We start from the raw sequence: 55,294 nt of genomic DNA, 5'->3' as shown, positions 1-55,294 counted from the left end.
TGGAGGAGGAGCGCAGGGAGCGAAGCGACCGGAGCGACGAGGGAAGACGCGACCCTGCAGGGCGCCCAAGCCCGCCCGTGCGGAGCACGGGCCATAAACACAGACGGGATCGTCCTCCGGCTTCGAAAGCACCCCCCAGCCCTTCCGAAGCGGGAACGACCCCGTCTATGTCTGGGATAACGCGGAGGTCTCAGGGGTTGTTCCCCTTCTTCCCATCAAATCCAGTGATCTGGCTCACGTCGGGAGGGAAGGGGTCATGGGGTTGCAAACAGAATAGTAGCGATATATCGTTGAGGCATCGAGAGCGATCGACGGTCGATCGCCTGGACGACAGGGGGACCTGACGATGACACACGTACATGCGATGGGCGGCCCGTGGCCCGGGCGGCATGCGCATCACGAGATCAAGCGTGAGGTGCGGCGGGCCGCCGTGGAGGCGTTGCGGTCGATGGCCGCCGCCTGGCAGCAGGGGGGCGGGCCGGGGCGGGGGCCGGAGGACGAGCCGTTCGGGGAGCGGCGGCGGGGGCCGCACGAGCACCGGCCGCGGGGGCCTCGCGGGATGCGGGGGCCGTTCCCGTTCGACTTCGGGCGGGGGTTCTTCGGCGGGCCGGGCTGGCACGGGGGCCGGGGCGGCGGGCGTGCGCGCAAGGCGAAGCGCGGTGACGTCCGGGCCGCGATCCTGGCGCTGCTCGCCGAGGAGCCGCGCAACGGCTACCAGATCATCCAGGAGATCGCCGAGCGCAGCCAGGGCGGCTGGAAGCCGAGCCCGGGGGCGGTCTACCCGGCGCTGCAGCAGCTCACCGACGAGGGCCTGGTGCGGGCGGAGGAGAGCGAGGGACGCAAGACCTTCCAGCTCACCGAGGCCGGCCGGGCGTACGTCGAGGCGCACGCCGACGAGGTGCGCGCCCCGTGGGAGGACATGACGCCCGACGTCGACGACAACACCTGGGAGCTGATGGACCTCGCGCGGCAGTCGGCGTTCGCGATGGTGCAGATTCTGCAGACCGGCACCGACGCGCAGATCCGCCAGGCGAGGCAGACTCTAGTGGAGACCCGCCGCAAGCTGTACCAGATCCTGGCCGATGGCGACCCCGCCGAGGAGTGACCTCCATGACCGCTCGTGATGATCTCCGCATCGGTGACGCGGAGCGCGACGCGATGATGGGCGCCCTGCGCGAGCACTACGCGCAGGGCCGCCTGACCCTCGAAGAGCTCGAAGAGCGTCTGGACCTGACGCTCGCCTCCCGCACCAGGGGCGAGCTCGCCAAGATCGCGGAAGATCTGCCCGAGCCGCACGAGTCCCGCGCCCCCGCCCTGCCGGAGCGAGCGCGCCGCCACCACCATCACCACGGGTGGCGGCCCGGCGGGCCGCCGCCGTTCCGCGGGCGCGGGCACGGGCCGCACCCGGGGCCGATCGTGGCCGTCATCGCGGTGATCGCGCTGTTCGCCGGGTTCGGCGTGCTGAAGGTGCTGTTCTTCGCATGGCTGGCGATCATGGTGATCGGGTTCGCGCACCACCATCACCACCGGCACCACCGGCCCCGGCCCCACTCGTACGGGCCCTGACCGCGCGCGGTCAGCCCATCTCCTCCAGCGGGCGGCCCTTGGTCTCGCGGACGAAGAGCAGTACGAAGACGAACGACAACACGGCGAAGGCCGCGTAGCCGACGTACGCTCCCGAAAGCGACCACTCCGCCAGGCTGGGGAAGGTCACGGTGATCAGCCAGTTGGCCAGCCACTGGGCCGCCGCGGCCACCGACAGGGCTATCGCGCGCACCCGGTTGGGGAACATCTCCCCCAGCAGCACCCAGACCACCACGCCCCACGACAGGGCGAAGAACAGCACGAAGACGTGCGCGGCGACCAGGGCGATCACGCCTTCCGCCGGCGGCAGCGAGACCTGCTCGCCGGTCTTGATCGCCGTGCTGAACGCGTACGCCGCCGTGCCCAGCGCCACCGCCATGCCCGCGGAGCCGACGAGGAGCAGCGGCTTGCGTCCCGCCCGGTCCACCAGGGCGATGGCGATGAACGTGCCGATGATGTTGATGATCGACGTGGAGAAGCTGATCAGCAGCGAGTCGCTCTGGTTGATGCCGACCGACTGCCACAGCGACGCCGAGTAGTAGAAGATGACGTTGATCCCCACGAGCTGCTGGAACGCCGACAGCGCGATGCCGACCCACACGATGCCGATCAGCCCGAGCGCCGGGCCGCGCAGGTCGCGGAGCCGGGGGCGGCGCTCGGTGCGCAGCACGCCGCGGATCTCCGCCATGCGCCCCGTCACGTCCACGCGGTCGCCCTCGACCTCGCGCAGCACGCGCTCCGCCTGGGCGGTGCGACCGGCCGAGATCAGGAACCTCGGCGACTCCGGGATCACCGAGGCGAAGACGAGATACAGCACCGCGGGCAGGAAGCAGGCGCCCAGCATCCACTGCCATGCCTGCAAGCCGACGATGACGTTGTTCACGTTTCCCCCGGCGAACTGCGCGATGGCGTAGTTGGCGAGCTGCGAGACCGCGATGCCCAGCACGATGGCGAGCTGCTGGAAGGAGCCCAGCCTGCCCCGGTACGCCGGCGGCGCCACCTCCGCGATGTACGCGGGGCCGATCACCGAGGCCATGCCGATCGCCACGCCGGCGAGCACGCGCCAGAAGGTCAGGGCCCAGATCGAGAACGGCAGCGCCTGCCCGATGGAGCTGATCGCGAACAGCGTCGCGGCGACCTGCATCGTACGGGTGCGGCCGAACCTGTCGGCGATCCCGCCCGCGATCCAGGCCCCCAGCGCCGAGCCGAGCAGCGCCGCCGCGACCGTGGCGCCGATCACCACCGCGCCCACGTCGAAGTGCCGCTGGATGCCGGTCACCGCCCCGTTGATCACGGCGCTGTCGTAGCCGAACAGGAAGCCGCCTATGGCCGCGGCGGCGGTGATGAAGACGACATGGCCGAGATGTTCCTGGCCCGCCGTCGTCGTTGTCGTGGCGCCCATGCCGCTCTCCACCCCCGTAGACCCGTTGTCACGCTCCCCGGGAGCCCCCATCGGCACCCGGGAAGACGCACAACGCCCAACGCACTACCCGGGGAAGCGGCCGGAGAACGTCCGGTCGCGACACCGCCGGGCGCGCGCGGTCACAGGCGGGGATCGACCGGCTCCGACTCCAGGGCCAGCACCGCGAAGACGGGCTCGTGCACGCGCCACAGCGGCTCGCCGGCCGCGAGCCTGGCCAGGGCCTCCATGCCGAGGGCGTGCTCGCGCAGCGCCAGCGAGCGCTTCTTGCCCAGGAAGCGCCGGCGCAGCTCGGGCAGGCTCTCGGTGTAGTCGGGGCCGTAGATGATGCGCAGGTACTCCCGTCCGCGCACCTTCACCCCCGGCTGCGGCTCGCGTCCGCCGGCGGCGGGCGGGCCGGCGGGCTTGACCACCATGCCCTCGCCGCCCGCCTCGGTCAGCGCCGTCCACCACTCGACGGCCTCCCGGCAGGACTCGGGCGAGCCGAGGTCCACGATCAGGCTGCGGGTGGGGGTGAGCAGGTCCGGGGCGGAGGCGCACGCGGCGGCCAGCCGCTCCAGGTGCCAGGTGTGCGGGTGCTCGCGGGCGAGCAGGCGTCCCTCGGCGGCCAGGATCTGGAACGGCGCCAGGCGCACGCCGTCCAGCCCGGTGACCGGCCAGCAGTACCGCGCGTACGCCCGCCGGAACCGCGCCGCGTTCTCCTCCCGCCGCCGGGTGCGCTCCAGCAGGGCGGAGACGTCCAGGCCGCGCCCGGCCGCCGCCTCCAGGGCCGCCACCGCCCGCGGCAGCGCGGCGCGGGCGGCGGCGCCGACGGAGGCGTACTGCGACTTGATCAGCTCGCCCGCCTTGGCCGACCACGGCAGCAGCTCGCAGTCCAGCGCCAGCCAGCCGGTGTCCAGTTCCTCGAACAGGGGCCCGGCGGCGGCGCGCAGCCGGTTGACCAGCTCGGCGAGCAGCGCCGGGTCGGGGAAGAACGGCCGCCCGGTGCGGGTGTAGACGGCTCCGGCGCTCCCGTCGGTCACGCCGAACCGCTCGGCCGCGATCTCGGGGGTCCTGGCGAGCACGGCTATCGCCCGCGAGCCCATGTGCTTCTCCTCGCACACCACCTGCGCCACGCCGGCCGCGCGGTACTCGGCGAACGCCTCCTCCGGGTGCTCCAGGTACCCGTCCAGGGCGGAGGTCTCCGGGGGCGCCATGGTGGGCGGCAGGTAGACCAGCCAGCGCGGGTCCACCGCGAACCGGCTCATGATCTCCAGGGCCGCGGCGGCGTTCTCCTCGCGCACCTTGATCCGGCCGCCGCCGGCGATCTCGACGTGCCGGGTGCCCGCCACGTCGCCGATGGCCGGGGCGAGCGGGTCGCGGTGGCCGGGCGCGGCGAGCGGGCGGGCCGGCTCGTACCAGACCCGCTGCGCGGGCACGGAGACCAGCTCGCGCGAGGGGTAGCGCAGCGCGGTCAGCCTGCCGCCGAAGACGCAGCCGGTGTCCAGGCAGATCGTGTTGTTGATCCACTCCGGCGCCGGCACCGGCGTGTGCCCGTACGCCACCAGCGCGCGCCCGCAGTACTCCGTCGCCCACGGGTAGCGCACCGGCAGGCCGTACTCGTCGGTCTCGCCGGTCGTGTCGCCGTACAGCGCGAACGCGCGCACCCGCCCGGACGCCCGCCCGTGGTAGGCCTCCTTCAGCCCGGCGTGCGCGACCACCAGCCGGCCGCCGTCGAGCTGGTAGTGCGCGATCAGGCCGTCGGCGAACTCCCGCACCGCCGCCACGAACTCGGGCGGCTCGCGTTCGAGCTGCTCCAAGGTCGCCTCCAGGCCGTGGGCGACCTTGACCTTGCGCCCGGCCAGCGCGCGGGCCAGCTTCTGCTCGTGGTTGCCGGCGACGCACAGCGCGGTCCCGGCGGCGACCATGCCCATGACCAGGCGCAGCACCCCGGGCGAGTCGGGGCCGCGGTCCACGAGGTCGCCGACGAAGACGGCCGTACGGCCCTCGGGGTGACTGGCGCCGATCGGCGGGCCGTCCTCACCGGCGCGCTCCAGCCGCCACCCCAGCTTCTCCAGCAGCGCCTCCAGCTCGGCCCGGCAGCCGTGCACGTCGCCGATGATGTCGAACGGCCCGGTCAGGTGCCGCAGGTCCGACCACGCCTTGTCGTGGCGGATCACGGCGGCGTCGATCCGGTCCACGCCGCGCAGCACGTGCACGCGCCGGAAGCCCTCCTTGGCGATCCGGCCCATCGAGCGGCGCAGGTCCTTGCGTTGGCGCACGATGACGCTCGGGCCGAAGTCGCGGTCGGGGCGCGCGGCGTTGCGGCGCACCGCAACCTCCTCCGGCACGTCGAGCACGATGGCGTCCACCAGGACGTCGTGCTTCCTGGCCAGCTCCACGAGCGCGCGGCGCGCCTCGTACTGGACGTTGGTGGCGTCCACCACGGTGAGCAGGCCGCGGCGCAGCCGGGTGCCGACGATGTAGTGCAGCACGTCGAAGGCGTCCACGGTGGCGGCCTGGTCGTTGGGGTCGTCGGCCACCAGGCCGCGGCAGAAGTCGGAGGAGATCACCTGCGTCGGCTTGAAGTGCTTGGCCGCGAAGGTGGACTTGCCGCTGCCCGAGACCCCGACGAGCAGCACCAGCCCCATCGCGGGCACCCGGACCTCCACGGGTCCGGCGACCGCGGCGTCCCGCGTGTCAGTCACGGGCGAACACCCCCATCTGCGTCGGCGGCCCCACCTCGGGGTCCTCGTCTCCCACCGGGCGGTACTCGACCCGGTAGCGGTAGCGCGCGCACACCTTCTCCGCCCAGGCGGCGAACTCGGCGCGGGTCCACTCGAAGCGGTGGTCGGGGTGGCGCAGGCCGGTCAGCCCCTCGTAGCGGACGTTGTGCTCGGCGTTCGGCGTGGTCACGATCACGTGGCCGGGGCGGGCGACGCCGAAGACCACGTGTTCCAGCGCGTCCAGGCGCGGCGGGTCCACGTGCTCGACGACCTCCATGAGCACGGCGGCGTCGTATCCGGCGAACCGCTCGTCGGTGTAGGTCAGCGCGCCCTGGAACAGCTCCAGGCGGGCGCGCTGCCGCTCCGGCATCCGGTCCAGCCGCAGCTTGCGCGCGGCCATGGCCAGCGCCCGGGTGGACACGTCGGCGCCGGCGATCTTCGTGATCGCCGGGCGCTTGAGCAGCTCGGCGATCAGCTCCCCCGAGCCGCAGCCGAGGTCGGCGACGCTGCGGGCGCCGATCTCGTCCAGCACGGCCAGCACCGCCTCCCTGCGCCGCACGGTGAGCGACACGCGCGGCTCCTCCGCCGGCGCGGCCTCCCCGTCGGGCACGGCTCCGGCCGCCGTCTGCTTCTCGTCCGGCGCGGCTCCGGCCGCCACTTCTTCATCCGGGGCGGCTCCGGCCGTCGCCGTCTCCTCCTCCGGTACGGCTCCGGTCGCGGCCGGTTCCTCCGCGACCGGGGGCTCCAGTGACTCCTCCAGGTCGTCGCCCAGCTCGGCGAGGCGGGCGAACGCCGTGCGGGCCAGGGCCCAGCGGCGGCCCAGGTAGCGGCGGGTGATCAGGGCGCGCTCGGGGTGGGCGGCCAGCCAGCCCTCCCCCGCCCTGATCAGCTTGTCCACCTCGTCGGCCGCGATCCAGTAGTGCTTGGCGTCGTCGAGGACGGGCAGCAGGACGTACAGGTGGTTCAGCGCGTCGGCGAGGCGGACCTCGCCGGACAGCTCCAGGCGGACGTACCGCGACTCGCCCCACTCGGGGAACTCCTCGTCCAGCGGTATCGCCTCCGCCTCGACCCGCCAGCCCAGCGGCTCGAACAGGCTGCGGGCCAGGCCGGGGCCGCCCCGGCAGGGCAGCGCGGGCAGCGCGACCGACAGCGGCAGCGGCGTTCCGGGCAGTTCGGGGCGCGCGGCGCAGCGTCCGGCGCGGGCGGTGCGGAACACGTCGCCGAGCGCCACCGCGAGCAGCGACGAGGCGGCGTACGGCCGGTCGTTGACGTACTGGCCGAGGGAAAAGTCCGGCGAGGTCCTGCCGCGCGAGCGGACCAGGCGCACCGGATCGACCTCCAGCAGCAGCGCCGCGGTGCACCGGTCCTCGTCCGCCTCGGGGTAGAAGACGTGCGCGGTGCCGAACGACTGGCCGAACTCCTGTACGCGCCCTGGATGTTTGTGCAGCAGGAAGCCGAGGTCGGTCGCGGGCCGGGCCGTGGTCGTGATCGTCAACAGCACGGACGCCAGTCTGGCGCACAGCACCCCGGCCCCGCGACCGGAAATATCGCACTATGGCGGCCGAGTGGCCGCCGCACGTCACACGTGCGGCATGACCTCCGCGGCGATCAGCTCCAGGTGATCGAGGTCGGACAGGTCGAGAATCTGCAGGTAGATCCGCTCGCAGCCGATCGCGGCGAACTCGCCGATCTTGTCCACCAGCTCCTGCGGAGTGCCGGCCAGGCCGTTGCGCCGCAGCTCCTCCGGCTCGCGCCCGATCGCCGCCGCCCGCCGGGCGAGCTCGGCCTCGTCCGTGGCGCACACCGCCACCTGGGCCGCCGAGAACCTGATCGAGGAGCGCCCCGCGGCCTCGCACGCCGCACGCACCCGCCCGTACGCGGCCTCGGTGTCGGCCACGCTGCTGAAGGGCACGTTGTACTCGTCGGCGAAGGCGGCCGCCAGCCGCGGCGTGCGCTTGGCGCCGGCGCCGCCGATGATCAGCGGCGGGCGGGGGCGCTGCACCGGCTTGGGCAGGGCCGGCGAGTCGGACAGGCCGTAGTGCGCGCCCTCGAAGTGGAACGTCTTGCCGGCCGGGGTCTGCCACAGCCCGGTGATGATCTCCAGTTGCTCCTCGAAGCGGGCGAACCGCTCCCTGACCGGCGGGAACGGGATGCCGTACGCCGTGTGCTCGGCGTCGAACCAGCCGGTGCCCAGGCCCAGCTCGACCCGGCCGCCGCTCATCTGGTCCACCTGCGCCACGCTGATCGCCAGCACCCCGGGAAGCCGGAACGTGACCGGGGTGACCAGCGTGCCGAGCCGGATCGTGCTGGTGTCCCTGGCCAGGCCGGCCAGCGTGATCCACGCGTCGGTGGAGCCGGGGCCGGGGTCCACCCCTCCCATGTGCAGGTAGTGGTCGGAGCGGAAGAACGCGTCGAAACCGAGCCGCTCGGCGGCCGAGGCGACGGCGAGAAGGTCGTCGTACGTGGCGCCCTGCTGCGGCTCGGTGAAGATCCTCAACTTCATGTCTCCAATTATCCGGGCAGATGGGACGGCATCCGCTGATTGGGCCCCCCGCCCGGCGGGTGCCTGCTAACGTCCGAATCCTCCGATGCGCTACGTGGTCGCGCGAGCACACGCCGCGACAACAGGGAGGGGCAGATGCCGGTGCCGACCGACGACTCCCGCCGCGGCGGGCTTCCGGGCACGCCGCCCAGGTTCGTCGTGGTGCTCGCCTCGGCCGGGCTCGTCGCGCTCACGGGGGCGGCGGTGTGGCTGCTGCCCGCCGAGGCCGGCCCGCCCGGCGGCCTCGCGGCCGGGTCCACGGCACCGGCCGTCGGCTCCGCCACCGAGCTGGCCGGCATGGAGCGTCAACGCCGTCTGGTGGTGCTGCCGCCCGAGCGGCGCCCCTCGGGCTACGTCACCTACGTCCACACCGCGAGCGAGCCGCGGTTCAGCCCGGCCGCGGAGATGCGCCGCACCGGCGTGCGCTGGTACGCCCTGGGCCACCTCACCGCGGGCCCCGACGGCTGCACCCCGAAGTGGGGCGGCACGACCGACCAGGGCCGCGACCCGGTGGCCAACCGGCTGGCGCGGCTGCGCGCCGCGGGCGGCGACGTCTCGCTGCTCTTCGGCGGCGGGGGCGGGCGCGAACTGGCCGAGACCTGCGCCGACACGCGCGCGCTGACCGCCGCCTACCGGCGGGTGATCGGCGCGTTCGACCCGCCGCACATCGACTTCGAGCTCGCCGCGCCGCCGGCGTCCGTCCCGCTCCCCGCGGGCAGCGGCGGCGCGGCGACCGGCCCCGGGCAGGGCGACCCGCGGCCGATGGGCACGGCCCTGCCGCTGCCGCCGCAGGGCGCGGCGGCGGCGCAACGGGAGCCGGCCTCGGCCGTACGCCGGGCGCGGGCGCTGCGGGCGCTCAAGCGGCAGGCCATGAGCGAGGGGCGCTCGCTCGACGTCGGTTTCACCGTGCCGGCGGGCGCCTCCGGGCTGGCCGAGGGCCACCGCGCGGTGCTGCGCGCCACCCGCGGGGCAGGCGGGCCGGTCGACACGGTCACGCTGCTGGTGCCGCTGCGCCGCACCCCCGACTCCAGCCAGTTGCGCCGCCTGGCCGAGTCGGTGCGCGTCTCGCGCGCCCAGATCGCCGCCGACCTGGGCCTGTCGCCGCTCGACGCGTCACGGCGGATCGCGCTCACGCCGGTGCTGGCCGGGCCGGGCGACCTGAGCCCGATGGAGGCGCGCAAGCTGTCGGCGTACGCCATGCGCAACCAGCTCGCCTGGCTTTCGCTGCGCGGCGCGCGCCCGGCCGAGGCGGTGGTGCGGACCCTCAGCTCCGCGCACCTGTAGGGGTGAGCAGGGCCACGCACTCCACATGGCTGGTCATCGGGAAGCAGTCATAGCCGCGCAGCTCCGCCAGCCCGCAACCGAGCCCGGCGAACCAGGCGACGTCGCGGGCGAGGGTGGCGGGGTCGCAGGAGACGTAGACGATCCTGGCGGCCTCCAGCGCGGCGACGCGCTCCACGACCGGGCGCCCGAGCCCGGCGCGCGGCGGGTCCACCACCACGAGGTCGGCCCGTTCGATGCCGTGCCGGTCCAGCGCGGTCTCCACCCGGCCGCGCTCGATGCGCGCCTGAGGCAGGCCGCGCAGGTTGCGCCGCGCGTCGCGTACGGCGGCGTCGTCCGACTCCACGCCCAGCACGCCGCCCTCGGGGCCCACGGCCTCGGCCAGGGCCGCGGCGAACAGCCCGGCCCCGCAGTACAGGTCCAGGGCCCACTCCCCCGGCCGCGGGGCGCCCAGCTCCAGCACCGCGTCCAGCAGGGTCTGCGCCGCGCCGGGGTGCACCTGCCAGAAGCCGCTGCCCGTCACCCGGAACGTGCGGCCGGCGACCTTCTCGTGCAGCACGCCCTCGCCCCTGACGGCCCGGGTGCGGCCCCGGCCCTCGTGCACCAGCACGTCGGCGGGCGCGCCGAGGTCGGGCATCGTCACCGTCCTGCGGCCCTTGGGGGTGACCACGACCGCGCGGTCGCCGGTGGACGAGGCGATCACCTCGACCGTCTCGGCGCCCCGCCAGTTGCGCGTCTCGGCGCCCACGGCCTCCACCTCGGGGTGGGCGATCAGGCAGGCGTCCACCGGCTCGATCTCGTGCGAGCGGTGACGGCGCAGCCCCGGCGTGCCGTCGGGGCCCACGGCGAACTGGACCCGGGTGCGCCAGCCGAGCCCGCCGGGCGCGCCGGGCACCTCCTCCACGGTGACCTCGCGCTCGATGCCCGCCAGGCGGGCGAACTGCTCCTCGATCACCCTGGCCTTGAGCCGGCGCTGGGCCTCGGGGGTCGCGTGCTGCCAGTCGCAGCCGCCGCACTTGCCCGGCCCCGCGTAGGGGCAGGGGGCCTGCACCCGGTCGGGCGACGGCCGGAGCACCTCGACGGCGTCGGCACGCAGGAACCTGGCGGTCTCCTCGGTCACCCGCACGCGTACGCGCTCGCCGGGCAGCGCATGCCGGACGAACACCACGCGGCCCTCGTGCCGGCCGACGCACCAGCCTCCGTTGGCCACCCGGTCAACCGTGATCTCCACAACGTCCCCCTCGCGATCCGCCTGCCCGGACGTGTCACCGTACCGCGTGTGGCGGGGCGCCGGTCACGGTGTGGCGCCGTCGTCCTTGCGGGCGACGCTCGCGGGACGGCGCACGCTGCTCGCGCCCCAGCGCTCCGGGCGGCCCTTGAGCCGGTCGGAGGAGTGGAGCTGCCAGGGCACGCTGGTCACCATCACGCCGGGCACGAACAGCAGCCGGCCCTTCAGCCTCAGCGCGCTCTGGTTGTGCAGCAGGTGCTCCCACCAGTGGCCGACGACGTACTCGGGGATGTAGACGGTCACGACGTCGCGGGGCGAGCGGCGGCGCAGCGTCTTGACGTACTCCAGGACCGGGCGGGTGATCTCGCGGTAGGGCGAGTCGAGCGTCTTCAGCGGCACCGGGATGCCCTTCTGCTCCCACTCCTCCTGCAAGGCACGCGCCTCCGCGCCGTCCACGCCGACCGTGACCGCCTCCAGCGTGGACGGGCGGGTGGCGCGGGCGTACGCCAGCGCGCGCAGCGTCGGCTTGTGGATCTTGGAGACCAGCACGATCGCGTGGTTGCGGGCGGGGAGCATGGTCTCGTCGGGCTCCTGCTCGGCGGCGACGGCCAGCTCGGCGGCCACGTTCTCGTAGTGGCGGTGGATGCCCTTCATCATCAGGAACAGCACCGGCATGGCGATGCACACGATCCACGCGCCCGCCGCGAACTTGGTCACCAGCACCACGACCAGCACGAGCGCGGTCATGACCGCGCCGAACCCGTTGATCATCCGCGAGCGGATCATCTGCAGCCGGGTCTTGGGGTCGGTCTCGGTGCGCAGCCGCCGGGTCCAGTGCCGCACCATGCCGGTCTGGCTGAGGGTGAAGGAGACGAACACGCCGACGATGTACAGGTTCAGCAGCCGGCTCACGTCTGCGTTGAAGCCCCACAGCAGCAGGCACGCCCCGGCGGCCAGGATCACGATGCCGTTGGAGAAGGCCAGCCGGTCGCCGCGGGTGTGCAACTGGCGGGGCAGGTAGCGGTCCTGCGCCAGGATCGAGCCGAGCACGGGGAAGCCGTTGAAGGCGGTGTTGGCGGCCAGGAACAGGATCAGCGCGGTCACCGCGGAGATCACGAAGAACAGCAGCGAGCCGTTGCCGAACACCGCGTCGGCCACCTGGGAGATGATCGGCTGCTGGTGGTAACCGGGGCCGGCGGGGCGGCCGTCGATCAGGACGTCCTCGGCGGCGACGGACGGCTCGGCCACCTTCACCCCCGAGGCCAGGCCGAGGGTGATGATGCCGCCGAACATGGTGACCGCGATCAGACCCATCATCAGCAGCGTGGTGGCGGCGTTCTTGCTCTTGGGCTTCCTGAAGGCCGGCACGCCGTTGCTGATGGCCTCGACGCCGGTCAGGGCGGCGCAGCCGGAGGAGAACGCGCGCAGCACCAGGAACGCCAGCGCGAAGGACGTCAGGTTGGTCTGCTCGGCCACGATCTCGTAGTCGGCGGTGGGGGCGCGCAGCTCGTCGCCGAGCAGGAGCAGCCGCACGGCGCCCCACAGGACCATGCCGATGACCGCGATCATGAAGCAGTAGGTCGGGATCGCGAAGGCCGCGCCCGACTCGCGCACGCCGCGCAGGTTGATCAGCGTCAGCAGCACCACGATCAGGATCGCCACGATGGGCTTGTGCTGGGCGACGAACGGGATCGTGGCGCCGACGTAGTCCACGCCGTTGGCCACCGAGACCGCGACGGTGAGCACGTAGTCCACGAGCAGCGCGCTGGCGACGGTGAGGCCGGCGTTCCTGCCCAGGTTGACGGTGGCGACCTCGTAGTCGCCGCCCCCGCTGGGGTAGGCGTGCACGTTCTGCCGGTAGGAGGCGACGACGGTGAGCATGACCACCACGACCGCCGCCGCGATCCACGGGCTGAAGTGGTAGAACGACACGCCCGCGAGCGAGAGGATGACCAGGATCTCCTGGGGCGCGTACGCGACGGAGGACAGGGCGTCGCTCGCGAAGACGGGGAGCGCGATCCGCTTCGGCAGCAGCTGCTCGTGGAGCTGCGTGCTGCGCAGCGCCCGGCCCAGTACCAGGCGTTTTGCGGAATCCGTCACTTTGGACACGTGTGATGATGGTACTCGCCCGTCGGCGAACCCGCTGCCCCGGCACTCCCCGGGAGGGCCATACTGGCAGGGTACAGATACGGTCCGCCTGTTACGGGTCCGCCTCACATCGGAGCGGCGGGGGAGAATGCATATCGTGATCATGGGGTGTGGCCGGGTCGGCTCGACCCTCGCGCACATCCTTGAGGACAACGGCCACTCTGTGGCGATCATCGATCGAGACCCCCAGGCGTTCCGCCGCCTGCGCGCCGGGTTCCGCGGCCGTCGCGTCACCGGGGTCGGCTTCGACCGCGACGTGCTGGAGGAGGCCGGGATCGCCTCCGCCGGCTCGTTCGTCGCCGTGAGCAGCGGCGACAACTCCAACATCATCTCCGCCCGGGTGGCCCGCGAGACCTTCGGCGTGGACAACGTGGTGGCCCGCATCTACGACTCCCGCCGGGCCGAGGTCTACCAGCGTCTCGGCATCCCGACCGTGGCCACCGTGCGCTGGACCGCCGACCAGATCCTGCGCCGCATCCTGCCCGAGGGCGCCGAGCCGCTGTGGCGCGACCCCACCGGCACCGTCCTGCTCGCGGAGGTCACCTGCAACCCGGCGTGGATCGGCACCCGCATCTCCGACCTGGAGGCCGGCGTCGGCGCGCGGGTGGCGTTCCTGAACCGGATGGGCGAGGCGCTGCTGCCCAAGGCCGACACGGTGGTGCAGGAGGGCGACATCCTGCACGTCATCGCGGCCGAGAACGACATGGACCGGATCAACAAGGTGCTGGCCGGCGCCCCGGAGGAGGATCACTGATGCGCGTCGCCATCGCGGGCGCGGGGGCCGTGGGCCGCTCCATCGCCGCGGAGCTGCTGGAGAACGGGCACGAGGTCCTGCTCATCGACGTGGACCCGAAGGCCATCAAGATCGACAGCGTGCCGCGCGCCGAGTGGCTGCTCGCCGACGCCTGTGAAATTTCATCCCTGGACGAGGCCGGGCTGAACAACTGCCACGTCGTCATCGCCGCCAGCGGCGACGACAAGGTCAACCTCGTGGTGTCGCTGCTGGCCAAGACCGAGTACGGCGTGCCCCGCGTGGTGGCCAGGATCAACCACCCCAAGAACGAGTGGCTGTTCAACGAGTCGTGGGGCGTCGATGTCGCGGTCTCCACGCCGCGCCTGCTGTCGGCCCTGGTCGAGGAGGCCGTCAGCGTCGGCGACCTGGTCCGGCTGATGACGTTCCGGCAGGGCCAGGCCAACCTGGTCGAGCTGACCCTGCCCGAGGACGCCCCGGTGGTCGGCCAGCGCTCCGGCTCGGTGCCCTGGCCCGAGGACACCGCGCTGGTCGCGATCCTGCGCGAGGGCCGGGTGCTGGTGCCGAGCGCCGACGACCCGCTGGAGGCCGGCGACGAGCTGCTGTTCGTCGCCAACCAGGAGGTCGAGGGCGACCTGGCCCGCCTGCTGTCGCCGCACTGACCCCGCCAACGCACCGACCCCACGGGGAGCGCACTGACCCACGCGCTGATCCCGGCCGGTGGCCCCGGCCGGGATGGGCGGATCGGCAGGGCCGACCGTCACGCCGGGGATCGGCAGGGTCAGCCGTCACGCCCCGGGATCGGCAGGACCGGCCGTCACGCCCCGGGATCGGCAGGACCGGCCGTCACGCCCCGGGATCGGCAGGACCGGCCGTCACGCCCCGGGATCGGCAGGACCGGCCGTCAGGCCGGGGAGGCTGGCTGGATGGGGGTGCGGCCGCGGGCCAGCACCCACACCATCGCGGCCAGCGCGGCCACCTGGAGCGGCCAGCCGAGCACGACCTTCGACACGCCCAGCGCGGCCACCAGCCCGAACCAGTACAGCGGGAGCTGCACGATCACGCGCAGCAGGCACGGCAGCATGAGCAGCCAGGTGAGGCGGGTGCACAGCCGCACCACGCCGGGGTCCTTGCGCCAGCCCGTCGGGTCGCCGGTGATCGAGCCGATGAGGAAGCCGATGAGCGGCCAGCGGGTCACGATCGACAGCAGCATGCCCACGGCGTACGCGGCGTTGTACAGGATGCCCGGCAGGAACACGTCGCGGGCCTCGCCGGTGCGGGAGGCGAAGAACGCGCCGATGCCGATGCCGATCAGGCTGTTGATCACGAACTGCGGGCTGGACCGCTGCACCAGCCGCACCGCGAGCAGCACCACGGCCGTGCCGATGCTGAGGATCAGCGAGAGCCGCAGGTTCTCGGAGCTGATCCAGGAGATGGTGAACACGATCGTGGGCACCGCCGCCTCGACGATGCCGCGCTTGCCCCCGAGCGCCTTGGACAACTGGGCTCGAACCGCTCCCTCGACGGTGTCGTACCCGACACCGCCGACGGCCTTCGGGTGCGCCTGCATCGCTTCGCCCTCGGCCTGCCGCTGCCCCTGGTCGCTCGTCTCGGCCGTGCTCATCGCCTCGCCTGCCACTCCATGATCATGCTCCGCTCGACGGACGCAGCTCGTATCTCGGGTTGAACATGACCTTACGGCCGTCCTGAAGGCTCACCAGGCCCTCGGCCCGGACGAGCCGGCCGGGCTCGATACCGGCGATCTTGCGCCGGCCCAGCCACACCAGGTCGATCACGTCGGAGCCGTCGTACAGCTCGGCCTCCAGCGCCGGGGCGCCGCCGCGCGGGCGCAGGGTCACCGTACGTAGCGTACCGGCCACGCAGAATCGCCGCCGCCCGCCACACGAGGCGATCGGAGTCGCGCCGTGCCGGTCGAGGTCCTCCTGGAGCTCCTCGGCCTCCAGCTCGGCCTGGCTCGTCGTAAGCCTCCGGAAGAATCCGCGGAATCCCGCCCGTTTGTGGGGCTCTGCAGAACTCACCGACCTCAACCTCTCGCACCCGGTGGGGAACCTTGATGAGCCAGACTATGCGATGTCGCGGCCCGGGACGCTCCCCGGCCGGAGACGGCGCGGAACGGCCCCGGATCAGCGGGTTTCGGTGATCTCCGGCCCCCGCTGGAACGGGTTGAGGTCGGGCGTCTTCTGCCGCGCGGCGTGCTGTTCCACGGCCTGGCGGGCCTCGGCGGGCAGTTGCAGCCGGATGGGCTCCTTGGGCGCCATGGGCTCGTCGCCGCGCACCACCACGATGTCGCGGATCAGCCCTTCCAGCGCCTCCCCGGCGGCCGGGTCGGCGGCGGCCTTGCCGCTGATGACCGCGCGCAGGAACCAGCGCGGGCCGTCAACGCCCAGGTAGCGCACCGGCTGGCGGCCCTGGCCCTCGACCGGCACCTCGCCGGCCAGCTCGACACCGAACGGGCCCTCGCGCTCGCTCACGGTGCCGTTGACGGCCCGTACGCCCTCGGCCAGCTCGGCGCGGACCTCGTCCCAGATCCCCGAACTCTTCGGAGCGGCGAACGCGTGCACCTGAAGGGCGCTGTCGCCGCCCAGGACCACGGCGCCGACGATCTGGTCGCCGGCCACGTTGACCTGGATCTCGAAGCCCTCGATGACCGGCAGGCGAAGCCCGCCGAGATCGACGCGGTCGCGATCGGGGTGCGGCTCGTCGGCGTCCCACGGCCCGGAGTCGCGCATCGGCTCGGGCGCGGCCTCCTCCACGGGGGCGGGCTCCGCCTGCCTCTCACGCGCCGCACGACGACGTCGGAACACTGTAAGTCACGCTCCTTGCTCGGTTGTGCCGGTCAGCGGCCGGTCGAGCCGAATCCGTCGGCTCCGCGCACCGATCCCGGCAACCGGTCCACCTCGTAGAATGCCGCCCGCTCCACGCGCTGGATCACGAGCTGGGCGACCCGGTCGCCGCGTCCGATGCGCACCGGCTCCTTGGTGTCGGTGTTCAGCAGCGTCACCTTGATCTCGCCCCGGTATCCGGCGTCGATGGTGCCGGGCGCGTTGACCATGGTGACGCCGTGCTCGGCGGCGAGGCCCGAGCGGGGGTGCACGAAGGCGGCGTACCCGTCGGGCAGCGCGATGGCCACCCCGGTGCCGACGACGGCCCGCTCACCGGGCATCAGCTCGATGTCCGTGGCGCAGTACAGGTCGGCGCCCGCATCCCCGGGATGCGCGTACGCCGGCACGGGCAGCCCGGCGTCCAGCCGCTGGATCAGCACCTCGACACTGCTCACTCGTCGCTCACCGCTCCTCGCTCGCTTCCTCGCCGCCGGGGACCCCGGACGCGCGGCCCCCTACCGCACTCACGGTACGCCCGCACGCGAAACCGGGTCACGCTGGGGAACACTATCGCTACCTGCGCGCGCCCCGAGCCCGCTAGCGCCTCGTGTCCCCACCTTGACCCGCCCGACAGCAGTATGAAGCCGCCCTAGCCTCCCCCGCAGGCGGTCCGGGCCCATGCTCGGGCAGGGCGTGACCTGCCCGAGCATGCGGCGGGCCTCCCCTCATCCAGAGCGCGCCTGCCCCCACCGGGGGCTCGCCTGCCCCCACCCGGGGCGGGCGGCCCCACCCGGGGCGGGCGGCCCCACGCGGGGGCTGCCCGATCGGGGATGGGCTCCCCCACCCGAGGCGGGCTCCCCCCATGCGGGGCGGGCTCCTCCATGCGGGGCGGGTGGCCCCACGCAGCGCGCACTGCCCCACGCGAGGCGGGCTGCCCGATCCGGGGTGGGCTCTCCCACGCGGGGCGGGCTCCCCCCGCGGGCGGGCGGCCCCACGCGGGGCGCACCCCACCCCGGCCGCACTGCCCCACCCGAGGCCCAGCCCGCACTACCCCACACAGCCCGCACTGCCCCACAGCGCGCACTGCCCCAGGCGACGCGGGCTGCCCAATCCGGGGTGGGCTCCCCCACGCGGGCGGGCGGCCCCATGCGGGGCGCACTGCCCCACGCGGGGCGAAAGCCCTCAACGGAGCCAACCCGGCGCTACGCTCACCCGAGGCGAAACGCCGCTCACGTCAGGCGGACCGGCACCATGCTGACCTCCGGGCCAAGCAGCAAGCCCGGCAGGTACGGCCATCGCCCGCCGCGCCTGCCGGGGGCGGTGACGGACGGGCGACGGACCGGCTTCCTGATCCGGCGGTGGGGCCGTCAGGCCGACAGCCAGCCGCGGCCCTTGCGGCGGCGGGAGGCCAGGATCGCGCGGCCCTCGCAGGTGCGCATGCGCAGCCGGAAGCCGTGGGTCTTCGCGCGGCCACGGTTGTCCGGCTGGAAAGCACGCGTGCTCACGAGTGGGCTCCAGGACCCGGCCGCGTCTCGCCGGCGCCGCGTTCGGGCCGGGCCCCCCGGGCATCGTCGGCGGCATGCAGACGCTCCGCCGACGCCGTCGCGGGCGGGTCGGACGCCGAGGGCTCCTCGACCATCACGGGCCGGTCGGATGCGCGAGGCTCCTCCCCCGCCACAAGCCGGTCGGACGCCCGAGGCTCCTACGCCCCGGTGGGCCGGTCGGATGCGCGACGCTCCTCCGCCGTCGCGGGCCGATCGGACGCCCGAGGCTCCTCCCCCGTCACGGGCCGGTCGGACGCGCGACGCTCCTCCCCCGCCACGGGCCGATCGGACGTCCGAGGCTCCTCCCCCGTCACGGGCCGGTCGGACGCGCGACGCTCCTCCCCCGTCACGGGCCGGTCGGACGCCCGAGGCTCCTCCCCGGCCACGGGCCGGTCGGATACCCGGGGTTCCTCGGCCGTGGCGGGCTCGGTGGCGGGCTCGGGCGGAGGTGTGTCGCGAGGGCCGGGTGGTCGGGTCTCGCCCGGTGGGGCGGGTGGGGGTTCGATGGCGGCGGGTTCGTGTCTCAGTTCGGGCAGGGCCCGGTACAGGACCGCGGCCACCGGGACCGCGATGGCGGCGCCGGCGATGCCGGCCAGTACGCCGCCGACGGCGAGGACCAGGATGATGGCGAGCGGGTGGAAGTGCAGGGCGCGGCCCACGATCAGGGGCTGGAGCACGTGGTTCTCCAGTTGCTGCTCCACCACCAGGATGCCGATGAACACCAGCGCGTAGATGGGCCCGCGGGCGCCGAGGGTGACCAGGGTGGCCAGGGCGCCGGCGAAGAAGATGCCGACGATGGGGATGAAGCTGGCCAGGAAGATCAGCATGGCCAGCGGCGCCCACAGCGGCACGCCCATGCCGGCCAGCACCACGCCCATGATCACGCCGTGTACGGCCGCGACGGCGACGGTGCCCTGCACGTAGTGCGAGAGCGTGCGCCAGGCGGCGCGCCCGGCCCGGTCCACGCGCGGGGCGGCGCGGCCGAAGGCGCGCAGGAACCAGTTCCAGATCCGGTCGCCGTCCTTGAGCAGGAAGAACGTCACGAACAGCAGCAGCACGATCGAGGCCAGCACCTCGACCGCGACCGTGGCGCCGGTCAGCACCGTGCCGGTGATCGCGCTGCGCTGCTCGTTGAGCTGCCGGGTGATCTCCTCCACCCAGGAGGCGAGCTGCGACTCCTGAAGGTGCAGGGGCCCGGTGATCAGCCAGTTCTGGACGTCCAGGGCCGTCTGCTCGATCTGCTCCACCAGGCGCGGGAACTCGTCGTTGGCGCGCACCCCGACGATCCAGCCGGTGCCGACGAGCACGGCGAAGGCGAACAGCATGGTGAGCCAGGTCGCCCAGATGGGCCGCATCCCGGTCGCGCGCAGCCGCCTGGTGAGCGGGAAGAGCAGCGCGGTCAGCAGCAGCGCGATCGCCACGGGCAGCATCACGAACCGCAGGGTGGCCAGCACCTGCGCGAAGTAGTAGACCACCACGCCGAGGAGTATCAGGCAGCCGCTCCATGCCGCCATCGTCGCCAGCACGGGCGGCACCAGTCGCGTGGGGCTTTGCCGGTCCGGGATCACGTGTCCAGCCTGGCACGTCAGGCCGGGAAATGCGCGCACGTTTCCCGGCGGACGCGCCGCGAGGCCCGTGGAAGGCCCCGCGGCGCGGGCGCGGGGCCTTCGCGGAGCGGGTCTGGCCGGGTCCGGCCGGGGCTACTCCTGGAGGCGGACGTCCACGGTCAGGGGGCCGTCGGAGCGCTCAAGCACGAACTCCTCGACGTTGCCCGCCGCGCACAGGTCGTCCTGGGCGGCGCGGACGGCGTCGGCCTGGGGGCCCGTGACGGTGAGCCGGGAGACCTCCGCGCGCATGGACAGCTTGGCCTCGGACTTGGCCTTGCGGACCCGGCCCAGGACCTCGGCCACGGCCGCCAGCACCTCGGGGTCGCCCGCGCCGGGCGCGGGGTCGGCGAGGAGGTCGCCCTCGTACGCCGCCGCCCCCGCCTGCGCGTCGGACGGTGACGGCCAGGGGGCGCGGTGCACCGAGGCGTCGTGCCACCAGGACCACGCCTCCTCGGTCACGAAGGGCAGGAACGGCGCGAACAGCCGCAGTTGCACGCCCAGGGCGATGCGCAGGGCCGCGTGGGCGGAGCGGGCCCCGGCGTCGGAGCCGTAGGCGCGCGACTTGACCAGCTCCAGGTAGTCGTCGCAGAACTCCCAGAAGAATCGCTCGGTGACCTCCAGCGCGCGGGTGTGGTCGTACGCCTCCAGCGCGCCGGTGGCCTCGGCCACCACGGCGCGCAGCCGCGCCAGCATCGACAGGTCGAGCGGCTCGGTGATCGCCGCGGGGTCGTCCAGGGCCCGGGGGTCCTCGCCGGCGCCGAAGGACAGGATGAACTTCGACGCGTTGAGGATCTTGATGGCCAGGCGGCGGCCGATCTTGAGCTGACCGGCGTCGAACGCGGTGTCGACGCCGAGCCGCCCGCCCGCGGCCCAGTAGCGAATCGAGTCGGAGCCGTGCTTCTCCAGCAGGTCCATGGGGGTGACCACGTTGCCCTTGGACTTGGACATCTTCTTGCGGTCGGGGTCGAGGACCCAGCCGGAGATGGCCGCGCCGGACCACGGGAGCAGCCCGTGCTCCAGGTGCGACCGCACCACCGTGGCGAACAGCCAGGTGCGGATGATCTCGTGGGACTGCGGGCGCAGGTCCATCGGGAACACCCGCCGGAACAGGTCGTCGTCGGTGCCCCACCGGGCGGCGATGTGCGGGCTGAGCGAGGAGGTGGCCCAGGTGTCCATGACGTCGGGGTCGCCGGCGAAGCCGCCGGCCTTGCCGCGCTGGTCCTCGGTGTAGCCGGGCGGCACGTCGCTGGACGGGTCGATCGGCAGGGTGTCCTCGGCGGGCGTGATCGGCCGGTCGTACATCGGCTGGGCGTTCTCGTCCAGCGGATACCAGACCGGGATCGGCACGCCGAAGAAGCGCTGGCGGGAGATCAGCCAGTCGCCGCTCAGCCCCTCGACCCAGTTCTCGTAGCGGACCCGCATGTGCGGCGGGTGCCAGGCCAGCTCGCGCCCGCGCTCCAGCATTTCGCGCCGCAGCGCCTCGTCGCGCCCGCCGTTGCGGATGTACCACTGCCGGGTGGTGACGATCTCCAGCGGCTTCTCGCCGCGCTCGTAGAACTTCACCGGGCGGGTGACCGGGCGCGGCTCGCCGTCGAGGTCGCCGGAGTCGCGCAGCATGCCGACCATGCGCTCCCTGGCGGCGTGGGTGGTGCGCCCGGCCAGCTCGGAGTAGGGGCCGGCGGGCACGCCCTGGGGCGGCTCGGGCAGCAGGCGGCCGTCCCAGCCGATCACCGGCCGGGTGGGCAGGTCGAGCTCGCGCCACCAGGTGACGTCGGTGACGTCGCCGAAGGTGCAGATCATCGCGATGCCGGAGCCCTTGTCGGGCTCGGCCAGGCGGTGGGCGAGCACCGGCACCTCGACGCCGAACACGGGCGTACGCACGGTGGTGCCGAACAGCGGCCGATAGCGCTCGTCGTCGGGGTGGGCGACCAGCGCGACGCAGGCGGGGATCAGCTCGGGCCGGGTGGTCTCGATCCAGACCCGCTCGCCGTCGCCACGGTGGAAGGCGACGCGGTGGAACGCGCCGGGCCACTCGCGGTCCTCCAGCTCGGCCTGGGCCACGGCGGTGCGGAAGGTGACGTCCCACAGCGTGGGCGCCTCGGCGACGTACGCCTCACCGCGCGCCAGGTTGCGCAGGAAACCGCGCTGGGACACCGCGCGGGCCTCGTCGCTGATGGTGGTGTAGAGCAGCGACCAGTCCACCGACAGGCCGACCCGCCGCCACACCTCCTCGAAGGCCCGCTCGTCGATCTCGGTCAGGCGGTGGCACAGCTCGACGAAGTTGCGCCTGGAGATCGGGATCTGGGTCTTGCCCGGCTTCTCGGGCGGGGTGAAGTCGGGGTCGTACGGCATCGCCGGGTCGCACCGCACGCCGAAGTGGTTCTGCACCCGCCGCTCGGTCGGCAGGCCGTTGTCGTCCCACCCCATCGGATAGAACACCGCCTTGCCGCGCATGCGCTGGAAGCGGGCGATGATGTCGGTGTGGGTGAAGGAGAAGACGTGGCCGATGTGCAGCGAGCCCGAGACGGTCGGCGGCGGCGTGTCGATGGCGTAGACCCCGGCGCGCTCGGCCGTGCGGTCGAAGGGTAGGTGCCCTCGGCCTCCCAGCGAGCTACCCATACCGCTTCAAGCCCGTCGAGAGTCGGTTTCTCGGGCAGAGCGGCATGGCGTGATCGCTGTTGAGTCATGCCTCCTTATCGTACTTGGATGACCCGCCGTGCCGCGGGGAGAGACTAGGGTCGTTACATAGCCGGAAAGGGGACATACATATGGCTGACAAGCCGGACAAACCGGACCTCGCCTGGCGGGTCATCGGCGGGCTCGTCGCGCTCGGCGTCGGCTTCGCCACCCGCAAGGCAATCGCGTTCGGCTGGCAGAAGGCCACCGGCAAGAAGCCACCGGCCGACCCCGACTCCCTCGACATCAGCCTGGGCGAGGCGCTCGGCTACGCGGTCGTGACCGCCGTGGGCATGGAGGTGGCCAGGATCATCGCCACCCGCGCCGCGGCCAAGCGCTACCGGGCCTGGGCCACCCCGAAGGAGATCGTCGAGGTGGCCGAGCCCAAGGCCTGACCCGCGCGTCCTCGTGCCCCGCCCGGCCGATGACGTGCCGTTACCCCGCCGACAGTGCCCGCACGGGCTGGAAGGCCGGTGACTCGAGGGCCCTCAGGAAGTCCCCCGCCCACCGGTCCACGTTGTACGTCGCCACGCGCCGGCGCAGCGAGCGCATCCGGCGGGCCAGCTCGTGCGGGGTGCTGCGCATCCCGGCGATCATGGCCCGCTTCAGCCCGTCGATGTCGTAGGGGTTCACCAGGAACGCCTGTCGCAGCTCGTCTGCCGCGCCGGCGAACTCGCTGAGCACCAGCGCGCCACGCAGGTCGTGGCGGCAGGCGATGTACTCCTTGGCCACCAGGTTCATCCCGTCGCGCAGCGGCGTGACCACCATGACGTCGGCCGCCAGGTACAGCGCGGCCAGCTCCTCCCGGGTGTAGGACTGGTGGAGGTACTGCACGGGCTGGTGGCCGATCAGCCCCTGCTCGCCGTTGATCCGCCCGACCGCCAGCTCGATGTCGTTGCGCAGCCGGCGGTACTCCTCCACCCGCTCCCGGCTCGGCGTGGCGATCTGCACGAAGACCGCCTCTCCGGGCCGTACGGCGCCGTCGGCCAGCAGCTCGCCGAACGCCTTCAGCCGCTGCCCGATGCCCTTGGTGTAGTCGAGCCGGTCCACACCGAGCAGCACGTACTCGGGCTCGCCCAGCTCGGCGCGGATCTCCTTGGCCCTGGCGATGATCTGCTGCTCGCGTACCAGGCTGTCCAGCTCGCCGAAGTCCACCGAGATCGGGAACGCCTCGGCCCGCACCACCCGGTCGCCCAGGTAGATCTCGTGCTTCTGGTGCTGCAGGCCGAGCAGGCGGCGCGAGAGCCGGATGAAGTTGGAGGCGCCGCCCGGACGCTGGAAACCGACGAGGTCGGCCCCGAGCAGACCCTCCAGGATCTCCCTGCGCCACGGGAGCTGGGAGAACAGCTCCGAGGGCGGGAACGGGATGTGCAGGAAGAACCCGATGCGCACATCGGGACGCATCCGGCGCAGCATCGCCGGCACGAGCTGAAGCTGGTAGTCCTGGATCCACACGATCGCGCCCTCGTCGGCCACATCGGCCGCGGCGCGGGCGAAACGCTCGTTGACGGTACGGTAGGCGTCCCAGGTGTTGCGGGAGTACACCGGGGTTGCCACGACGTCGTGATAGAGGGGCCACAGGGTGGCGTTGGAGAATCCCTCGTAGTAGCGCTCGACGTCGGAGGCGGACAACGGGACCGGCACCAGGTGCATGCCGTCGTACTCGAACGGTTCGAGCTCCTCGTCCGCCGCGCCGTGCCACCCCACCCAGGCGCCGTCACGGCGCTGCATGACCGGGGCTATCGCGGTGACGAGCCCACCGGGGCTGCGCCGCCATTCGGACTCTCCGACCCGATCTACCGGTAGCCGGTTGGCGACGATGAGAAACGAGCTGCGGCCCTGCACGCGTCCTCCAAAAGGTCGGCTTCCTTTACAACCTTACGAAAAGGACACGAGGCGCTATCGTGGGGTGCTCATGGCGATTGCCGCGCATAGGCGAGGCGTGCTCATAACCCGTGCCCGGCACGTGCGGGTCACGCCCAATTCCCCACGACCCCGTCACCGCACCTTTCTGCCGAACCCGTCCCCCGGGCAGGCGACGCCCCATGTACCCAGGAACGGGCCGCCCACACCAGGGGCCCTGGCCCCGGCGAAGTCCGCACATCGGGCAGGGGCGCTCGACGCCCCGGGCAAGGGCGTGCGCGAACGTGCTCGCGGGAGGTCAGCGGGGCAGGGCGGTGGGGGTGTCGGCGGGGGGCAGGCCGCGCTGGCGGCGCAGGTCGGCGCGTACGGCGGCGCCCAGGCGGCGGGTGGCGGCGCGGTTGAGGGCGCCGCCCGCGACGGCACCGGTGAGGAAGGGGCCGAGGGTGGTGAGGTGCCGGCCGAGCGTGCGCATCAGCCGGTTGCGCAGTGCGGCCTTGGACGCCGCGCCCAGTGCGAGGGTGACGGAACCGGGCGCGAGGGGATCGACGCCGCGCTGTTTGGACCAGGCGACCACGAACGCGTACACGCGCTGGCCGCCGGTGCCGGGGACGTGCACGCCGTAGACCTCGTGCAGCTCGGCGATGAGCTTGGTCTCGATGGCCGCGACGACCAGGGTCTCGGCGACGAGCTGCGCGGGCGCGGAAAGGAGCAGGGGCGGGGCCGCGAACTCGGCCGCCGCGAGCGCGCCGCCGATGGCGCCCACCGCCATCGTCGCCTTCGCCGCGGTGCGTACGAGGTCGTCGGCCAGGGGTTCGGCCGTCAGGCCGTGGTGGTGCTCGGAGAGCGTGGCGAGATCGCGGATCGGGATGCGAGGCGCGACCGCCATGAAGACGTCGGCGAGCCAGCGGCCACGCCCCGCCCCGGTCTGCCTCGCCTGCTTCGCGCCGCGGGCGAGCGCCTGGGTGAGGCGTCCGAGCAGCCTGCGCCGCTCGGCGCCGTCCATGTCGCCCGGCTCGGCGAGCCTGCCGACGAGCTCGGCGACCTCCTCGTCCGCGGAAACCGGGTCGTCCGCGGAAACCGGGTCGCCGGCGGAAGCCTCGGCGGCATGCGAAGAGTCGTCGGCCGCGGCGGCATGTACGGAACCGCCGGCGGCCTCGCGGTCACCGGCGGTGTCGTTCTCCGGGGCGGCCGTGCTCGCCTCGGCCGCGGCGGACGCCCCGGAGCCCCCGGGCCCGTCCGGCGCGCGGCCGGGCTCGCCGCCCGGGGGAACGCCGGTGTCGTCGTGCGGTTGCTGATCCGCTGGATGTGTCACGCTGCTGAGCCTCCTCCGATGTCCGGCAGGACGATCAGGCGGCGCACTCCCGGCAGATCTGCTGGCCGTTCTTCTCCGAGGCGAGCTGGCTGCGGTGGTGCACCAGGAAGCACCGCGAGCAGGTGAACTCGTCGGCCTGGCGCGGGATGACCCGCAGCGAGAGCTCCTCGTTGGACAGGTCGGCACCGGGCAGCTCGTGCGACTCGGCGAGATCGGTCTCGTCAAGGTCGATGATGCCCGAGGACTTGTCCGTGCGGCGCGCCTGCAGCTCCTGCAGGCTGTCCTCGCTCAGGTCGTCGTCGGTCTTGCGTGGGCTGTCGTAGTCGGTAGCCATTGGCGTACTCCATCCCCCTCGTCTATCTGACTGCGCTCCGTCGCGCGCGTATAACGTCGGAGAGGCTCATCTTGTGCCCGAAAGGTCCGAGAGATTTGTGCATCGGTACCCCCTCGGGCGGCGGCTGAACCTCCCCTCCACGGGTGTGCGCAGCCGCCAATGGGCGTAGTTAGCCAAATCTGGCGAAAACCACAGCATTGGCGTCATGCAGCACCGCGTTCGACGGCACATCCAACCACATGTACGGCGCGTAGGAGACTCCCCCCGCCGGATCAACGTCCTGGGGGCGTTCTTCCGGGGCCGGCACCGGCTCCGGGGAGCCTGACCGTGACCACCAGTCCGCCGCCCTCTCGGGGCACCGCGGTCACGTTCCCGCCGTGCGCCTGCACCACCGCGCGCACGATCGACAGTCCCAATCCAGCTCCCTTGGCCGAATCGACCCGGTCGGCGTTGAGCCGCCGGAACGGCTCGAAGAGGCTGCCCACCTCGTACGCCGGCACGTGTGGTCCCGTGTTGGCGACCTGAACAACCAGGGCGCCGTTCAGCATTCCCGTGCGTACCCAGATTCTTCCCGCTTCAGGCACGTTGTACTTGATCGCGTTCTCGACCAGGTTCGCCACGCTGCGTTCCAACAGCACGGGGTCGCCGGTCGTGGGGGCGGAGCCGAGGTCGCTGGTGATGGTCACCCCGGCCTCCTCCGCCTTCGGCGCGAGCTGCTCCAGCGCCGTCTGCGCGACGTCCTTGACGTCCACGGGCTGGCGCACGCTCAGCTCGCGCTCGCTGCGGGCGAGCAGGAGCAGGCCCTCGATGAGCCGCTCGTTGCGGGCGTTGACCTCAAGGAGCGTACGTCCCAGCGCCTTGAGGTCCTCCGACGCCTCCGGGTCGGACAGCGCGATCTCCAGCACCGTCCTGTTGATGGTCAGCGGAGTGCGCAGCTCGTGGGAGGCGTTGGCCACGAACCGCCGCTGCGTATGGAAGGCGACGTTGAGCCGGGTCAGCATCGCGTCGAAGGTGTCGGCCAGCTCCTTGAGCTCGTCGTTGGGCCCGTGCAGGTCGATGCGCTGGTGCGCCAGGGTGCTCTCGGACAGCTTCTTGGCCGTGGAGGTCATCTGGGTGACCGGCCGCAGCGCGCGGTCGGCCACGAAGTAGCCGATGATCACCGCCAGCAGCCCGACGCCGACGAGCGCGAGCAGCGAGCGGGAGAGCATGTGGTCGCGGGCGACCACGATGGCGCCGTCGCGGTGACCGGCCCACCACGCGACGATCTCTTCGGCCTGCCTCGGATCGAACACCTCCAGGTTGACCGGGATCTCGGGCCACGCCATGTCGATCGCCCAGCCCACGATCCAGTACATGACCAGCAGCAGCAACGCGCCGGCGGAGAAGAACATCGCGCCGTAGGCGATGGTCATCCGCCAGCGGATGCTGAGCCGGGTGGGCAGGTCCTTGATCGTCTCCAGCAGGCTGCGGTCGATCGGCTGGGCGACGAGCGGCGGAGGGCCGTCCCACGCGGGAGGGCCGGTGGGCGGAGGCGGGCCCTTGCGCGGCGGCGCGCCCGCGTCCAGGTGTTCGGTGCGAGGGCCGCCCTCGGAGTGCGGGCGGATCATGGGGTGGGTCGGCTGGGTCAGCCGGGGCGAGGCGTGCGGTGATCCCGGCGCGGGCCCTGACGCCGGGCCCTGCGGCGGGCTGAAGGACGGGCGCGCCGCGTCGCGGCCGGAGCCCGGTCCCTCGCCGCGCCCGCCCGGTCCGCCCGGCGGCCCTCCCAGGTTCGGCTCGCGCGCGTCGCTCACAGCTTGTAACCCACCCCTGGGACGGTCTCGATCACCTGCGGCTCGCCCAGCTTCTTGCGCAGGGTCATCATCGTCACCCGCACCACGTTGGTGAAGGGGTCGATGTTCTCATCCCACGCCTTGTCCAGCAGGTCCTCCTGGCTGACCACGGCGCCCTCGGCGCGCAGCAGCTCCTCCAGGACCGCGAACTCCTTCTTGGTCAGCGAGATCTCCTGGCCGTCCCTGGTCACCAGGCGCTTGCCCGGGTCCAGGCGCACGCCGCGGCGCTCCAGCACCGGCGGCAGCGCGGGGGCCGAGCGCCGCCCGAGCGCCCGCACCCTGGCCACCAGCTCCACGAACACGAACGGCTTGGCCAGGTAGTCGTCGGCGCCCAGGCCCAGGCCCTCGACCTTGTCGTCCACGTCGCCGGAGGCGGTGAGCATCAGGATGCGCGAGGCGGTGCGCTCGGCGACCAGCCGCCGGCACACCTCGTCGCCGTGGACCTTCGGCAGGTCGCGGTCCAGCACGATCACGTCGTAGTCGATGTAGCTGGTCCGTTCCAGCGCACCGGCGCCGTCGTAGGCCACGTCCACGGCCATGGCCTCGCGCCGCAGCCCGGTCGCGATCGCATCAGCGAGCACCCGCTCGTCCTCTACCACAAGCACCCGCATCGGCCTCTGGCACCTCCTAGGAAACGTCCCCCGCCGTGGCGCGCCGGAACGGCTCCTCATTTTCACCACAGCGTGCGTAAGCGCAGGGTAAGCGCTTTGTCCACCATAGGCGGCCACGTGACGCACGGCACATCGAAGACATTCGGCACTTCGGGTTTGAAGCAGGGACGCACGTGGGTACTGCGTGTGCCATACCCCGGTGCCGCCGCCTCGGCGTCACCCCCTTCGCCCCCGAAAGAAGGTGAGATGGGCGAGTTCACGACCACGATCGAACACCGGCTCGACCAGGCCTACAGGGGCCTCCAGGAGGCCCGGTCCGACGGCGACGACTTCCTCGCCGACACTCTCGCCGCTGAGATCGAGGACCTGCGCCGCATAGCGGTCGACAACGGCGTCTCCCTCCAGCGCTGAGCCCAGGACGCGGGAAGGCCCGCCCGGCGGATCGCCGGGCGGGCCTTTCGCACGCCCTGGGGCCGCAATGTCAGGCGTCGCGCTCGGGGTTCAGCGGCGCGAGCAGGTCGTGCAGCTCCTCGAACAGGCCGGGCGCCGCGCACAGCGTCATCTCCGGGCTGTACGGCCTGCCGTGCAGGCCGCCGATCCTGGCGCCCGCCTCGGTGGCGACGAGCCCGCCCGCGGCGTAGTCCCAGTAGTTGGGGCCGCGCTCGTAGTAGCCGTCGAGCCGCCCGGCCGCGACCGAGCACAGGTCGGAGGCCGCCGATCCGGCCCGGCGGACGTCGCGCACCGCGGGCAGCACGTGCGTGAGCACCTCCGCCTGTACCTTGCGCCGTCCCGCCTGGTAGCCGAACCCGGTGCCGATGAGCGCCTGCGACAGCGGCACGCCGGTGTTGCACCGCAGCCGCTCGCCGGCGAGCCAGGCCCCGCCGCCCAGCGAGGCGGTGAACACCTCGCCGCGCGGCACGACGTTCACGACCCCGGCCACGATCCGGCCCTCGACCTCCACGGCGATGCTCACCGACCATTCGGGCAGGCCGTAGAGGAAGTTGACGGTGCCGTCGATCGGATCGACGACCCAGCGCACAGCGCCCTCGCCGGTCGCGCCGCCCTCCTCGCCCAGGATCGCGTCGCCGGGCCGCGCCGCCTTGATCCGGTCGCGGATCAGCTCCTCGGCGGCCCGGTCGAGCGCGGTCACCACGTCGGTGGGGCTGGACTTGGTCAGCAGCACCTGCGGGCGCGCCGGCCGCTTCTCCAGCAGCATGGCCCCGGCCTCTCGGGCGATCTCCTCGGCGAGCGCCGCGAACTCCTCGGGGGTGGGAAGGGACGCGCTCATGCCAGCGACTCCGGACGCACCCACTCCTCGCCCAGCACGTGCTGGGCCAGGAACGCCAGGACGGTCTCGTACCAGGCCACGATGTTGCCCGGCTTGAGCACCCAGTGGTTCTCGTCGGGGAAGTAGAGGAACTTCGACTCCACCGAGGAGCGTTGCAGGTCCCACCACAGCCGCAGCGCCTCGCCGATCGGCACCCGGTAGTCGCGGTCGCCGTGCACGACCAGCATGGGGGTCGAGATCCGCTCCAGCGACAGGTGCGGCGACAGGCGGGCGTAGGTGTCGGAGCCCGCGGGGCCCAGCTCGCGCTGCCAGTACGCCGGCTCGTCGGTGGTGCCGCCGAACTGCTCGAAGTGCCACAGCGACGCGTGGGTGACGATCGCGCGGAACCTGTCGGTGTGCCCGGCGATCCAGTTGGCCATGTAGCCGCCGAAGGAGCCGCCCATTGCGCCGGTGCGGGCCGCGTCGATCTCGGGCAGGGCCACCGAGGCGTCGGTGATCGCCATCAGGTCGGCGAAGGTGCGCGGCCCCCAGTCGCCCCAGCCGCGCGCGACCATCTCGGGGCCGTAGCCGGTGGACAGGCACGGGTCGGGCAGCAGCACGGCGTAGCCGTGCGCGGCCATGATCCACGGGTTCCACCGCCAGGACCAGTCGTTCCAGCTCGCCAGCGGGCCGCCGTGGACCCACAGCAGGAACGGGGCGGGGTTGTCGGCGGAGGCGCCCTCGGGCAGCACCAGCCAGCCCCGGACGCGCGCGCCGTCGTCGGCGGTGGCGGAGATCTCGGTGAGCGTGCCGGGCACGTCCAGGCGCGGCGCCGGGGAGGGCAGCTCCTCCACGCCGCCGCCGTCGGCGGCGATCCGCACCGGGGCGGCGGCCTGGGCGACGCCGCTGCGCAGCGCGAACACGGCCGTGCCGTCGGGCGAGGGGCACAGCTCGGAGTACGACCAGTCGTCGGGCGTCAGGCGTACGGGCTCGCCGCCGTCGGCCGGGACCCGGAACACCGGGCGGCGGCCGTCGTGGTCGGCGGCGACGTACAGGGAGCGCGAGTCGGGGGCCCAGGCCACCGCGGCGGGCCACAGCTCGCCACCGCACGCGGTGCCCTCGCCGGTGGCCAGGTCGATCACCCACAGCGTGATCTCGGGGATGCGGTCGGGGGCGGCGTGGCGCTCGCGCACGCACGCGACCAGCCGGCCGTCGGGCGAGACCACGACGGGGCCGTTGAAGTCGTGGCCGTCCTGGCGCGCCAGCACCCGCGGCTCGGCGCCCCCGCCGGCATCTCCGGTCTCGGTCGGGATCACGACCAGGTCGGTGCGCATCTCGCCGCCGGGGAGCCGGTGGTGCCAGGTGGTGATCACGGACGCGCCGTCGGGGGTGACCGCGAACGACGCCTCGCGCAGCGCGCCGCCGGGGGACGGGGTCAGCTCGCGCGGCTCGGCGGCGTCCTCCTCCGCGGCGGGCGCGGCCAGCGCGAACAGCCGGGTCTGGCCCGGCCCGAGGTCGTGGTCCCAGTAGCGGACGGGCGAGGACTCGTGCAGGATCGCGCTGACGCCGGCGTCCTTGCGCGCCTTGCGCCGCTCGGCCTCGGTGGCCTGGTCGCCGGGCAGCACGTCGGCCGAGAACACGATCGCGCCCCCGCCGGCCCGCGCCCGCCCCAGCGCCCCCGGCCGCGCCGCCACCCGCCACGCCTCGCCGCCCGCCGCCGGCAGCAGCCACAGCGCGGGCTGCTCGTCGTCCTTGTCCTTGACGGTCGGGTCGGGCCGGCGCGAGACGAACAGCACGTCGCCCGCCTCCGTGAACTCCGCGGCCGCCTCGCCCTTGGCCGAGCGGGTCAGCCGCCGCGGCGCCCCTCCGGCCGCGACCGGCACCTCCCACAGCGCCGTGCCGTAGGACTTCCCGTCGGGCTGCAGCGACTGCACGGTGGCGACCAGACGCCCGCCGTCGGGGGACAGCCGCAGCTCCCCGATCCGCGGCACGCCGACATATTCACGAATGTCCTTGAACAACGTCACTACACGAACTTACACAGCTCGGCCGGGGTGCGTGCGTACCGAGTGGTGTGCCGGATCGGGTTGGATGGGGGCATGGCAAGCTATGACGCCTTGGTGGTGGTGTCCTTCGGCGGGCCGGAGAAGCCCGCGGACGTGATGCCGTTCCTGGAGAACGTCGTACGGGGGCGCGGGGTGCCGCGGGAGCGGCTGCTGGAGGTCGAGGCGCACTACCAGCGCTTCGGCGGGGTCAGCCCGATCAACCAGCAGTGCCGCGACCTGATCGAGGCCCTGCGGCCCGAACTGGACGTCCCGATCTACTGGGGCAACCGCAACTGGCACCCGTTCCTGGAGGACACCGTCCGGCAGATGGCCGCCGACGGGGTGCGCAGGGCCGCCGCGTTCGCGACCTCCGCGTACGCCGGCTATTCGAGCTGCCGCCAGTACCTTGAGGACATCGAGCGGGCCAGGGCCGGGGTCGAGGGCGCCCCGCGGATCGTCAAGCTGCGCCACTTCTACGATCACCCCGGGTTCGTGGCGGCGGTGGCCGACCACGCCCGCGACGCGCTGTCGCGGCTGCCTGAGGAGCACCGGCGCGACGCGCGGCTGGTGTTCACCGCCCACAGCATCCCGCTGTCCATGGCGGCCTCGGCCGGGCCGGCCGGCGGCGCGTACGAGGCGCAGCTCCACAAGGCGTCCTCGCTGGTGGCGGCGGCGCTGGGGCGCGGCGAGCACGACCTGGTGTGGCAGAGCCGCAGCGGCCCGCCGCAGGTGCCGTGGCTGGAGCCCGACGTGTGCGACCACCTGGACCACCTGGCCAAGGAGGGCGTGCGGGCGGCGGTGCTGATCCCGGTCGGGTTCGTCTCCGACCACATGGAGGTCGTCTACGACCTCGACGTGGAGGCCGCCCAGCGGGCCGAGGAGCTGGGCATGCACGTCACCCGGGCGAAGTCCGCGGGCACCCACCCTCGGTTCGTGCGGATGGTGCGCGAGCTGATGGAGGAGCCCGAGCCGGCGCCCTGCGCCGCCACGTGCTGCCCGCCGCCGGCACGCCGCGGCGCGGGCGGCTGACCGGGGCTCACGAGGGCCGACCGGGGCCTTCCGGGGCCGGCCGGGGCTAACCGTCGGGGTAGGCCTGGGCGTAGCCGGCGGCGATGCCGAGCACCTTGTCCACGTAGGACCAGGAGTGGTTGTAGTGCCACACGGCCTTCCTGAGCTTCTCGCCGCCCTGGTTGGCGCCGGTGGCGCACAGGTAGTTCGCGGCCGAGGGCACGGCGTCGTACGGGCTCCAGATGTCGGCCACGCCGTCGCCGTCGCCGTCCACGCCGTACGCCTTCCAGGTGGCCGGCATGAACTGCATCGGCCCGAGCGCGCCCGCCGACGACGGGCCGTTGTTGCGCCCGTGCGAGCTCTCCACCTGGCCGATCGCGGCCAGCACGGTCCACGACAGGCCGGGGCAGACCGCGGCCGACAGGCGGTAGAGCTCCAGGTAGCTGGTGGGGCGGCCCACGAGCACCCGCTGCGGCGCGGCCGGGGCCTTCTCGGCGGTGTCGCCGACGCCGGACCGGGCGCCGCCGCCCCCGCCGACCGTGACGACCTGGGCGTCCTTGCCGAGCAGCTTGCGCACGCCGGCGTCCATGGCGGCGACCCGCTCCTCGGGGCCGTGCACCAGCACGGCCACGCCGGGCAGGAGGCCGAGCCTGCGGCCCAGCTCCGGGCCCACCAGGCCGTCCACGCCGGGCAGGCCCAGGGTTGCCGAGGCCGCCACGCGCAGCCGCGGCCCGCCGTCCACCTGGTAGGCCGCGCCGAGCACCAGGCCCAGCCTGCGCGCGGAGTCGCCGGAGGCGACCATCTCGCCCTTGGCCAGCGCCTCCCACACGGCGGGCTGGTCGGCCACCACCTTGGGGGTCCAGGAGCGGAACTGCGCCGGATCGACCGCGAGCAGGTTCAGCCCGGCGCCCGAGACCTTCACCGCGCCCGCGTCCACGGCCGCGACCTTCTGCACGTGCTTCAACGCGGAGATCTTGTGCAGGGTCTCCTGAGGCACCGAGGCGGGCGCGATGGCGAACACCCGGGGCGGCGTCGGCGTCACGCCCGGCCCGCCGATCACGGCGGCGGTGGTGGGCGGGGGCGCCGGCGAGGCGGGGGGCGCGCTGGGCACCAGGGCGTCGATGCCGGCCAGGCTCTGCCGCGGCTGTCGCGGCGGGGGCGGCTCCGCCGGGGCCTGCGGACGCCCGACCAGATAGACCCCGGCCCCGGCCGCCGCGCAGGTGATCACCACGACGAGCACGGCGAGAAGGGCGTGCGGCATGGAGGCGCGGGAAGAGCGGGGCATCGGCCTCACGTTAGTCCGATCGGCGCACAGATTCGCCCAGAAAGCCAAAAATCACTTGTCGTGCCGCACGATGTGAGTCATGGTCTGACAGGGCATAGAGCCATTACATACCAGTGACCGCCGGCATGGCGGCGATCCACGCCGAGTGGCGTGCGGAAAGGAAGTCGTCGTGGTCGGGCCGTACCGAGGGCTCTTCGACATGCCCGGGGTCAAGGGGTTCGTCATCGCGGGGTTCTTCGGGCGGCTGCCCATGTCGATGCTCGGCATCGGCGTGGTCGTCCTGGTCTCCGAGCTCACCCACTCGTACGCCACCGCCGGCGCGGTGGCCGCGACCGTCTCGCTCGCCTTCGCCGTCGGCGCCCCGGTCTCGGGCCGCCTGGCCGACCGGTTCGGTCAGGCCAGGGTGCTCGTCCCGCTCACGATCGTGCACGCCGCCGCGCTGGTCGCGCTGATGCTCTGCGCCGGTCTGGGCGCGCCCAGATGGACCCTGTTCGCCACCGGCGTCGTCGTGGGCGGCGCCGCCGTCTCGCTGGGCGGGATGGTCCGGGCCCGCTGGTCGCACCTGCTCGGCGGCTCCGGCAAGCTGCACGCCGCCTTCTCCTTCGAGTCGGTGGCCGACGAGGTGATCTTCGTGACCGGCCCCGCCCTGGTGACCGGGCTGGCCACCACGGTCAACCTGTACGCCGGCCTGATCGTGGCGCTGGTGTCCACCGTGATCGGCTCGCTGGCGCTGGCGTTCCAGCGGCGCACCCAGCCGCCCGCGCGGCGCGGCGTGCGGGGCGGCGGCACCCCGATCACGATCCCGGGCGTGATGCTGCTGTCGTGCGTGTTCCTCGCCATGGGCTCGGTCTTCGGCTCGGTGGACCTGATCACGGTGGCGTTCGCGCGCGAGCAGGGCGCCCTGGCCATGTCCGGGGTCATGCTGGCCTGCTTCGCCGGGGGCAGCATGGTCTCCGGCCTGTGGTACGGCTCGCGGGTCTGGAAGATCTCGCTGCGCGGCCGGTTCGTGCGCAGCGTCGCGGTGTTCGCGCTCGGCCTGAGCCCGATCGCGCTCATCGGCAACGTGCCGCTGATGGCCGTCGCGCTGTTCGTCGCCGGGCTGGCCATCTCGCCGACGATCATCACCGGGTACATGCTGGTGGAGCGCCTGGTGCCGCCGCACCTGCTGACCGAGGGCATGGCGTGGGTGTCCACCTCGGTGGGCCTGGGCGTGGCGCTCGGCGCGTGGGCGGCCGGGCGGCTCACCGACGCGTTCGGCGCCTCCAACGCGTACGCGTTCTCCTTCGGCTGCGCGTTGCTCGCGCTGGCCATCGGCGCCGGCGGGTCGAGCCTGCTGCGCGTGCCCAAGACCTCCACCGTGAAGCCCGCCGGGCACTGAGGTCACGCCGGGAGCTCCGATTCGTTCGCACGCGCACCTGTCGCGGCGGCCTACCGGTGGGTATGGTGCGAATGCATGGCGTTCCGAAACTGGTCGGGCAACCAGTCGGCCACCCCCGCCGAGGTGCGCGCGCCGGCCTCGGCGCGCGAGGTGGCGCGGGCCGTGCGCGACGCGGCGGAGGCGGGCATGCGGGTGCGCATGACCGGCTCCGGCCACTCCTTCACCGGCGTGGCCCTCACCGAGGGCATGATGCTGCGGCCCGACCGGCTGACCGGCGTGCTCGCCGTGGAGGACGACCAGGTCACGGTGGCCGCCGGCACCACGATCCGCGCGCTCAACGCCGAGCTGGCCCGGCGCGGGCTGGCGCTGGCCAACATGGGCGACATCGACGCCCAGACCGTCGCCGGGGCGATCCAGACCGGCACCCACGGCAGCGGGCGCGACTCCGGCGGGCTGGCCGACCAGGTGACCGCGCTGGAGATGGTGCTGGCCGACGGCGAGACCGTCACCGTGCGCGCCGGGGGCGAGGCCGAGATCCGCGACGGCGTGACCGAGCGCGACCTGTTCGACGCCGCCCGGGTGGGCCTGGGCGCGCTGGGCGTGCTCACCGCGATCACCTTCCGCGCCGAGCCCGCCTTCCTGCTGCGCCACGTACGCCGCCCGATGCCGCTCGGCGCGCTCCTGGACGACCTGGACTCCCTCACCGCGGGCAGCGAGCACCTGGACTTCTTCTGGCTCCCCCACACCGACACCTGCCTGGTCAAGCGGAACAACCGCGACCGCGGCCCGGCCTCGCCGCCGGGCGCGTTCCGGCGCTGGCTGGATGACGAGTTCCTGGAGAACACCGTCTTCGGCGCCGCGTGCGCGATCGGGGCGCTGGCGCCCGCGGCCATCCCCGCGATCAACCGGCTGTCCGCGCTGGCGCTGTCGCAGGGCGCCTGGGTGGACGCCTCCCACCGCGCCCTCATCAGCGTGCGCCGGGTGAGGTTCCTGGAGATGGAGTACGCCGTGCCGCGCGAGCACCTGGAGCAGGCGATCCGCGAGGTGCGCGACCTGATCGAGCGGCGCGGGTGGCGCATCGGCTTCCCGGTGGAGGTGCGGGTGTCGCCGCCCGGCGACGCCTGGCTGTCCACGGCGTACGGGCGGGCGACCGGCTACGTCGCCTGCCACATCTACCGGCCCACCCCGAACCCGGCCTACTTCGAGGAGGTCGAGGAGATCATGACCGGGCTGGGCGGGCGTCCGCACTGGGGCAAGCTGCACACCCGCGACGCCGCCTACCTGGACAAGGTCTACCCGAGGTTCGCCGACTTCCTCGCCCTGCGCGACCGGCTCGACCCCGGGCGCCTGTTCGGCAACGCGTACCTGGAGACGGTGCTGGGCCCATGAGAGCCCGGGTGAGGGCGGGGTGAGAGTCGTCGGACTACCCGCCCCCGGTCAGCGCCGCCCCGGCCGGGCGTAAAGACCTCGCCCGCAAAGCGGAGAGGGCGCGTGTCACGCGCCGCGCGGGCGGCGTACGCGGGGCAGATTCGTCATCGCGGCCCGCCCTTCGGCCGCCCTGCCCCCGCAGCCCAGACCGCCCGACGTCTCCAGGAGTTGTGCCGCCCATGACCGTCCCCCGCCGACCTGGTATGCCCGGCCTCTTGCGCCAACGGCGCACCGGAGCGAGTCTCGATTGGAAACAATCGGAGTGGGTGGTCGGCGCGCAGCGGGCAGGCGTCCGATGACCGCGGCAAATGTGACCGGCGTCACATCGTCCCCCGCCCTCCCCGAGAAGGCGATGTTCGGACATGCCGGGTACGGTGCTGGCAGGCAACCGGCACACGCGAGAGACTCAAGGGTCCGGGGGAAGATTGAGCACGACGACGAAGGGACTCGCATGCAGGAGCTCCGACTCGTCGCGGTGAGCGAGGACGGCACGTACCTCGTGCTGGCGACGGCCGGGCGAGGCACGCGGTTCACGCTTCCCGTCGACGACCGGCTCCGCGCCGCGGTCCGTGGCAACTTCTCCCGTCTCGGCCAGTACGAGATCGAAGTGGAGAGTCCGTTGCGCCCCAAGGAGATCCAGGCACGCATCCGCGCCGGAGAGACGGCCGAGGAGATCGCCGCGACGGCGGGCATCCCGGTGGAGCGCGTCCGCTGGTTCGAGGGGCCGGTGCTGCAGGAGCGGGAGTACATGGCGCAGCAGGCGCAGCGCGTCGCCGTGCGCCTGCCCGGCGAGTCCTCGCCGGGCCCCACCCTGGGCGAGCTGGTGGCCGAGCGGCTCACCCGGCGCGGCGTGCCCGCCGACGAGATCGACTGGGACTCCTGCAAGCGCGACGACGGCATGTGGCGGATCAAGCTCGGCTTCGTGTGGAACGGTCACACGCGCCACGCCGAGTGGCTGTTCGACCCCCGCCGCCGCCACATCTCCCCCCACGACGACGAGGCCATGCGCCTGTCCGCCTCCGACTACGTGGACCCCCCGGCGCCCTCCACCCCCGACACCACGGTGACGCCGTTCGTGCCGCGCGTCGCCAAGCTGCAGCCCGTGCCGCCGCTCGCCCCCGAGCCGCTGATGCAGCCGCCCGTCCACTTCCCCTCCGTCGTACGCCACGACCCGCCCGCCCCCGCCGAGGCCCCCGCACGCCCCGAGACGGCGGCCCTGTCCCGCTTCGAGCCGCCCGCCCTCCCCCGCGCCGAACCCAACCTCCCCCGCCCCGAGCCCCGCCCCGCCCCGGAGGAGCCCCGCCAGAAGCCCCCGGTTCAGGAGCAGATCACCGTCGAGGAGCCCAGCGCTCCGGAGGCCACCATCCAGGAGGCCACCGTCCGGGAGCCCAGCGACGCCCGGGAGGCCACCGTCCAGGAGGCCACCGTCCGGGAGGAGCGGGCCCGCGAGGCCGTCCGGCCCTCCGCCGCCGCCGAGCCGGCCGCCCCGGCGCGCCCGCAGGCCGCCCCCGCCCCGCCGCCGGAGCCCGTCGTGACGGACCCGGCGCCCTCGCAGGAGCCCGCCACACCGGCCGAGGCGCCCAAGCCCGCACCGGAGCAGCCGGCGCCCGCCGCCCCGGTGGCCGAGGAGCCCGCGGCCCCCACCGCACCCCCGCCCGCGACCGTCACGGCCCCGCCGGCCGAGCCCGTCGCGCCCCCGGCCGAGCCCGCCACCGCCCCGGCAGAGCCCGTCAAGGCCGCGGCCGAGCCCGCCGCCGCCCCGGCCGCGCCCGTCGCGGAGCCGCGGCCCGAGCAGCCCGCCGCGCCCGCGAAGACCGCCGAGGCGGCCGAGGCCACCAAGGCCGCCGAACCGCCTTCGGCACCCGAGCCCGCCGCGCCCGCTCCGGCCGCCACGCCGGAGAAGGAGCCCGAGCCCAAGCCGAAGAAGGACGAACCGGCGGCGGCGAAGGAGGAGCCGGAGGCGGCCGGAAAGAAGACCGAGGAGGAGCCGGCCCCGCCACCCCCTGCCCCGCAGCCCGCCCAGCCCCCGGCCAAGCCCTCACCGGCCCGCCCCGCCAAGAAGAGCCGGGGCCGCCGCGCCTCGGTCCCGACCTGGGACGAGATCATGTTCGGAGCCCGCCGCCAGGACTGACGCGCCGGGCCCCCGGGTGTCGAGTCGCTGGATCGCCGCGCGGACGGCCTGGCCGTAGCCGTCGTCCTGGAGCGTGTCGAGGTGTCGCCGGGCCTGGGCCAGGTGGGTGCGGGCCAGGGCGGAGTCGCCGAGTCGGTGGTAGTCGGCAGCGAGGTTCAGGTGCAGGGACGGGTAGAACCCGCGGATCGTCAGGGACGCGTGATGCTGTCTGGCGCGCTCGTCGGTCACCGACGCGGCGGCCTCCAGGGCTCGCAGGTCCCAGGCGAGCTCGTCGCGCGGGTCCTGTTGGAGATCGGCCATGTAGTGGGCGAGGACGCATCGGTGGAAGGGGTCGCCGTCGGGGGCGATCTCCTCCCAGATCTCGGTGAACCGTTGCCGGGCCCCGTCGGTCTCTCCTGCGTGCTGCAGCGCCATGGCGTCCTCGATGCGCTTCATCGTCTCGTCAGCGGTGGTCACGGGTGCCTTCCTCGCCGGTCGCCGGTGATCTCGGGACAGCGTACGGGCGGCCACCGACAGCCGGACCGGCACCCGAGGCGGGGGCGGGGTCAGCGCATGAAGGGGGCGATCCAGTCGGGGGTCACCTCGGCGGCGAAGGCGGGGCCGTCGGCCTCGGAGACGTCCACGGCCTCGTAGCCGCCCACCCCGGCGCCCACGCCGGCGATCACGGTGAGCACCCCCGCCCGCCGCTGGAACCAGGTCTGCTTCAGGGTCCACCCGACGACCGCGCGGCGTTCGACCACCGCCTGGGCTCGGCGCAGTGCGCCGGATCGCACCGACAGGTGCGTGCCGTCGTACGCGTGGCCCAGGGAGCGGTAGCGGTCCAGGCCGAGGGGCACGCCGAGCAGGGCCAGTACGAACGCGATACCGGTGGGCACCCACCACGCGCCCGCGCCGGTGGCGAGCGCGAGGAGAGCGCCGGCCGCGGTGAGGGCCGCCCAGGGGGCGACGGCGCGGAACAGGCGGCGACGGCGCGCGGCGGGCGGGTGGGGGCGCAGGGGGGCCGCGAGTACGCCGATCGCCGCGCCGGTCACCCGGCCGGCCTCGGCGCGCGGCACGACCGGCAGGAGCTGTCCCCGGGTCTGGGAGTCGCCCAGGCCGGTGACGATGGCCCACACGCGCGCCACGCCCGCCCACCGCTCGGCGAGCCCTTCGACGATCTCGAACCCGCGCACCCTGCGCCGCTCCAGCGACACGCTGCGCCGGGTGATCAGGCCGCGCTCGGCGACGAGGTAGCCGTCGCGGGAGCGCAGCGTGAAGTCCCAGTTGAAGATCGCGTACATGACCACGCCGGCCAGCGGCATCGCCACGACGAGCAGGGCCGCGGCGACGAGCAGGAGGTAGGGGTGGTCCCACAGCCAGCGTCCGGCGCTGACCGCGGCGTCGCCGCCGAACCCGAGCTGCTCGCCCCACTGGAACGCCAGGCCGACCGCGCCGGCCGCGAGGGCGAACGGCGTGAGCAGGTACGCGCCGGACAGCGGGCCGTACCGCAGCCACTTGCGGGGCACCCGGGCGTACACGACCTCGGGCTCGCGATGCGCGGCGGCATGAGCCGACGCGCCCGCCTCAATCGCCTCAGAAGCCCCGATCGCCTCGCCAGGCACACAGGTCCCGGCGCCCGCCGCCGGGGCGTCCACGGCCGCCAGGGGCCCGTCTGGGCCGATCTCCGGGCCGGCCCCGGGGGTGGCGGCGCGGCGGGCCCGCGCGGTGCGCAGCAGCACCGTCTTGAGCCGTTCGGCCTCGGCCACGGTCACGCCGTCCAGCTCGCCTTCCTGCTTGCCCGCGCCGTGGGCGCCGGTGTCGATGCGCAGCACGGCGAGGCCGAGCAGGCGGTGCAGGGGCGGCGTGGCGATGTCCACACCGCGCACGCGTTCGAGCGGGATCGTCCGCACCGACCGGCTGACCAGCGCCCGGGTGAGCTCCAGCCGGTCGTCCACGATCCGGTAGGTGAAGGTGGCCCACCGGATCACCGAGTAGGCGACCGAGCCGACGACGCCGATGGCCGCCCACCCGAACGACGGCGGCGAGAAGCCGCCCACGAACAGCACGCCGACCAGCGGCAGGAACAGCGAGGGCAGCATGCGCACCGGGTCGATCAGCAGCATCCGCGGGCTCAGCCGGGCCGCCGGGGCGTACGAGGGCGCGGGGCCCTGACCCGGCGGCGGCGCGCCTCCGGGGACGGGGCCGGGAGGTCCGGGCGGGGTCGGGGAGGCGGTCATGTGGCGTCGTCCCGCAGTTCCTCGGCGCGCCGGGCCAGGTCCTCGGCCAGGCGGGCGGCGACGGCGTAGTCGAGGCCCTTGATGCTGGACGACCCCGCGTACGAGGCGGTGCGGATCTCGACGGTGGCCAGCCCGAGCAGGCGCTCGAACCAGCCCTGCTCCTTGTCCACGGTCTGGATGCGGCTGACCGGCACGAACACCCACTGGCGGCTGAGCCAGCCCGAGCGGGCGTACACCACGTCGCCGGACAGCTCCCACCGGTGCACCGCGTAGCGCCAGAACGGCTCGATGACCACGAACGGCGCCATCAGCACGGCGACGGCGGCCGGCAGCCACCAGATGCCGGCCTCGATCCAGCGGGGCAGCCAGGACCAGGACGCGCCGCTGATCCACGTGGCCGCGAGGGCCGAGCCGCCGACCAGCAGCACGAAGCCGAACAGCGACTCCAGCAGCCACAGTGTGATCGCGCGGCGGGAGACCTGGTTGGCCGGGTCGCGCAGCGGGACGCTCACCTCGGTTCCTCCCCACCGCGGGAGGCGTCGCGACGCCCCCGCCGTCCGGCTCCCGCCCGCTTGGTCCGGCTTGTTCGCACCCTCACGCTGCCAGCCTAGAGCCGGTACCCCCCTCCATCCGGCTCCGCGTGTCAGCGATCTGTCAGAACCACGCCGGAGCCGGGCATGCCGCGTGTCAGCGCGCGCGCCGCGATCTCACGGAAATGTCAGTGGCGTCCGGCACCCTGGGAGGGACTGACGGAAGGACGCTGACATGCCATACGCGATCGAGGCCGAGGGCCTGGTCAAACGCTACGGCGAGACCACCGCGCTCGACGGGGTCGACCTCGCGGTGCGCCAGGGCATGCTGCTCGGCGTGCTCGGGCCCAACGGGGCCGGCAAGACCACCGCCGTGCGCATTCTCGCCACGCTGCTGCGCCCCGACGCGGGCCGGGCCGCGGTCGGCGGGTTCGACGTCGTGACCGACGCCCACCGGGTCCGCTCCCTGATCGGCCTGACCGGCCAGTACGCCGCGGTTGACGAGATGCTGACCGGCGTGGAGAACCTGGTGATGATCGGCCGGCTGCTCGGCCTGTCCCGCCGCGAGGCCAAGCGCCGCGCCGGCGAGCTGCTCGACAGGTTCTCGCTGTCCGAGGCGGGCGGGCGGGCCGCCAAGACCTACTCCGGCGGCATGCGCCGCCGGCTCGACCTGGCGGCCAGCCTGGTGGGCAGGCCGCAGGTGCTGTTCCTGGACGAGCCGACCACCGGCCTCGACCCGCGCAGCCGCACCGAGCTGTGGGACGTCGTGCGCGGGCTGATGGCCGACGGCGTGACGGTGCTGCTGACCACGCAGTATCTGGAGGAGGCCGACCAGCTCGCCGACTCCATCGTGGTCTTCGACCGCGGCACGGTCATCGCCTCCGGCACCTCCGACGAGCTCAAGTCGGCCTCCGGCGGGCAGGTCCTGGAGGTCAGGCCGGCCGAGGAGGACCGCCTCGACCTGGCCGCCCAGGTGATCGCCGAGGTCATCGGCGCCGCGCCCGAGGTCTCCGGCGGCCGGGTGACCGCCCCGGTGCACGACCCGGCGGTGGTGCCCGCGATCGTGCGGCGGCTCGACGACCTGGGGATCGTCGCCTCGGAGCTGTCGCTGCGCAAGTCCAGCCTGGACGAGGTGTTCCTGGCCCTCACCGGCCACCGGGCCGAGAGCGAGCCGGCCGATCACGACAGCGCCGATCACGACAGCGCCGATCACGACAGCGCCGATCGTGACAAGACCGGTCGTGACAAGACAGGTCGTGGCAAGGGCGACCGTGGCAAGGGCGACCGCGACAAGCAGGAGGCGTACGCATGACCGCGATGACGACGGCCACGCTGCCCGCGGCGGCGGGGCGGCGCGTCGGCCTGGGGGCCACGCTGAGGCAGACCGCCACCCTGGCCTGGCGCAGCCTGGTGCAGGTCAAGCACAACCCGTGGGAACTGCTCGATCTCAGCATCCAGCCGATCATGTTCCTGCTGCTGTTCACCTACGTGTTCGGCGGCGCGATCTCCGGCTCGACCGGCGACTACCTGCAGTTCGCCCTGCCCGGCCTGCTGGTGCAGAACGCCCTGTTCTACACCCTGTCCACCGCGATCGGGCTGAACACCGACATCACCAAGGGCGTGTTCGACCGGCTGCGCAGCCTGCCGATCGCCCGTACCGCCCCGCTGGCGGGCCGGATCCTGGCCGACACCTTCAAGCAGGTGTGGGCGTTCGCGCTGCTGGTCGGGTTCGGCATGGTGCTGGGCTTCCGGGTGACCACCAGCGTGGCCGGGCTGCTCGGCGCGCTGGCCCTGCTCGTGGTGGTCGCGCTGGCGATGGCCTGGATGTCGGTGCTGATCGGGCTCAAGGCGAGCAGCCCCGAGAAGGTGCAGATGATCGCCTTCTCCACGATGATGCCGCTGACGTTCACCAGCAGCGCGCTCGTGCCGTCCGACACGTTCCCCGGCTGGCTGGAGGCGTGGTCCGACGTGAACCCGGTGACCCACCTGGCCGACGCGATCCGCGGCCTGCTGATCGGCGGCGAGGTGGCCGGACCGGCGGGGGTGTCCCTGCTGTGGTCGGCCGGCTTCGTGCTGGTGTTCGCGCCGCTGGCCATCCGCGTCTTCCGCACCACCGCCTGAGGCCGCCCCGGTGCCCGGATCGCACCGCTCCCCCAGGGCGGGCCGCTCCCCGGGGGCCGGCCCGTCACCGGACGCGCGTCGCTCTCCGGGGGAGGGCCGCCCCTGCTCGCGGGGGTCAGGGGCGGGCGGTGAGACGCGTACGGGCGAGGGCCACCACGTCGTCCGGGGTCATGGCCAGGCCCCGGGCGTAGTGGTGGCCGAAGTCGTCCTCGGTGAGGGCGTCCCTGGTGAGCCCGGTGACCCACACGTGGTCGTAGTCCACCACCGCCCCGACGCCCCGTACCGACTCCACGCCGCCGAGCAGGGCCGCGGCCGTGCCCGGGTCGGCGGTGGCGGCGGCCCAGCCCGCGACCGCGACCAGCACCACGCCGATGAGCTGCGCGTCAGCGGTGCCCATCCCCTGATCCAGGGCGGTGAGCAGCATGCGGCGGGCGGCGGCGTGGTCCTCCTCCTGCACCGCCACCAGTGCCAGGCCCGCGTGCAGCGCGGCCGACAGGTGCGGCGGCGGCGCGCTGACCCGGTCCAGCACCGTCAGGGCTCGCACGTAGTGCCCGCGGGCGGCCTCGAAGTCGCCGTCCTGCCGGGCGAAGTCGCCCCAGGCGCCCTGGATCCCCGCCTCGCCGACGACGTCGCCGTTCCGGCGCACCAGCTCGGTGACCTCCTCCAGCATCCGCACCGCGGCCTCGCGCTCCCCGGCCGTGTTCAGGCTCAGGGCCAGCCGCGCCCGCAGGTACGGCGTGTCCTCCACCGCCCCGAGCCGGTCGAGCAGGGCGAGCGCCTCGCGCGTGACGTCGTTGGCGGCCTTGGCCTCGCCGCGCAGGAAGTGCAGCTCCGCCAGGGAGCTGAGGGCCATGCCGGTGCCCCAGGCGTCGCCGATCTCGCGGAAGCCGGCGAGGGCCGCGCGCAGGTCCCGCTCGCCTTCCTCCAGGTCGCCGCGGTTGAGGTGCGCCACGACTCGGAAGGCCCGGCCCACCGCCACCACCCAGGGGTCCGACAGGCCCACCAGCTCGTCGAGCACGCCCACGTCCTCGGACCGGCCATCGCCGAACAACGCCAGGTACGGCCCGGCCAACGCGAGCAGCGGATGCGAGTCGAGGCTCAGGCCGGCGCGCTCGGCCAGTCGCCGGGCCTCCGCCAGCACGTCCCTGGCCGAGTCGAACAGGAACGACGCGCCGACGGCGTTGAGCGCGTACACGGCCAGGGCCGGCGCCCGCAGCCGGGGATCGGCGTCCTCGCCCGCGACCTCCAGGGCCTCCTGCGTCCGGTTCGCCCCTTCCAGGCGGTGCCCGCGCAGAAACCAGTACCAGCCCAGCGCCCCCGCCATGCGCAGCGCGAGCGGGCCGTGCCCGCCATCGAGCGCCCAGCGCAGCGCCGCCGACAGGTTGTCGTGCTCGGCCGACAGCTCGGCCAGCCGGGCGATCTGGTCGTGGCCGCGCAGGTGGCGGTCGGTCTCCTCGGCGAAGGCGGCGAAGTGGTACGCGTGCGCCCGCCGCATGGCCTCCCGCTCGCCCGACTCCTCCAGCCGCTCGGCGGCGTACGCGCGGATGGTCTCCAGCATCCGGTACCGCCCGCCGTCGAAGACGACCAGCGACTTGTCCACCAGCCGCCCGAGCACGTCGAGCACGTCCCCGGGCGCGGGGGCCGGCACGGCCGAGCACACCTGCTCCACCGCCTCCAGGGTCGCGCCCTCGGCGAAGACCGCGAGCCTGCGCATGAGCACCCGCTCCTCGTCGTCGAGCAGGTCCCAGCTCCACTCCACGACCGCGCGCAGGGTCTGGTGCCTGGGCAGCGCGGTACGGCTGCCGCCGGTCAGCAGCCGGAACCGGTCGTCCAGCCGGTCGGCGATCTGGGCGGTGGTCAGGCTGCGCAGCCGGGCCGCGGCCAGCTCGATCGCCAGCGGCATCCCGTCCAGCTCCCGGCAGATCCGCAGCACGGCCGGGAGGTCGTCGGCCACGCGGTAGCCGGGCCGTACGGCGGCGGCCCGGTCGGCGAACAGGCGCACCGCCGGATAATCGGCCGCCGCGCCGGGGTCCGCGCCGGGCGGCGGCAGCGCGAGCGGCGGCAACGTCAGCGTGACCTCCCCGGTGATGCCGAGCGGTTCCCTGCTGGTGGCCAGCACGCGTACGCCGGGGCACTGCGCGAGCACCCGCTCGGCGAGCGGCGCGGCGGCCTCGACCACGTGCTCGCAGTTGTCCAGCACGATCAGCGCCCGCCTGCCCGCCAGCGCCCGCAGCAGCCGCTCGGCCGGATCGTTCGGCTCGGGCACCGGCCACGGCGGGTTGCCCCGCACGTCCATGGCCGCCGTGACGGCGGACGCCACATCCGCGGCGCGCGCGACCGAAGCCAGCTCCACCAGCCACACCCCGTCCGGCAGCAGCCCGCCCGCCACCGCCGCCACGCTCTCGGCCGACTCCACCGCCAGCCGCGTCTTCCCCGCCCCGCCGGGCCCCACCAGCGTCACCAGCCGGTTCTCCCGCAGCAGCTCCCCCACCGCGGCGACCTCCCGCTCCCGTCCCACGAAGCTGGTCAGCCGCGCCCTGAGATTCCCCCGCCGCACCGCGGGCCCCTCGTGCTCCCCCCGGGCAACGCCCCCGTCCCCCGTCAGACCACCGCCCGAGCCTGCTCCGGCCTCCCGGCCGCCCAGGTACCCCTCGCCACCGGCCCCGATCACAGTGTCTCGGACCCGGACCTCACCGCCCCCGGCTCGGATCTCACCACCACCGCCGCCGATCCGACCGTCATCGGCCCCGACGCCGCGCGCCTCACCACCACGAGCCCGGACCTCATCGCCCCTGGTCCCGGCCTCACCGTCGTGGGCCCGGACCCTACCGACACCGGTCCCGATCCGGCCGCCATCGGCCCGGACGCCGCGCGTCTCACCGCCACGGTCCCAGATCTCATCGCCACGGTCCCAGACCTCATCGCCCCCGATCCCGGCCTCACCGCCCCTGGTCCCGACCCCACCCTCGCGGGCCCGGACCTCACCACCCCCGGCTCCAGCGCTCCCGCCTCCCCCGGCTCCCGCGCCCCCGCCGCCGGACCCGCGACCGCCTGCCGCGCCTCCGGAGGCGTCCTGGTGGCCATCGCCACCCACAGCCCCGAGGCCATCTCGCGCGCCACCAAACCCGCCACCAAGCCCGCCGCCGTCCGCGCCGTCCAGATCACGCGCGCGCCCGGCTCCCGAGGCCCCGCCCCCGACGCCCTCGGCGCCGGTTCCATCAGCCACACCATCGGGGCCGCGCTCGCGCCCACCGGCAGACTCGCCCCACGAGCCCGCGCCCCGGCCGCCCCAGCCCTCGGCCGCCCCGGCGTCGGCGAATCCGGCGCTCCCCTCCACGCCACCAGTGACCCCGCCGCGCGAGGCCCCGTCACCCGCACTCCACGCCCCGGCCGTCCCCGGCCCCTCGGCCCCGTCGCCACCCTCAGGGCCGCGCCCACGCCCGCCGCCGGCGCCCCCGCCCCACGAGGCCGCATCCCCGGCACCCCACACCACGGCCGTCCCCGATCCCGAAGACCGGGCATCACCCTCAGGACCGCCGCCGCGCCCGCCGCCGGCGACCTCGCCCCGTAAGGCGGCATCCCCCACGCGCCGCGCATCCCCCAGGCCCCGCGCATCGTCCGCCCCCGTGGCCTCGGCGTGTTCCCGGGCGACGGGCTCGGTCCAGGTTCTGCGGAGCATGGCCAGATGGAGGGCGGACAGCTCCGGGGAGGGGTCGGCGCCGAGTTCGTCGGCGAAGGCCGAGCGGGCGGACTGGTACGCGGCCAGGGCCTCGATCTGGCGGCCGGCGGCGTACAGGGCGCGCATGTGCAGGGCGCGCAGGCGCTCGCGCAGGGGGTTGGCGGCGATGATCTCCGGCAGATCGGCCGCGACCGCCGCGTGCCGGCCCAGGCGGATGCCGGCCTCGGCGCGGTCCTCGATGGCGCACAGGCGCAGCTCCTCAAGGCGCGCGACCGCGCCGGTGGCCACGTCCGAGCCGGTGAGCTCGGCGTACGCCGGGCCGCGCCACAGGCCGAGCGCCTGGTCGAGCAGGTCGGCGGCGGCCTCGGCCGCGGCGGGCCCGTCGGCGGAGTCCAGCGCGCGGCGGCCCCCGGCGGCGAGGAGGACGAAGCGGTGCGCGTCCACCTGCTCGGGTTCGACGGCCAGGCGGTAGCCGGAGCCCTCCGACACCACGGCGGCCGACGGGAGCGCGGCGCGGAGCCGGGAGGCCAGGGCCTGCAGCGCGTTGGGCACGGCCACCGGCGGGGAGTCGCCCCAGATGCCGGCGACCAGGGTGTCCTGCCCGACGGGCCGGCCGGGGGTGAGGAGCAGGAGGGCGAGGAACGCGCGCAGCCGCTGCCCGCTCAGTTCGACGGGGGTTCCGGCGGCCCGGATTTCGAGGGGGCCCAGCACTCCGAAGCGCGTTCGTGTGTCCAAGCTCACCCCCTCCATGCCTCGATTGTGGCGGATTAAGGGGCATTTCGCCGCCGCGGAGTGTCCGGATCCGGTCAGCACATCCGTCAGATCCGCGTAGCATCAACGGGCATGGGGCAGCCGAAGACGTCAGCGCTCGCAACGCGCGCCGCCGCATGCGCGGCGGTGGCGGGTTCGCTCGTTCTCGCCTCCGGCTGCGGGCTCCTGGGCGCTCTGTCGCCCTCGGGCCAGGTCCTGGATTCCATCAGCGTGTCGAGCCCGCGCCTGAGTGAGGATGCCCCGTTGCCGGCGGGTTATTCCTGCAAGGGCACGCTCGGCAATCCGCCGCTTCGGTGGTCGGGGGTGCCCTCGCCCGAGACCAAGTCGGTGGCGATCGTCGTCGACGACGACAACGCGACCGAGGGGGCTCAGGTGCACTGGGTGCTGTACAACATCGACTACCGCACCACCGAGATCGGCGAGAACGTCGTGAAGGACGGCCTGCCCGAGGGGTCCGTTCAGGGGCCCACGTCCAGCGGCAAAGTCGGCTACTCGCCTCCATGCCGCCCATCGGACAACTATCGTTTCACCGTCTACGCGCTCAACGCGAAGATCAATCTACCCAAGGACGCGACGCTCTCGGAGACCCTGAAGCGCATCGCGGACCGGACCATCGCACGAGGCCGGTTGACCACGGTCCACATCGAGTGACCCGCTGAGCACCGGAGGTAGTAATGGTTACCAATTCTTCACTTAGGGTGTGACAACGGTCATAGTGGTCCGACACAATCAGATCCAATCGCTGAGCGTTGGTGATCAAGGGGGGCAGATCGCGTCGATGGCCGCGCGATCTCACCGGCGCCGCTGGCAGGCCATGGCCTTGAGGGTGGTGCAATGATCGCGGTCGTAGCAAGCCTGGTCGCCGTCGTGCTCCTCGTGCTCGTCGTCGTGGCACTGGGCATGCGCTCCATGAACCGCCGGGAGAGCGCCCTGCCGCCCGAGCGCCTCAAGGAGATGGCCGAGCAGGCCGAGAACAAGCCGCAGCTCTCCTCCGACGACTTCGCGACCCGCGAACCCCGCCTCACCAGCTACGCGCCCGACTTCAGCCCGATCGAGGACGACGAGCGGCCCTCCGCCCGCCAGCGCGCGGCCGCCCGTGCCCAGCGCGTGGCCCGCCAGGCCCAGGGCGCCCGCGGCAGGCGGGGCGTCAACGAGTGGGGCGAGGCCGACGACTACGACGACGACTACTGGACCCGGATCAGCGCCGACGACGACGGCGCCGGCGGGACCATCGCGGCCAAGGGCGGCGCTCCCGGCGCCGCCGAGGGCGAGGCGCGGGAGCGCCCGGTGGCCGACCCCGACGCGACGACCGTGCAGGCCAAGCTGCCGGCCGCCCCCGCCAAACCCGCGCCGTCGAGCGCGCTCGCCGAGCTGGTCGAGCCCGTCCAGCCCCCGCCGGTACGCCCGGCGCCCTCCGCCGCCGCGGTGGCCGAGCAGAAGACCGTCACCTTCGCCGCCCCCACCCCCGACCCCGCGGGCCCCGTGCCCACCGGCCCGGGCCCCGTCGCCCCGGCCGCCACGGGACCGCAGGCCGTCCCCCCGCCGCCCGCGGCCGGCGCGACGCGCGGCACGCCCGGGGCACCCGGCGCCCCCGCCCCGTCCGGCATGCCGCGCCGCACGCCCGCGGCGTCCGGCAGGCGCGCGGGCGGCGCGGCCCGGCGCACGCCCGCCTCCGGCCCGCGGCCCGAGCCGCGTACCGGCGCGCGTCCCGACCCGCGCACGGGATCGCGGCCCGACCCGCTGGCCACGCCGCGGACGGCGTCCTCGCGGCCCGACCCGCTCGCGTCGCCGCGGTCGCCGTCCCGCCCCGACCCGCTGAACGCGCCGCGTACCCCCGGGCGCTCCGACCCCCTGGCGGGGGCGCCGCGCGCTTCGGCCCGCCCCGACCCGCTCAACGACCCGCTGCCCCCGCGGCGCCGCTCCGGTTCGGGCACCGGCGCCAACGCGACCGGCCCGCTGGCCGCACAGCCCGCGCCCGACCCGCTCGGCCTCGACGCCCTGGGCGCCGACCCGCTGGCCACCGGCCCCTACCCGGCGCGCCAGGCCCGCTCGACCGGCCCGCTCGATGCTCCGGGCGCGCGCCGTACGACCGGCCCGCTGGACACCCCCGCCCCCTCGCGCGGCACGGGCCCGCTCGACGTGCCCGCGCGTGGCACGGGCCCGCTCGACGTCCCCGCCTCCCCGCGTGGCACCGGGCCGCTCGACGTCCCGGCCGCCGCCCGCGGCACCGGGCCGTTCGACGCCCAGCCCTCGCCCCGGGCCACCGGGCCGTTCGAGGCGCCCGCCTCGCCCGCCGCGACCGGGCCGTTCGCCGCCGATCCGCTGGCGAGCGGCGGCCTGCCGGTCTCCGGCGGACGTACGGCGTCGCCCACTCCGCCGGTGATCCCGGTGCCGGGCACGGTTACCCCGATCAGCGGCACGGTGTACGCGTTCCCGGCCGCGTCCGACCCGCTGGCCGCGCCCGATCCTCTGAGCGCGCCCGACCCGCTGGCCGCGGCCGACCCGCTCGCCGCGTCGGACCCGCTGGCCGCGGCCGGCCCTCTTGGTGCTCCGCTTGCGGCGCCGACGGGCGGGCGGCAGGCGCCGCCGGCGACCGACCAGCCGCACGGCTACGCCTGGAGCGGCACCGCCGACATCCTCGACGACCCCGCTCCGGCGGGCCCGGCGGCCGCGCAGTCCTCGTCCTCCTCGCCCTCCTGGCCCGCGGCGGCCACTGCGGCGCCGGCCGGTGGCCCCTACCAGCAGCCGTCGCCGTACCCCGGGTCGTACACCGCGCCCTCCTACGAGGTGAGCACCGGGTGGGCGACGATCGACGACTCCGACACGATCACCGGGCCCTCCCCCGCCGCCTCGGCGACGACCATGCCGGGCCGCACCGTCTCGCCCTACGAGTACGACCCGTCGTCGGCGCAGCCGCCCGTCAGCGACGTGCTGTCGGGGAGCGGATCGACCGGCTACTCCTACGACGCCACCGCGCAGTACCAGACCCCGGCGCCCGCGGCCACCCCCGCGCCCGCGCCCGCCTCCTCGGGCGCGCCCGCCGCGTGGCCCGAGCAGCCCGCGGGCGGCGGCAGCGGGTGGCCGACCTACACCGAGCTGTACGGCTCGGCCCAGGCGCAGGAGACAGAGGCCGTGTCCGAGAAGCCGGGCACCCGCGGCGGCCACCACCGAGCCCCAGATCCGGATTATCCCGACTACTACCGCTGACCGGCCGCGCAATCCGGCAAGGCAGCCATTCCACTCCTTGCCGACCTTTCTCCTAACTGGGTAAAGCCGTTCGGCAACCCTTAGTTTCTGTCGGCCCCTCGGCATAAGGTCTGGGGCATGACGAACACTCAGCGTGATGTGGCGACCGCGCGGCGTCACCTCACCTCCGTGCTCAAACACGACCTGCCCGCCTCGCTGGTCGTCTTCCTCGTCGCGATGCCGCTGTCGCTCGGCATCGCCATCGCCTGCGGCGCCCCCCTCGTGGCCGCCCTCGTCGCCGCCGTGGCGGGCGGCATCCTCGCCGGCGCGCTCGGCGGCTCCGCGGTGCAGGTGAGCGGGCCCGCCGCGGGCATGACCCTGGTGCTGGCCGAGCTGATCCACACCTACGGCTGGCGCGCGACCTGCCTGATCACCCTCATGGCCGGCGCGCTGCAGTTCCTCCTCGGCGTGTTCAAGGTCGCCCGCGCCGCCCTGGCGGTCTCCCCCGCCGTCGTGCACGGCATGCTCGCCGGCGTCGGCGTCACCATCGCGCTCGCCCAGCTCCACGTGGTGCTCGGCGGGGCGCCGCAGCGCGGCGCGCTGGAGAACCTGGCCGAGCTGCCCGGTCAGATCGCCACCCTCCACGGCGACGGCACGATGACCGGGCTGCTGGTCATGGCGGTTCTCCTGGTGTGGAACCGGCTGCCGCGCCCGGCGCGCACGCTGCCGGGCCCGCTGGTCGCGCTGGTGGTCGCCGCCGGGGTCGCCGCGGTGTTCGGCTGGCGGGTGACCCACCTCGACCTCGCCGGCAGCATGGACTCCTGGGTCGGCCCGGCCCTCCCCGACGCCGACTGGCACGGCGTCGCCGCCGCCGTGCTGCTGGTCGCGCTGCTCGCCAGCGTCGAGTCGCTGCTCAGCGCGATCGGCATCGACCGCCTCCACGACGGCCCGCGCGCCGACCTCGACCGCGAGCTGACCGGCCAGGGCGTGGCCAACATGGTCAGCGGCGTCCTCGGCGGGCTGCCCGTGGCGGGCGGCATCATGCGCAGCACCGCCGGCGTGCGGGCGGGCGCGCGCACCCGCTGGACGGCCGTGCTCAACGGCGTCTGGGTGCTGGTGTTCGCGGTGTTCCTGTCCTGGACCGTGCAGTTGATCCCGGTCGAGGCGCTGGCCGCGCTGCTGGTGTTCATCGGCGTCCAGATGGTCAACCTCGGGCACATCTCCCACCTGCGCGGCCACGGCGAGGTGCCGGTCTACGCCGTGACGTTCTTCGGCGTGGTGCTGATCGGCCTGGCCGAGGGGGTGCTGATCGGGCTGGGGCTGGCCGCGCTGCTCGCGCTGCGCCGCCTGACCTGGGTGACCGTGCGCACCACCAGCGAGCCCGACGGGCGCTACCACATCGTGGTCGCCGGGTCGCTGACCTTCCTGGGCGTGCCCAGGCTGACCGCGGCCCTGCGCACGATCCCGCAGGGCGCCGCCGTGGACCTCGAACTCAACATCGACTTCATGGACAACGCGGCGTTCGAGGCGATCCACACCTGGCGGCTGGAGCACGAGCGGTTCGGCGGCACCCTGACGATCGACGAGATCCACGACGAGTGGTACGCCCTGGCCGCCAGCGGGGCCCGGATGTTCCCGGCCAAGACCCCGCCCCGCGCCCCCGACCGCTGGTGGCTGCCCTGGGCCTACCGGCGCAGCCGCCGGATGCCGCAGGAGCACCCCGAGCCCGCCGTGCCGCACCCGGTGCCCGCCGTGCCGGTCACGAGCGCGGTCAGCGCCGAGTCCCCGGCCGCCGCGGCCAACCCGACCCCGCCCCCCAACCCCACCACCCACGCACCCCCAGGTGGAGCGACCGCCACCGTGACCGCCCCGGCACCCGCATCGCCCCATGAATGGGGACACCCGACCCAGGACCAGGCCCACCCGGCCCATGACCAGGCCCACCCGGGGCACGACCAGGCACACGCAGGCCACGACCAGGGACACCCGACCCATGGCCAGGCCCATCCAGGCCACGACCCGGGACACCCGACCCATGGCCAGGCACACGCAGGCCACGACCCGGGACACCCGACCCATGGCCAGGCCCATCCAGGCCATGACCGGGCACACCCGGCCACCGAGCGGGCGCACGTGACCGTCGGGCGCTCGGGCCGCTCCATCCCCGACCTGCTCGCCGGCACCGGTGAGTTCCACCGGCACACCGCGCCGCTGATCCGCCCCATCCTCACCCGCATGGCGCGCAAGCAGGAGCCCTCCCACCTGTTCATCACCTGCGCCGACTCCCGCATCGTGCCCAGCCTGATCACCGCGAGCGGCCCCGGCGACCTGTTCACCGTGCGCAACCTGGGCAACCTCGTGCCGCGCAAGGGCTCGGTGCCGACCGACGACTCCGTGGCCGCCGCGATCGAGTACGCCACCACGATCCTGGGTGTGCGCACGATCACGGTCTGCGGCCATTCGGGCTGCGTCGCCATGGCGACCCTGCTCAGCGCCGGGGTGCAGGCCGAGGAGATGCCCAGCGTACGCCGCTGGCTGCGCCACGGCGGCCACACCCTGGCCAGGTTCATCGGCTCAGAGGGCCACGGCGACGACACGGGCCCGCTCGACCGGCTCTGCCGGGTCAACGTGATCCAGCAGCTCGCCAACCTGCACACCTACCCCGAGGTGGACCGGCTGGTCGCCAAGGGGCGCCTGGAGCTGGTCGGCCTGTACTTCGACATCCCGGCGGCCCGCGTGCACGTCCTGGACCGCGAACGGTTCTCCCGGACGGCGGCCCGCGACCACCAGATCTGCTGACCCCCGTCCCGCCCCGGCGCGGCCGTACGCCCTGGGCGTACGGCTTGCGCCAGGGGTGAAACCGCGCTGACCCGCCACATCCCCCGGGCGAAGAATGACCGGTATGAAAGTTCTGATCATCGGCGGCTCGGTGTTCCTCGGGCGCGCCATCACGCAGGAGGCGCTGCGCCGCGGACACGAAGTGACCACCTTCAACCGCGGGGTGAGCGGCGACGACCTGCCCGGCGCCGAGGCGGTGCGCGGCGACCGCGAGGTCACCGCCGACCTGGAGCGGCTCGCGGAGGGCCGCACGTGGGACGCGGTGATCGACGTGTGCGGCTTCGTGCCGCGCGTCGTCGGCGAGTCCGTACGCGTGCTGTCCGGGCGCGCCGCCACGTACGCCTTCATCTCCAGCATCTCCGCCATCGCCGACTTCCCCGCCAAACCGGTCGACGAGACCTCCCCGCTCCACCCCTGCGAGCCCGACGCGGGCCCCGACGACGGCGACTACGGCGCGCTCAAGGCCGGGTGCGAGCGCGCGGTCGAGCAGGGCTTCGCCGGGAACACCCTGATCATCGTGCCCGGCCTGATCATCGGCCCGTACGAGAACGTCGGCCGGCTGCCGTGGTGGCTCACCCGCATCGCGCGCGGCGGGCAGGTGCTCGCCCCCGGCGATCCGAACCGGCCGATCCAGCTCATCGACGCCCGCGACATCGCCGCCTTCACCCTCGACCGGTGCGAGGCGGCCACCCCCGGCCGCTTCCTGACCAGCGGCGTCCAGGGCAACACCACGTTCGGCGAGTGGCTGGCGCTGTGCGCCCGCGAGACCGGCTCCAACGCCGAGTTCGTCTGGGCCGACGACGCCTTCCTGCTCGACCACGGGGTCCAGCCGTGGAGCGAGCTGCCCCTGTGGGCCCCCGACACCCCGGGCTTCGACGCCGTCTGGCTGCCCTCCTCGGCCAAGGCGCTCGCGGCCGGCCTGCGCTGCCGCCCGGTGGCCGAGACCGTCCGCGACACCTGGGCCTGGCTGCGCGAGATCCCGGAGGAGAAGCGCAGCTTCGGCAACGCCGAGCTCCGCCACGGCATCGACCCGCAGAAGGAGGCCGAACTGCTCGACGCCTGGCTGCGTCGCGCGCCCTCCTGACCAGGCCCGATCGCGGGCCCGATCGCGAGGCCGATCGCGGGCCCGATCA

41 protein-coding genes and 1 pseudogene are annotated in these 55,294 nt (G+C 74.0%); 17 read left to right on the top strand and 25 right to left on the bottom strand.

The annotated features are described in order from the left end of the window. Positions 1-346: 346 nt before the first annotated feature. A complete protein-coding gene (locus tag HNP84_RS24995) occupies positions 347-1,105 on the top strand; it encodes a PadR family transcriptional regulator (protein WP_185052298.1) in 759 nt (252 codons plus the stop codon). 5 nt (positions 1,106-1,110) lie between these two features. Then, positions 1,111-1,566, top strand: a complete 456-nt coding sequence (locus tag HNP84_RS24990) for a DUF1707 SHOCT-like domain-containing protein (RefSeq protein WP_185052297.1) — start codon at positions 1,111-1,113, stop codon at positions 1,564-1,566. A 10-nt stretch (positions 1,567-1,576) separates the two neighbouring features. Here HNP84_RS24990 and HNP84_RS24985 read toward each other — a convergent pair whose 3' ends face one another. The 4 genes from HNP84_RS24985 to HNP84_RS24970 all read right to left on the bottom strand — a co-directional run bounded on the left by HNP84_RS24985 (position 1,577) and on the right by HNP84_RS24970 (position 8,212). Next, positions 1,577-2,986: a sugar porter family MFS transporter gene (locus HNP84_RS24985; protein WP_185052296.1), complete on the bottom strand. Its 1,410-nt coding sequence runs from the start codon at positions 2,984-2,986 to the stop codon at positions 1,577-1,579. Positions 2,987-3,126: 140 nt separating this feature from the next. Beyond that, the gene (locus tag HNP84_RS24980; protein WP_312925653.1) at positions 3,127-5,691 is read right to left on the bottom strand and encodes a polynucleotide kinase-phosphatase; all 2,565 of its coding nucleotides are present in this window, start codon (positions 5,689-5,691) and stop codon (positions 3,127-3,129) included. After that, positions 5,684-7,210 (bottom strand): 3' terminal RNA ribose 2'-O-methyltransferase Hen1, encoded by a 1,527-nt coding sequence (locus HNP84_RS24975; protein ID WP_185052295.1) that lies wholly within the window; start codon positions 7,208-7,210, stop codon positions 5,684-5,686. The genes HNP84_RS24980 and HNP84_RS24975 overlap by 8 nt, the downstream gene beginning before the upstream one ends. Positions 7,211-7,288: 78 nt before the next feature. Then, positions 7,289-8,212 carry an LLM class F420-dependent oxidoreductase gene (locus HNP84_RS24970; RefSeq protein ID WP_185052294.1) on the bottom strand — a complete coding sequence of 308 codons (924 nt, stop codon included), beginning with the start codon at positions 8,210-8,212 and terminating at the stop codon, positions 7,289-7,291. A 135-nt stretch (positions 8,213-8,347) separates the two neighbouring features. Here HNP84_RS24970 and HNP84_RS24965 point away from each other — a divergent pair, with 135 nt between their 5' ends. Next, complete coding sequence (locus HNP84_RS24965) at positions 8,348-9,535, top strand: glycoside hydrolase family 18 protein (protein ID WP_185052293.1); 1,188 nt, start codon at positions 8,348-8,350, stop codon at positions 9,533-9,535. Here HNP84_RS24965 and HNP84_RS24960 read toward each other — a convergent pair. Together HNP84_RS24960 and HNP84_RS24955 are read right to left on the bottom strand one after the other, a co-directional pair. Then, on the bottom strand, positions 9,516-10,763 hold the full coding sequence (locus tag HNP84_RS24960; RefSeq protein WP_185052292.1) for a class I SAM-dependent RNA methyltransferase: 1,248 nt from the start codon (positions 10,761-10,763) through the stop codon (positions 9,516-9,518). The genes HNP84_RS24965 and HNP84_RS24960 overlap by 20 nt on opposite strands. Before the next feature lie 63 nt (positions 10,764-10,826). Beyond that, entirely contained in the window at positions 10,827-12,869 is a 2,043-nt protein-coding gene (locus HNP84_RS24955; RefSeq protein WP_185052291.1) for an APC family permease, read from the bottom strand. Between the two features lie 127 nt (positions 12,870-12,996). Here HNP84_RS24955 and HNP84_RS24950 point away from each other — a divergent pair, with 127 nt between their 5' ends. After that, entirely contained in the window at positions 12,997-13,662 is a 666-nt protein-coding gene (locus tag HNP84_RS24950; RefSeq protein WP_185052290.1) for a potassium channel family protein, read from the top strand. Then, positions 13,662-14,321, top strand: a complete 660-nt coding sequence (locus HNP84_RS24945; protein ID WP_185052289.1) for a potassium channel family protein — start codon at positions 13,662-13,664, stop codon at positions 14,319-14,321. The genes HNP84_RS24950 and HNP84_RS24945 overlap by 1 nt, the downstream gene beginning before the upstream one ends. A 242-nt stretch (positions 14,322-14,563) precedes the next feature. Here the strand turns inward: HNP84_RS24945 and HNP84_RS24940 are convergent, their stop codons facing one another. From HNP84_RS24940 to valS, 7 genes and pseudogenes are all read right to left on the bottom strand, one after another. Further along, positions 14,564-15,229 carry a DUF3159 domain-containing protein gene (locus HNP84_RS24940; RefSeq protein WP_185052343.1) on the bottom strand — a complete coding sequence of 222 codons (666 nt, stop codon included), beginning with the start codon at positions 15,227-15,229 and terminating at the stop codon, positions 14,564-14,566. Positions 15,230-15,305: 76 nt separating this feature from the next. Then, positions 15,306-15,698 (bottom strand): OB-fold nucleic acid binding domain-containing protein, encoded by a 393-nt coding sequence (locus tag HNP84_RS24935; protein ID WP_185052288.1) that lies wholly within the window; start codon positions 15,696-15,698, stop codon positions 15,306-15,308. Between the two features lie 105 nt (positions 15,699-15,803). Beyond that, positions 15,804-16,484, bottom strand: a complete 681-nt coding sequence (locus HNP84_RS24930) for a DUF3710 domain-containing protein (protein ID WP_312925650.1) — start codon at positions 16,482-16,484, stop codon at positions 15,804-15,806. Positions 16,485-16,516: 32 nt separating this feature from the next. Further along, entirely contained in the window at positions 16,517-16,957 is a 441-nt protein-coding gene (gene dut, locus HNP84_RS24925; protein ID WP_185052287.1) for a dUTP diphosphatase, read from the bottom strand. A 912-nt stretch (positions 16,958-17,869) separates the two neighbouring features. Beyond that, the gene (rpmH, locus tag HNP84_RS24920; protein WP_185052286.1) at positions 17,870-18,007 is read right to left on the bottom strand and encodes a 50S ribosomal protein L34; all 138 of its coding nucleotides are present in this window, start codon (positions 18,005-18,007) and stop codon (positions 17,870-17,872) included. Positions 18,008-18,204: 197 nt separating this feature from the next. Further along, the gene (locus tag HNP84_RS24915; protein WP_312925649.1) at positions 18,205-19,572 is read right to left on the bottom strand and encodes an AI-2E family transporter; all 1,368 of its coding nucleotides are present in this window, start codon (positions 19,570-19,572) and stop codon (positions 18,205-18,207) included. Between the two features lie 174 nt (positions 19,573-19,746). Next, a pseudogene (gene valS / locus HNP84_RS24910) lies at positions 19,747-22,340 on the bottom strand (valine--tRNA ligase). Between the two features lie 81 nt (positions 22,341-22,421). Between valS and HNP84_RS24905 the strand changes: the two are divergent. Next, a complete protein-coding gene (locus tag HNP84_RS24905) occupies positions 22,422-22,724 on the top strand; it encodes a DUF4235 domain-containing protein (protein ID WP_185052284.1) in 303 nt (100 codons plus the stop codon). Between the two features lie 40 nt (positions 22,725-22,764). On the opposite strand, the gene HNP84_RS24900 is transcribed toward HNP84_RS24905, so the two are convergent. The 5 genes from HNP84_RS24900 to HNP84_RS24880 all read right to left on the bottom strand — a co-directional run bounded on the left by HNP84_RS24900 (position 22,765) and on the right by HNP84_RS24880 (position 28,278). Further along, entirely contained in the window at positions 22,765-24,174 is a 1,410-nt protein-coding gene (locus HNP84_RS24900) for an alpha,alpha-trehalose-phosphate synthase (UDP-forming) (protein WP_185052283.1), read from the bottom strand. 316 nt (positions 24,175-24,490) lie between these two features. Then, positions 24,491-25,504 (bottom strand): hypothetical protein, encoded by a 1,014-nt coding sequence (locus HNP84_RS24895; protein WP_312925647.1) that lies wholly within the window; start codon positions 25,502-25,504, stop codon positions 24,491-24,493. 34 nt (positions 25,505-25,538) lie between these two features. Next, the gene (locus HNP84_RS24890) at positions 25,539-25,838 is read right to left on the bottom strand and encodes a DUF4193 domain-containing protein (protein ID WP_185052282.1); all 300 of its coding nucleotides are present in this window, start codon (positions 25,836-25,838) and stop codon (positions 25,539-25,541) included. A gap of 272 nt (positions 25,839-26,110) precedes the next feature. Beyond that, complete coding sequence (locus HNP84_RS24885) at positions 26,111-27,628, bottom strand: sensor histidine kinase (RefSeq protein ID WP_312925646.1); 1,518 nt, start codon at positions 27,626-27,628, stop codon at positions 26,111-26,113. After that, a complete protein-coding gene (locus HNP84_RS24880) occupies positions 27,625-28,278 on the bottom strand; it encodes a response regulator transcription factor (RefSeq protein WP_185052281.1) in 654 nt (217 codons plus the stop codon). Before HNP84_RS24880 ends, HNP84_RS24885 begins: the two co-directional genes overlap by 4 nt. Positions 28,279-28,524: 246 nt before the next feature. Here HNP84_RS24880 and HNP84_RS24875 point away from each other — a divergent pair, with 246 nt between their 5' ends. Then, on the top strand, positions 28,525-28,689 hold the full coding sequence (locus tag HNP84_RS24875) for a hypothetical protein (RefSeq protein ID WP_185052280.1): 165 nt from the start codon (positions 28,525-28,527) through the stop codon (positions 28,687-28,689). Positions 28,690-28,759: 70 nt separating this feature from the next. Here the strand turns inward: HNP84_RS24875 and HNP84_RS24870 are convergent, their stop codons facing one another. Together HNP84_RS24870 and HNP84_RS24865 are read right to left on the bottom strand one after the other, a co-directional pair. Continuing rightward, entirely contained in the window at positions 28,760-29,566 is an 807-nt protein-coding gene (locus HNP84_RS24870; protein WP_185052279.1) for an inositol monophosphatase family protein, read from the bottom strand. Further along, positions 29,563-31,572 (bottom strand): S9 family peptidase, encoded by a 2,010-nt coding sequence (locus HNP84_RS24865; protein ID WP_185052278.1) that lies wholly within the window; start codon positions 31,570-31,572, stop codon positions 29,563-29,565. The genes HNP84_RS24870 and HNP84_RS24865 overlap by 4 nt, the downstream gene beginning before the upstream one ends. A 72-nt stretch (positions 31,573-31,644) precedes the next feature. Here HNP84_RS24865 and HNP84_RS24860 point away from each other — a divergent pair, with 72 nt between their 5' ends. After that, positions 31,645-32,619, top strand: coding sequence for a ferrochelatase (locus tag HNP84_RS24860; protein WP_185052277.1), 975 nt, complete (start codon positions 31,645-31,647; stop codon positions 32,617-32,619). A gap of 46 nt (positions 32,620-32,665) precedes the next feature. Here the strand turns inward: HNP84_RS24860 and HNP84_RS24855 are convergent, their stop codons facing one another. Beyond that, positions 32,666-33,883 carry a lytic transglycosylase domain-containing protein gene (locus tag HNP84_RS24855; protein ID WP_246518556.1) on the bottom strand — a complete coding sequence of 406 codons (1,218 nt, stop codon included), beginning with the start codon at positions 33,881-33,883 and terminating at the stop codon, positions 32,666-32,668. 169 nt (positions 33,884-34,052) lie between these two features. Between HNP84_RS24855 and HNP84_RS24850 the strand changes: the two genes are divergently transcribed. From HNP84_RS24850 to sepH, 3 genes are all read left to right on the top strand, one after another. Further along, on the top strand, positions 34,053-35,261 hold the full coding sequence (locus tag HNP84_RS24850; RefSeq protein ID WP_185052276.1) for an MFS transporter: 1,209 nt from the start codon (positions 34,053-34,055) through the stop codon (positions 35,259-35,261). A 75-nt stretch (positions 35,262-35,336) separates the two neighbouring features. Further along, complete coding sequence (locus tag HNP84_RS24845) at positions 35,337-36,650, top strand: D-arabinono-1,4-lactone oxidase (protein ID WP_185052275.1); 1,314 nt, start codon at positions 35,337-35,339, stop codon at positions 36,648-36,650. Between the two features lie 490 nt (positions 36,651-37,140). Then, positions 37,141-38,820: a septation protein SepH gene (sepH, locus tag HNP84_RS55190; protein ID WP_185052274.1), complete on the top strand. Its 1,680-nt coding sequence runs from the start codon at positions 37,141-37,143 to the stop codon at positions 38,818-38,820. Here sepH and HNP84_RS24835 read toward each other — a convergent pair. The 3 genes from HNP84_RS24835 to HNP84_RS24825 all read right to left on the bottom strand — a co-directional run bounded on the left by HNP84_RS24835 (position 38,728) and on the right by HNP84_RS24825 (position 41,548). Then, entirely contained in the window at positions 38,728-39,276 is a 549-nt protein-coding gene (locus HNP84_RS24835; protein ID WP_221336657.1) for a hypothetical protein, read from the bottom strand. The genes sepH and HNP84_RS24835 overlap by 93 nt on opposite strands. A gap of 89 nt (positions 39,277-39,365) precedes the next feature. After that, a complete protein-coding gene (locus HNP84_RS24830; RefSeq protein WP_246518555.1) occupies positions 39,366-41,036 on the bottom strand; it encodes a PH domain-containing protein in 1,671 nt (556 codons plus the stop codon). Further along, positions 41,033-41,548, bottom strand: a complete 516-nt coding sequence (locus tag HNP84_RS24825) for a PH domain-containing protein (protein ID WP_312925640.1) — start codon at positions 41,546-41,548, stop codon at positions 41,033-41,035. The genes HNP84_RS24830 and HNP84_RS24825 overlap by 4 nt, the downstream gene beginning before the upstream one ends. A 253-nt stretch (positions 41,549-41,801) precedes the next feature. On the opposite strand from HNP84_RS24825, the gene HNP84_RS24820 reads away from it, so the two are divergent. Together HNP84_RS24820 and HNP84_RS24815 are read left to right on the top strand one after the other, a co-directional pair. After that, positions 41,802-42,878 (top strand): ATP-binding cassette domain-containing protein, encoded by a 1,077-nt coding sequence (locus tag HNP84_RS24820; protein WP_185052273.1) that lies wholly within the window; start codon positions 41,802-41,804, stop codon positions 42,876-42,878. After that, a complete protein-coding gene (locus tag HNP84_RS24815; RefSeq protein ID WP_185052272.1) occupies positions 42,875-43,687 on the top strand; it encodes an ABC transporter permease in 813 nt (270 codons plus the stop codon). Before HNP84_RS24820 ends, HNP84_RS24815 begins: the two co-directional genes overlap by 4 nt. A 115-nt stretch (positions 43,688-43,802) precedes the next feature. Here the strand turns inward: HNP84_RS24815 and HNP84_RS24810 are convergent, their stop codons facing one another. Next, positions 43,803-48,101 (bottom strand): AfsR/SARP family transcriptional regulator, encoded by a 4,299-nt coding sequence (locus HNP84_RS24810; protein WP_185052271.1) that lies wholly within the window; start codon positions 48,099-48,101, stop codon positions 43,803-43,805. 108 nt (positions 48,102-48,209) lie between these two features. Here HNP84_RS24810 and HNP84_RS24805 point away from each other — a divergent pair, with 108 nt between their 5' ends. The 4 genes from HNP84_RS24805 to HNP84_RS24785 all read left to right on the top strand — a co-directional run bounded on the left by HNP84_RS24805 (position 48,210) and on the right by HNP84_RS24785 (position 55,245). Beyond that, entirely contained in the window at positions 48,210-48,788 is a 579-nt protein-coding gene (locus tag HNP84_RS24805; RefSeq protein WP_185052270.1) for a YbhB/YbcL family Raf kinase inhibitor-like protein, read from the top strand. Positions 48,789-48,971: 183 nt separating this feature from the next. Next, positions 48,972-51,344, top strand: a complete 2,373-nt coding sequence (locus HNP84_RS24800; protein WP_185052269.1) for a hypothetical protein — start codon at positions 48,972-48,974, stop codon at positions 51,342-51,344. Positions 51,345-51,461: 117 nt separating this feature from the next. After that, positions 51,462-54,122, top strand: a complete 2,661-nt coding sequence (locus HNP84_RS53405; RefSeq protein ID WP_246518554.1) for a SulP family inorganic anion transporter — start codon at positions 51,462-51,464, stop codon at positions 54,120-54,122. A 103-nt stretch (positions 54,123-54,225) separates the two neighbouring features. Further along, a complete protein-coding gene (locus HNP84_RS24785) occupies positions 54,226-55,245 on the top strand; it encodes an NAD-dependent epimerase/dehydratase family protein (protein ID WP_185052268.1) in 1,020 nt (339 codons plus the stop codon). Positions 55,246-55,294: the final 49 nt, after the last annotated feature.

The sequence above is a fragment of the Thermocatellispora tengchongensis genome, assembly GCF_014202315.1.
Taxonomy (GTDB): Bacteria; Actinomycetota; Actinomycetes; order Streptosporangiales; family Streptosporangiaceae; genus Thermocatellispora; species Thermocatellispora tengchongensis.
This window is presented reverse-complemented; position numbering and strand designations above follow the sequence as displayed.

What these genes read in the sequence shown, in the direction of transcription:
- HNP84_RS24890 (WP_185052282.1), bottom strand. Translation starts at nt 25,838, where the DNA reads ATGGCTACCGACTACGACAGCCCACGCAAGACCGACGACGACCTGAGC.
- HNP84_RS53405 (WP_246518554.1), top strand. Translation starts at nt 51,462, where the DNA reads ATGACGAACACTCAGCGTGATGTGGCGACCGCGCGGCGTCACCTCACC.
- HNP84_RS24830 (WP_246518555.1), bottom strand. Translation starts at nt 41,036, where the DNA reads ATGACCGCCTCCCCGACCCCGCCCGGACCTCCCGGCCCCGTCCCCGGA.
- HNP84_RS24995 (WP_185052298.1), top strand. Translation starts at nt 347, where the DNA reads ATGACACACGTACATGCGATGGGCGGCCCGTGGCCCGGGCGGCATGCG.
- HNP84_RS24820 (WP_185052273.1), top strand. Translation starts at nt 41,802, where the DNA reads ATGCCATACGCGATCGAGGCCGAGGGCCTGGTCAAACGCTACGGCGAG.
- HNP84_RS24870 (WP_185052279.1), bottom strand. Translation starts at nt 29,566, where the DNA reads ATGAGCGCGTCCCTTCCCACCCCCGAGGAGTTCGCGGCGCTCGCCGAG.
- HNP84_RS24880 (WP_185052281.1), bottom strand. Translation starts at nt 28,278, where the DNA reads ATGCGGGTGCTTGTGGTAGAGGACGAGCGGGTGCTCGCTGATGCGATC.
- HNP84_RS24855 (WP_246518556.1), bottom strand. Translation starts at nt 33,883, where the DNA reads ATGCCCCGCTCTTCCCGCGCCTCCATGCCGCACGCCCTTCTCGCCGTG.
- HNP84_RS24805 (WP_185052270.1), top strand. Translation starts at nt 48,210, where the DNA reads ATGGGGCAGCCGAAGACGTCAGCGCTCGCAACGCGCGCCGCCGCATGC.
- sepH (WP_185052274.1), top strand. Translation starts at nt 37,141, where the DNA reads ATGCAGGAGCTCCGACTCGTCGCGGTGAGCGAGGACGGCACGTACCTC.
- HNP84_RS24990 (WP_185052297.1), top strand. Translation starts at nt 1,111, where the DNA reads ATGACCGCTCGTGATGATCTCCGCATCGGTGACGCGGAGCGCGACGCG.
- HNP84_RS24945 (WP_185052289.1), top strand. Translation starts at nt 13,662, where the DNA reads ATGCGCGTCGCCATCGCGGGCGCGGGGGCCGTGGGCCGCTCCATCGCC.
- HNP84_RS24800 (WP_185052269.1), top strand. Translation starts at nt 48,972, where the DNA reads ATGATCGCGGTCGTAGCAAGCCTGGTCGCCGTCGTGCTCCTCGTGCTC.
- HNP84_RS24815 (WP_185052272.1), top strand. Translation starts at nt 42,875, where the DNA reads ATGACCGCGATGACGACGGCCACGCTGCCCGCGGCGGCGGGGCGGCGC.
- HNP84_RS24845 (WP_185052275.1), top strand. Translation starts at nt 35,337, where the DNA reads ATGGCGTTCCGAAACTGGTCGGGCAACCAGTCGGCCACCCCCGCCGAG.
- HNP84_RS24940 (WP_185052343.1), bottom strand. Translation starts at nt 15,229, where the DNA reads ATGCAGGCGCACCCGAAGGCCGTCGGCGGTGTCGGGTACGACACCGTC.
- HNP84_RS24785 (WP_185052268.1), top strand. Translation starts at nt 54,226, where the DNA reads ATGAAAGTTCTGATCATCGGCGGCTCGGTGTTCCTCGGGCGCGCCATC.
- HNP84_RS24950 (WP_185052290.1), top strand. Translation starts at nt 12,997, where the DNA reads ATGCATATCGTGATCATGGGGTGTGGCCGGGTCGGCTCGACCCTCGCG.
- HNP84_RS24875 (WP_185052280.1), top strand. Translation starts at nt 28,525, where the DNA reads ATGGGCGAGTTCACGACCACGATCGAACACCGGCTCGACCAGGCCTAC.
- HNP84_RS24965 (WP_185052293.1), top strand. Translation starts at nt 8,348, where the DNA reads ATGCCGGTGCCGACCGACGACTCCCGCCGCGGCGGGCTTCCGGGCACG.
- HNP84_RS24970 (WP_185052294.1), bottom strand. Translation starts at nt 8,212, where the DNA reads ATGAAGTTGAGGATCTTCACCGAGCCGCAGCAGGGCGCCACGTACGAC.
- HNP84_RS24860 (WP_185052277.1), top strand. Translation starts at nt 31,645, where the DNA reads ATGGCAAGCTATGACGCCTTGGTGGTGGTGTCCTTCGGCGGGCCGGAG.
- HNP84_RS24985 (WP_185052296.1), bottom strand. Translation starts at nt 2,986, where the DNA reads ATGGGCGCCACGACAACGACGACGGCGGGCCAGGAACATCTCGGCCAT.
- HNP84_RS24905 (WP_185052284.1), top strand. Translation starts at nt 22,422, where the DNA reads ATGGCTGACAAGCCGGACAAACCGGACCTCGCCTGGCGGGTCATCGGC.